Genomic DNA, 56,646 nt, shown 5'->3' with positions numbered 1-56,646 from the left:
CAGCCGGTGCATCCAGTTGAAGGCTTCGCCCACGCTGCGGCCCACCACGAGCGCACCGTGGTTGCGAAAGATCACCGCCTCGCTCTGGCCGAGGTCGGCGAGCAGCGACGCCTGTTCTTCGGTGTTGAGCACCACACCCTGGTACTCGTGATAGCCGATCTTCAGGAAGCGCATCGCCGTCTGCGTGAGCGGCAGCAGCCCGCATTCGAGCGAGGACACCGCCATCGACGCCCAGCTGTGCGTGTGGATCACGCAGGCCACGTCGGGCCGCGCGGCATGCACCGCGCTGTGGATCACGTAGCCGGCCTTGTTGATGCCGTAGTTGAGCTCGCCGAAGTCGGGCGACGAGAGGATGCGGCCGTCGGCGTCGACCTTGATGAGGCTGGAGGCGGTGATCTCCTCGTACATCATCCCGTAGGGGTTGATGAGGAAGGCGCCGTGCTCGCCGGGCACGTGCGAGGAGATGTGGTTGGCCATCATGTCTGACATGCCGTACAGGTCGACCAGCCGGTAGCAGGCGGCGAGGTCGATGCGGGCCTGCCATTCGGCGGCCGAGCACTTGTCTTTCATGGAGGGGATCTGGAGTACGCCAGGGTTCGTCATCTCGGGGTTCCTTTTCGATTGCAGGATTCGGTTCGTCGGCGGGTTCAGTCGGCGCCCAGTTGCAGGCGGCTGGGCAGGCGCTTCTCGATCGCGAACTTCAAGAGCGCCGCCGAGCGGAAGATGCCGTGCGCGAACTTGCCGTAGGGCAGCGTGAGGAAGAGCGCCATCACCACGCCCAGGTGCACCGCCAGCAGCAGCGCCATGAAGGTGGTGTCGCGCCATGCGAGGAGCGCGAGGCCGGTGACGCTCGTGAGCAGCAGCAGCGCGATGAAGCCGCGGTCCATCGGCCGCTGCGCCACGTCGCCGTGCGCGGCGTTGCGACGCAGGTTCAGCCAAAGCAGGCCGATGGGACCGATCACGAGGCCGATGCCGCCTGCCGTGCCCAGCAGCACCGGCAGGCTCGTGAGCGCATAGGGCGCGTGCAGGTCGAAAAGGTAGTGGTAGAGCGTCGCCACGCAGGTCGAGGCGAAGCACAGCATGAAGCCGTAGAAGGTGAAGTGGTGGAAGCGCCGGCGCCAGAGCGTGAAGCGGTCGTCCTCGTTGTTGCAGCCTTCGCCGTGGCCGCCGCCCAGGTACTTCAGACGCAGCGCGTCGTGCGCCGCCTCGGCACTCGCGGGGCCGCGCACGCCGGGCATCGACGGTGCATTGCCCGGGTCGTTCGCGGGCGACACTTCGCGCCAGAAGCGGCGCACGCCCATGGCCAGCGCGAACATCACGAAGAGGAACACCGCGCCGAACACCAGCGCGAGGAAGTTGTGCGGAAAGATCGCGTAGAAGTTTCCGGCCATCGGTTCGTGCAGCAGCGAACCCGACATCGCCACGGCCAGCACGAGGAACAGTGCGAGGCCGCCTGCAAGGGCGAGCGCGACGGTGAGCCCGGCCTTCTTGTAGAGCGCCCCCATCGCGGGCGGCCAGGCGTAGTCGTGGTACGTCTGCATGCGCACCTGCGCCATCGCCTGCGGCACGTTCACCGCGAACTCGTGCGGCGGCGCGTACTGGCAGGCATGCAGGCAGGAGCCGCAGTTGTGGCAGAGGTTGGCCAGGTAGTGGGTGTCGGCCTTGCCGAATTCGAGCCGGCGCGTCATCGCGGGGAACACCGCGCAGAAGCCCTCGCAATAGCGGCAGGCGTTGCAGATCTGCAGGATGCGTGCGACCTCGCCCTCGCTGGCGGTCAAGGGCAGGGCGGGCTGGATCGGGATCACGCGCTGCGAAGGCGGGGCGCTGCCGATGCCGTCGGCATCCGCACGGGCGCGTGCGACGAGATCAGTGAGCTGTTGCAAGGGCGGTCTCCGGGGAATTCTTCGAATGGTTCTTGGCGGCCTTCGCTGCCTGCGTGCCGGCGACGCGGCCGAAGGCCGTGCCGATGCTCATGCCGACGCCGGCCGTGTAGCCCTTGCCCAGCACGTTGCCGGCCATCATTTCGCCGGCCACGAAGAGGTTGGGGCTCGCGCGTCCGCCGAAGCGCACGGCCGCGGTCTCGTCCACCTTGAGGCCGAGGTAGGTGAAGGTGATGCCGGGGCGCACGGGGTAGGCATAGAAAGGCGCGGTGTCCAGCGGGCGCGCCCAGTGCGTCTTGGCGGGCGCGATGCCTTCGGTGTGGCAGTCGTCCAGGGCCGTGTGGTCGAAGCGGCCGACGCGGCAGGCGGCGTTGTAGTCCTGCACGGTGCGCACGAACGTGGCCTCGTCCAGGCCGATCTTCTGCGCGAGCTCGCCGAGCGTGTTGGCCTGCGTGCCGGTGAACACCGGCGGCATGAAGCGGCCGACCGCCTTCTGGTCGATGACCGACCAGGCGATCTGCCCCGGCTGCTGCGCCACGAGCCGGCCCCAGATCGCATAGCGCTTGGGCCAGAAGTCCTCGCCCTCGTCGTAGAAGCGCTGCGCTTCGCGGTTGACCACCACGCCGAGCGAGACGCAATCGATGCGCGTGCAGATGCCGCCGTCGTAGAGCGGCGCGCGCGCATCGATGGCCACCATGTGGCCCTGCGACGGATCGCCGATGCTGTCGGCGCCCGCTGCGATCATGTATTTGAGCAACACGCCCTGGTTGAAGCGCGTGCCGCGGATGAGGAAGTTGTCGGCCGGCCACTCGCCGCGCTCGTTCCGGCCCCACGCTTCGCGCAGCCATTCGCGGTTCGACTCGAAGCCGCCCGAGGCGAGCACGCAGCTCTTCGCTTCGATGCGCTCGCCCGCCTCGGTGCGCACGGCCACGAAGCGGTCGCCATCGAGTTCGACCGAGGCCACGGGCGTGTCGTAGCGGATCTGCACGCCCAGCTTCTCGGCGCTGCGGAAATAGGCGTTCACCAGGGCCTTGCCGCCGCCCATGAAGAAGGCGTTGGTGCGCGCCACGTGCAGCGCGCCCGACAGCGGCGGCTGGAAGTGCACGCCGTGGCTGCGCATCCAGTCGCGGCAGTTCGAGGAGGCGCGGATCACCAGGCGTGCCAGGTGCTCGTCGGTGAGGCCGCCGGTCACCTTCAAGAGGTCTTGCCAGTATTCCTCTTCAGGGTAGGCATCGACCAGCACGTCCTGCGGCGCGTCGTGCATGCAGCGCAGGTTGCGGGTGTGCTGCGAATTGCCGCCGCGCCATTCCTTCGGCGAGGCTTCGAGCAGCAGCACCGAAGCGCCTGCCTCGCGCGCCATCAGCGCGGCGCACAGCGCGGCATTGCCGCCACCGACAACCAGTACGTCTATCACTCGTGGGTCTCCTTGGAATCAGGGAGACTTTAGGGAGCATGGCCTTCACGCGAAAGGCCGAAAGCGGCAATGGGTGTTCAGTTTTCGAGAAGACTTGCGCCGGTCCACCGGCCTTCGCGCACCAGGGCGCGGGCGGTGTCGGCAACCACCACGCGCGCGGCGAGCGCCGCGGGCGAGAGCTCGTCGTCCGACAGGCTCACCAGCAGGTTGCGGCGGCCGACGTGGGCATCGCTGATCTGCGTGAGTTCGAGGTCGTCGCGGTCGTGCCGGGCTGTGGCGGCGCCCGGCTGCACGGTGGCGCCGTAGCCGGCGTGCACCGCATCCATCAGGAGCGCGAGGCCATCGACCTCGGCCACGATGCGGGGCGTGACGCGCGCCCGCAGGAAGGCCGCCATCAGCGTGGCGCGCAGGCCGTGGCTGCCGCTCGGCAGGATCAGCGGCACGTCGGCCAGCTGGGACAGGCGCACCTTGGTGCCCTTGGGGCGTTCGGCCAGCGTGGGCGACGCGACGACGAAGAGCTTCTCGGCCAGGAGCGGCGTGACGCTCCAGCGCCGCGGCGTGTCGGTCTGGAACAGCACGGCCAGGTCGAGCTGGCGCGCATGCAGCATCGTCGTGAGGTGGCCCGAGAGCGCCTCGACCATGTGCAGCCGCACCTCGGGGTAACGCTCCTTCATCGCGCGCATCAGGGGCACGCCCAGCACGGTGGCGGTGGTGGGCGCGAGACCCACGCTCACATGGCCCGAAAGGCGCGCCTGCTGCGCGGCGCGCACCGCGTCGTCGGCATGGCGCAAGGTGAGCTGCGCCTGCTGCAGGAAGGCCAGGCCCGCATCGGTGGGCGTGACGCCGGTCGAGCTGCGCTGCAGGAGGCGCGTGGCCAGTTCGCTTTCGAGCCGGCTGATCTGCTGGCTCAGCGCCGAGGTGACCACGCCCAGCTCCACGGCCGCGCGGCCCATGCTGCGTAGCTCGCAGACCTTGACGAAATAGCGCAGTTGCCTCAGTTCCATGCGCGCATCATCGCGCAGGCACGGTGGCGGGCTGGCCGCGGCGCAGCAACAGCCATCCGAACAGCGGGGCCGTGATGTACATCACCACCGAGTAGATGGCGGCCGGCAGCGCGAGCGGAAAGCTACCGAGCACGCTCACCGCGATGAAGATGGCGAGCGTGGAGTTGTGGATGCCGATCTCGTAGCTGATGGCGGTGGCAAGGGGTTTGTCCAGGCCCGCGGCGCGGCTGAGGTAGTAGCCCGCGAGCAGGCTCACGAGGTTGAACAGCAGCACCGGGATGCCGATCTCGGCGAAGGTGGCGGTGATGGTCTTCCACTCGTTCGCGATCGCCAGCACCGTGACCACCGCGAGCACCACGCCGCTGAAGATCTTGGTTGGCTTCTCCATGCGCGCCGCGAAGCCGGGCCGGCGCGAGGCCACGAACATGCCGATGGCCACCGGCACCAGCACGATCGCGATCACCTCCACGAGCTTGCGCGTCTGCAGCGGCACCACCTGGCCGCTCTGCGCGAAATGGCCGATGGCCCAGTTGGCGATGAGCGGCAGCGTGACGATCGACAGCAGCGTGTTCACGGCGGTGAGCGAGATGTTCATCGCCACGTTGCCGCCGAAGAGGTGCGAGAACAGGTTGGCCGAGATGCCGCCCGGCGAGGCCGCCAGCAGCATGAGCCCGATGGCGAACACCGGCGAGAGCCCGAAGCCCACGATGATCGCGTAGCACGCGAGGGGGAGGCCGATCACCTGCAATACCAGCGCGATGGTCACCGCCTTCGGATGCTTGAAGAGCCGCCTGAAATCGGCCAGCGACAGCGACAGCCCCAGCCCGAACATCACCAGCGCGAGCGCGCCGAACAGGAACCGGGTCACGATGAGCGTGGCATCCATGGGTTTTGTCTCCTCTGTCGTTCTTCTTGAAAAAATGGCTGCCGGCACCCGTCGCGCGGGCGCTGGCAGCCGTGGAAAACCGGGGATCGACGCGTCTTATTGTTTGTAGCTGTCGTCGATGCGGTCGAGTTTGCGGATCAGCGAAGGCCAGACGAACATGCCGCCCAGGCCCCCGCTCTGCACCTTCATGGCCTGGCCCACGCCGTCGATGATCCTCGGGTCCACGTGCGTGAGTTCGCTGCCGCCCGATTGCGCGGCGATCTGGATCTGGCAGGTGTTCTCGAAGGTGTACATCGAGAGAAAGGCGTCGGCGATGGTCTTGCCGCAGGTCAGGAGGCCGTGGTTGCGCAGCATGAGGAAGTTCGCATGGCCCATGTCGGCCTGCAGGCGCGGCTTCTCGTCGTCGCGGAAGGCCACGCCTTCGTAGTCGTGGTACGCGAGCGAGGCCAGCACGAAGGTCGATTGCTGGCTGATGGGCAGCACGCCGTTCTTCTGCGCGCTCACCGCGATGCCGGCCTTGGTGTGGGTGTGCAGCACGCACTGGATGTCTTCGCGCGCGGCATGCACCGCGCTGTGGATCACGAAGCCCGCCGGGTTCACTGGGTAGGGCGACTCGATGATCTTGTTGCACTGCTGGTCGACCTTCACCAGGCTCGATGCGGTGATCTCGTCGAACATCAGGCCGTAGGGGTTGATGAGGAAGTGATGCTCGGGACCGGGCACGCGCGCGCTGATGTGCGTGAACACCAGGTCGCTCCAGCCGTAGAGCGCCACGAGGCGATAGCAGGCGGCGAGGTCGACGCGCAGCTGCCACTCCTCGGCGGAGACGAGCTTCTGGATTTCGGATTGCGAGTTTGCGTTCATGGGGGTGTCCTTGGTGTGCTTTGTCTGGGGTCAGGCGGCGGCCGGCTCTTTCAGCACGGTCTTGTAGATGCTCTGCTTGGGCTGCGCCATCAACCGGCGCAGCATGGGCTCGAATTCGCCGATCGGCAAGGTCTCGCCCTTCGGATCGAACGCGGGGTTGTCGTAGAGCGCGCAGAACTCGGCCGTGCGCTCGTAGTGCGGGTGGTCCTTGAAGTTCTCGCGCATGTCGCGGTCCAGCCCGATGTGATGAAAGAAGTAATGGCCCTGGAAGATGCCGTGGTGCTGCACCATCCAGTGGTTGGCCTCGCTCACGAAGGGCTTGAGGATCGCCGCGGCGATGTCGGGGTGGTTGAAGCTGCCGAGCGTGTCGCCGATGTCGTGCAGCAGCGCGCACACCACGTACTCCTCGTCGCGGCCGTCGCGCAGCGCGCGGGTGGCGGTCTGCAGCGAGTGGGTGTAGCGATCGACGGGAAAGCCGCCGTAGTCGCCTTCCAGGATCTGCAGGTGCTTGATCACGCGTGCGGGCAGGCCGCCCGCGAACTGCATGAACTCGCCGCCGATCAGTTGCCAGTCTTCGCGCGTGCTTTCCTGCATGCTCGTGAAACCTGCGCGTTCGCTCATCGTGTCGTCTCCGTTTTTCTGTTCAGAGGGTGGCGGTCACTGTAGACCCGCACTTGACGCTCAACTGTCAAGAATTTGACAATGCAGGGTGCTGGTAAACCCCTGTGCTCACAGGTGCCTGAGCCCTTCCGATGCCTCCTTCCTCCAAGCCGCGTCTCTCCGCCCCGCACCGCGCTGCGCTGGAGGGCAACCCATGGTTCACCAGCATGCCGCGCACGCAGCGCGAGGCGCTGGTGGGCGCGGCCGAGCTCATCCACGTGCGGCGCGGGACCATGGTGTTCCGCCAGGGCGATCCGATCCATGCGGCCGGCGGCGGTTTCTACGGGCTCGTCGCAGGCACGATCAAGATCTCGTCTTTGCGCCAGGACGGGCGCGAGGCGATCCTCGCGGTGCTGGAGCCGGGCAACTGGTTCGGCGAGATCACGCTGATCGACGGCTCGCCGCGCACGCACGATGCCACCGCGCTCGAAGCGCTCGACCTCCTGGTGGTCTCGCCCGAAGCCTTCGCGCGGCAGATGCGCGACGTGGTGTTCTCCAACGCAATTGCCGCGATGCTGGCGGCGCGCGTGCGCATGCTCTATGGCCTTGCGGAAGACGCCACGCTGCGCAGCCTGCGCGCGCGGGTGGCGCACCGGCTGCTGGTGCTCGCGCGCGGCGATGCGACGCAGTCGGTGCACCTGCGGCATCGGCTGATGCTGCCGCAGGAGGCGCTCGCGATGATGCTCGGCGTGACGCGCCAGACGCTCTCGAAAGAGCTCAACGCGCTGGCGGGCGAGGGCGTGGTCGCGCTGGGCTACGGGCGCATCGAGCTGCTGTCGCTCGATGCGTTGCAGCGGCTGGTCAGCACCGGCTGACGCCGTTCAGCGCAACACCCGCCCGTCGGCCGAGATGCTGATGAGGTCGATGCTGCGCACGTTGTCGCGCAGGCCCGGGCGCAGGTTGATGCGAAAGCCGCCCACGTCGTAGTCGGTCATCGCGGTCATCGTGCGCTGCAGCGTCGCGGTGTTGAAGCCGCGGCCCGCGCGGCGCACCGCCTCGCCCACGGCCTTGGCGGCGATGAACCCTTCGAGCCCTTCGTACGACGCCGTCTGGTCGGAGTTGTCGACCGCCGCGAGGTACTCCTTGACGATCGGAATGGCCGAGGGCCGGGGCGAGGGCACCACCTGCGAGATCACGATGCCGCCGATGTCCTTGCCCAGCTCCGCGTAGAGCGGATCGATCCCCACGATCGAGAAGGCCATGAAGTTGCCCGTGTAGCCGCTCTTGCGCAGCTTCCGGATGGCGTTGGCCGTGGTGCCCGAGAGCGACACCAGCACGATGGCCTGCGGCGACTGCTTTTGCACGTCCTTCAGCGCGGCATCGAGCTTGTCGCCGCCCGCGGGCACCAGCGCGCTCGCGACCAATGGCGTGAGCTTGAGTTCGGTGATCGCCTGCTGCACGGCCGCCAGGCCCGCGCGGCCCATGGCGTCGTCGTCGCCCAGGAAGGCGACGCGGGTCTGCCCCACGGTGGCGCACTGGCGCACGATCTTGAGGGCCTCGTCGATCATGCCGGGCCGCACGTGGAACACGTTGGGGCGGTCGGCGCCGCGCAGGTTGTCGGCCGCCGCGAAGGGCGCGAATAGCAGGCTGCCCTGCTGCGTGGCCACGTTCGCGCCGGCCTCGCTGCTGGCGGTGCCGACGAAGCCGAAGAGGAGGTCCGCCTTCTGCGCGCCGAGCAGCGTGCGCGCGTTGGCGCTGGCACGGGCGGCTTCGTAGCCGTCGTCGAGCTGCACCAGTTTCAGTTGCAGGCCGGTGGCCGCGTTGCGGGCGTTGAAGTCGCTCACCGCGAGCCGGCTACCCGCCGCGAAGGCGCTGCCGATTTCAGCGGCGCCGCCGGTCAGCGGCACCGATTGCCCGAGCAGCACGACGCGCGCCGCCCCGCCTGCCGTGCGGGTCTGCGCCGATGCGCCCCGGGTGATGCCCATGCCGATGCCGCTTCCGAGCAGCACCGCGCCGCATGCCTTCTCCAACCAATCCCTGCGTGACTTGTTCATTGCACACCCTTTGTGAGAAGTAGTAAAAAAGTGTAGCAATATTGAGGCCAGGGCGATAGCAGCGGCTGCTACAGAATTGCCCTATGAAATTTGCTTTTCTCTGGGGTGGATTCGGGCTGTGCATGGCGCTCGCGGGGTGCACCGCGCCGCCGCGCGACGTGGTGGAAATCGCACAGCCTGCGCAGATGCCGGCGCCGGGCGTCGTGTCCGAGCCGCCGCCCATCGTCATCAGTGCGCCGCCTGCCGAGGCCGCGCCTCCCCAGGCGCCTGCGGCGACTCCCGCCATCGTGAAGCCCGCGGCGATCCGCCATCGGCGCCTGCCCGACTACCCGACCGCGCTGGCGGACGAGGGTGTGGAGGGCCAGGTGATCGCCGTTTTCTACGTGGGTGAATCAGGCACGCCCGAGGGCGTCCGCATCGAACGGTCGCCGCACCCGCTGCTCTCGAAGGCGGTGACCGATGCGCTCAAGGGGTGGCGTTTCGACCCGGCACGGTCGGCGGACGGACGGGCGGTGCGCACCCTGATGCGGTTGCCGTTCCACTTCAAGGCGGAATAGCGGGCTCTTCTTTTTCAGGCGCGCTCGAACACCAGGTCCCACACGCCGTGGCCCAGCTTGATGCCGCGGTTCTCGAATTTGGTGAGCGGCCGGTATGCCGGCTTCGGCGCATAGCCTTCGGCCGTGTTGCGCAGGAGCGGCTCGGCCGCCAGCACTTCGAGCATCTGCTCGGCGTAGGGCTGCCAGTCGGTCGCGCAGTGGATGTAGCCGCCGGGGCGCAGGTGCTGCGCGAGCTTGGTCACGAATTCGGGCTGGATCAGCCGGCGCTTGTTGTGGCGCTTCTTGTGCCACGGGTCCGGGAAGAACACATGGACGCCCGCCAGCGTGCCGGGCTGCAGCATGTGGTTGAGCACGTCGACCGCGTCGTGCGCGCAGATGCGGATGTTCGGGATCGACTGCTCGCCGATGCGCTTGAGCAACGCGCCCACGCCCGGTTCGTGCACCTCGCAGCAGAAGAAGTTGGTCTCGGGCAGCACCGTCGCGATACGCGCGGTGGCCTCGCCCATGCCGAAGCCGATTTCCAGCACCGTCGGCGCGGCGCGACCGCCGAAGGCTGCCGTGAGGTCGATCGGCTCGGGGGTATAGGGAATGAGGAACAGCGGGCCCAGTTCGGAAAAGGCCCGCGCCTGGCCGTCGGTGGTGCGGCCCGCGCGCTTCACGAAGCTCTTGAGGCGGCGGTGCAGCGGGTGCGGCTTGGTGCCGTCGCCTGCACTGTCGTCTGTGTTGTCGTCGCTGGGCGGGAGGTCGTGGGGCACGGTGTCGGGAAAGGTCATTACGGCCGCGAATTGTAGAGAGCGCGCCATTCGGGCACCCAGCCGGCCAGTGCGGCCGTGCAGGATGTGGCCGTGATAGCACTCAGGCCAAGCACGCGCGCGGCCGCATCGAGGGCTGCCAATGCGGCGTCGGGCGTCGCGGTGTCGATGGGCGTGGCGCCGTTCTGCTTGGAGAGCTTGTCGCCATCGGCGCCGCGCACCAGCGGCGTATGCAGGTAGCTCGGTGTCGGCAGGCCGAGCGCGCGCTGCAGCAGGATCTGGCGCGCGGTGTTGTCGGCCAGGTCCTCGCCGCGCACCACGTCGGTCACGCCCTGTTCGGCGTCGTCGACGACCACCGCGAGCTGGTAGGCCCAGGGACCATCGGCGCGGCGCAGCACGAAGTCGCCGACCTCGCGGCCGACGTCCTGGTGCTGCTCGCCGAGGCGGCGGTCGGTCCAGTGGAGTTCGCCGGGTTGATTCGATTCGAACTTCTCGGTGGCAAAGCGCCAGGCCCGCGCGGGCTTGCCGTGCAGGCCGTCGCGGCAGGTGCCGGGATACACGCGCTCGCCATGCCGCTCGTGCGTGTGGCCGAGCCCGGCGAGCGCGAGGTCGATGTCCTTTCGGGAGCACCCGCAGGGGTAGGCAAGACCCCGCGCCTGCAGCTTCTGCAGCGCCGCCTCGTAGTGCGCCGTGCGTTGGGTTTGCCACACGGGCGTCTCGTCGGGCAGCAGGTGGCAGTCGGCGAGCTGCCGCAGCATGTGTTTGCCCATGCCGGGGAGGCACCGTTCGGTGTCGGCGTCCTCGATGCGGATCAGCCAGCGCGCCTGCGGGCCGCGGGCGCGCACGTCGAGCCAGCTCGCGAGGGCGGCCACCAGCGAGCCGGCGTGCAGCGGCCCCGTGGGCGAGGGCGCGAAACGGCCGGTCTCACGCATCCCGAAGATCGATCAGATCACCGCAAGCGCCAGCGAGAGGCCCGAGAGGAACGCGTCTTCCACCCGGTGCCCCGTGCACCAGTCGCCGGCCACGCCGATGCGCGCCTTGGCGTCCCAGAGGTGCGTCTTGCCGACGGGCACCTGCGTCTGGGCTTCGGTCCAGCAGCGCGTCTGCGCATGCGACGGGACGGCGTGGATGCCGGTGATCTCTGCGAAGGCGCGCAGGAGCTTGGCCTCGACGCGCGGTGCGTCGTCGCGCAGGTGTTCCTGCGACCAGGTGGCGCTGGCCTGCAGCGTCCAGCGCTCGATGCGTTCGCGGCCGGGCTTGGACGATTCGCGCGCGAGCCACGCCACGCGGTGGTGTGTGCTGCGCGCCGCGTTCCACTGCGGGCCGAGGTGCGACATGTTGGCCTGGTTGGCCTGCGGGAACGCGATCATCAGCGTCCAGCAAGGGGCGATGCGCACCGGCTCGATCTTCTGGCTGAGGGAGGCCGAGAGCTTGCCGTCGCCCAGCAGCACGCGGGTGCGCGAGGGCGGCACCGCGAGCAGCACGGCGTCGAAGCCCGAGTAGACATGCTGCGAGTCGTCTTCGCCCGCGGTGCGCAGTTGCCAGCGCTTGCGGTCGAGCGCGTCGGGCTCGATCTGCGTGACCTGCGTGTTCGTGATGAGGTTGTCGGCCAGCGGCGCGGCCCAGTGCGCGACCAGCGCGTCCATGCCGGGCTGCGCCACCCAGTGCGATTCGCGGCCCGGCAGTGCCGCCTCGGCCACGCGGCCGTGTGCATCGAGCACGCGCACGAGGTTGGCGCTCCAGGGGCGGCAGAGGCTGGGCGTGGCCTCGAGCGCCAAGGCGAAGCGCGGATCGCGCACGGTGAAGTACTGCGCGCCGCTGTCGAAGCGGCCGAACGCCGTGTCGATGCTCGCCATGCGACCGCCGGGTGCGGCCTCGCGTTCGAACAGCGTGACCTTGTGGCCGGCCTGCACCAGCGTGCGCGCGCAGGCCACCCCGGCGATGCCGGCGCCGACGACGGCGTAGTGGCGAGGGGTGGAGGGTGTTCGGTGGCGGTCGGTCTGCTTTGCAGTGGCGCGAGTGGTCATGAAGGACTCTTTTCTTTTGACAGGGAGACGATGAATGTGTCCGCACTCTACATCGGTCTGCATGGGCGTCCGGGAGACCGCGCCTCAGGGCTTTCCTCAGCGTCCCCGATGGCGCTCGAGCAGCGCGCGCCGCGTGGCCTCGTGCTCGAACTGCGCGAGCCACCATTCCAGCGCGCGACCGGGGCCACCCGCGCTGCGCACGCGCCATGCGCAATGCATGGTGCCCAGCGGCGGCGTGCGCTCGGTCTTGCGTTCGATGAGGTGACCCGCCTCGATGTACGGCCGCGCCATCGGCTCCGGCAAGAAGCCGCCGCCCAGGCCGTGCAGTTGCGCCGCGAGCTTGGCCTGCATGCTCGGCACGGTGAGCACGTCCTGTCCGCCCACGAGGTTCACGGTCATGCTCGGTCCGCTGCGCACCGAGTCGGCCGCGGCGACCGCGCGGTACTGCCGCAGCACCGCATCGGTCAGCGGTTCGGGCAGGCGCGCGAGCGGATGGTGCGGCGCCACCGCGTACACGAAGCGCAGCTCGCCGATAGGCCGGCTGCGGATGCCGGTGGCCGTGAAGGCGAGGCTCGCCGCATCGAGCACCGCTCCGATGGCCAGATCGGCTTCGCCGCTCGTGAGCGCCTCGATGGTGCCCAGCAGCGTCTCGTCGCGCAGCTTCAGGCGCGTGGGCGGATCAAGCGCGAAGAAGGCGGTGGCCAGGTCGAGCAGCGGATCGCGCGCGATCACGCTGTCCACCGCGATGGTCAGCATCGGTTCCCAGCCCGTGGCCACGCGCTTGACGCGGTTGGCCACCGCGTCGATCTCGTTCAGAAGGCGCGCCGATTCGCGCAGCAACTCGGCGCCGGCCTCGGTGATGCGGGCCTGGCGCGCGCTGCGGTCGAACAGCAGCACGTCCAGCGCGTCCTCGATCTGGCGCACCCGGTAGCTCAGCGCGCTGGGCACGAGGTCGAGTTCGCGTGCGGCCGCCGCGAAGCTGCCGGTGGCGGCCACCGTTTGCAGCATCGCGAGCGCGTCGGGGGTCAGTACGTCTCTGGCGCTGGGCATGGCGGCTCCATTGATCAAAAAATTTGAATGATGCCATCAAAACCCGGCGCTTTTCACTCGGGGGTGCGGGCCTAAAGTTCTTCACATCCGCTGCGCATCCGGCGCGGCATACGAAGAAGGCCAGAACATCCCCTCGGGAACGGCCAAAAGGAGTTCGACGATGTTGCAAGTCCGTAAATCACAGGAACGCGGTTATGCCGACCATGGCTGGCTGCGCTCGTTCCACAGCTTTTCCTTCGCCGGTTACTACGACCCGGCCCACATGGGCTTCGGCAACCTGCGGGTGATCAACGAAGACCGCGTGGCCGCGGGCGCCGGTTTCGGCACCCATGGCCACAAGGACATGGAGATCATCAGCTACGTGCTCTCGGGTGAACTGGCGCACAAGGACAGCATGGGGAACATCGAGTCCATTCCGCCGGGCGACGTCCAGCGCATGAGCGCGGGCCGCGGCGTGATGCACAGCGAGTTCAACCACAAGAAGGACGAGACCACGCACTTCCTGCAGATCTGGATCGAGCCCAACGTGCGCGGCATCGCGCCGGGCTATGAGCAAAAGCAGTTCGGCGACGCCGAGAAGCGCGGCAAGCTGCGCCTGGTGGCCTCGCCCGACGGCAGCGACGGCTCGGTGAAGGTGAATGCCGATGCACGCCTCTTCGCGGGCCTCCTGGACGGCGAAGAGAAGGCGAGCCTCGCGCTCGACCCGGCGCGCAAGAGCTATGTGCACCTGGTGCGCGGCGAGCTCGAAGTCAATGGCCAGAAGCTCTCGGGCGGCGACGCCGCGATGCTCGAAGGCGAATCGCAGTTGACGCTGGGCGCCGGCAAGGATGCCGAAGTGCTGGTGTTCGACCTGACCGCTTGATCCACGGCCGGGCGCTCGTCGCCCGGCTTTTTTCCGTTCCCTGTATTTCATTCAACAACCGAGGAGTTTTTCAACCATGGCAACCACCACCACCCCCAACTCAGCCCAGGACACCCTGGCGCTGATCGGCCGCATCCTGATCGCGTACCTGTTCATTCCCGCCGGCATCGGCAAGCTCATGGGCTTTGGCGGCACCGTGGGCTACATCTCTTCGGTGGGCCTCCCGCTGCCGGAAGTGGGCGCCGCGATCGCGATCATCGTCGAGCTCGGCTTCGGCATTGCGCTGCTGCTGGGCTTCAAGACCCGCTGGACCGCCATCGTGCTGGCGCTCTTCACCATCGCCGCCGCGCTGTTCTTCCACAAGTACTGGTCGGCACCCGATGCGATGAAGATGATGCAGCAGATCAACTTCAACAAGAACATCGCGATCGCCGGTGGCCTGCTCGCTTTCGCGGCCTTCGGTCCCGGCCGATTCAGCATCGACAAGAAATAAGCTATCCCCCAGGCTTCGCGCGCTTCGTGTCGCTTCGCCACCCCCGCCGGGGGGGCAACACCTGAGGCCCGGCAATGCCGGTTCCTCGGTGTTCCACGAAAAAAGGCATCCGCCACCGTTGACCATCGTTTCACTCAGGAGATCTTCCAATGGCAAACATCGTTGTCGTCTTCCATTCCGGCTACGGCCACACCCAACGCATCGCGCAAGCCGTGGCCGAATCGGCCGGCGCGCAGTTGCTCGCCATCGACGCCGATGGCAACCTGCCCGAGGGCGGCTGGGAAACCCTGGCCGCGGCCGACGCCATCGTCTTCGGCTCGCCGACCTACATGGGCGGCGTGAGCTGGCAGTTCAAGAAATTCGCCGATGCGTCGTCCAAGGTCTGGTTCACGCAGGGCTGGAAGGACAAGCTCTTCGCCGGCTTCACCAACAGCGCCACCATGAACGGCGACAAGACCGCGACCATGGCTTACCTGTGGACGCTCGCGATGCAGCACAGCGGCATCTGGGTCAGCATGGGCATCCTGCCGACCAACAACAAGGCCGCCACGCGCGATTCGATGAACTACGTGGGCGGCTACGGCGGCCTGTTGACGCAGTCGCCATCGGACGCGAGCCCGGCCGAGATGTTCAAGGGCGACTTCGACACGGCCCGCGCATTCGGCGAGCGTATTGCTGCAGTGGCAAGATCGCGGGTCTAGAACCCACCCCCAGTCTTCGCGCACTTCGTGTCGCTTTCGCCAACCCCCTTTCAGGGGGCGACACCGGTGGCCCGGCAAAGCCGGCTCCACGGTGTCCCGCGAAAAGGCAATGGCGAAGCCGACAAAACATGGAGCCCCCGATGACCGACACCACCGCCCACGCCCAATTCCTTCAACCGCACGACAAGGACCTGGGCGGTGGCTTCAAAGTGAGGCGCCTCCTGCCCGCTGCGCAGCGGCGCTCGGTCGGGCCTTTCGTGTTCTTCGACCATTTCGGGCCGGCCACCGAGAAGCCCGGCACCGAGCACGACGTGCGGCCGCATCCGCACATCGGCCTGGCAACGGTCACCTATCTTTTCGAGGGCGCGATGATGCATCGCGACAGCCTCGGCAGCGTGCAGGAGATCCTGCCCGGCGCCATCAACTGGATGACCGCGGGGCGCGGCATCGTTCATTCCGAGCGCAAGCCCGAGCGCCTGAAGGCCGACACGTACGTGAACCACGGGCTGCAGCTCTGGGCCGCCTTGCCCCAGGCGCATGAAGAGGTCGAGCCGAGCTTCGAGCACACGCCGGCCGATGCGATTCCCGAACTGGTGGAGCAGGGCGTGAACGTGCGCGTGCTGGTGGGCAACGCCTTCGGCCAGCGCTCTCCGGTGAAGACATTGGCGCAGACCGTCTACCTCGACATCGCGCTGCCGGCAGGCGGGCGTTTCGAGTTGCCCGCACTGGCACCCGAGCTGGCCATCTACGCCGTCGATGCCGATGCGCGGGTCAACGGCGAGGCGATTGCCGCGCACACGATGGCGGTGCTGCCCGACGGGCAGGGCGCCGTGCTGACATCCGAGGCGGCCGTGCGCCTGATGGTGATCGGCGGCGAGCCGCTGGACGGCCCGCGCTACATCACCTGGAACTTCGTTTCGAGCCGGCGCGAGCGCATCCTCGAAGCTGGTGCCGACTGGGCCGCGCAGCGCATGGGCCATGTGCCCGGCGAGACCGAATTCATCCCGCTGCCGGGCAAGCCCTTCGGCGTGCGCGAGCCCGACACCGGGACGACGCCGGTCTGAGCCTGTCGTTCACAAGCGGGTAGTAAGCTGCGCCCCGCAAACGGCGATCGAGGGGATCGCCGTCCCAACGACATCCCAAGAAAGGGAGCAAGGCACATGGCAGTTTTCCGGACCCCCGAGGTTGCACCGGGCGAATACGGCGATCTTTTCGAATTCCTCATGGAGGAGCTCAAGCTCTTCAAGCGCAAGCTGGTCCTCATGCTCAAGCATGTGCAGACCGGCGAGTCGATGGTCTACGAGCAGGCCTGGTACGACTTCCACCTGAAGGACCGCATCACCCACCTGCTCAAGACCGACGACTACGCAGCCGTCGCAGAGCTGCCGATCAACAAGAAGGGCCAGACCGGCATCTACATCGAGACCCGCTACGTCAAGAGCGGCAAGCTCGTGGGCCTGCAGCTCGTGGAGGCCCGGCCGCACGAAGGCGGGCGCTACGTGGGCCTCACGCCGGCGGTGGTGTTCACAGATGCCGACGGCGAACGCATGTTGGCGTTCGCGCAGAAGCTCAAGTAGAAACTCCAACGAAAAAAGGGCCCGACGGATCGGGCCCTTTTTCTTTGTGTGGTCGTCTCGCCCGGCTTACTTGCCGCCGATCGACACGGCCTCCGAAGGCGGCACGCCATCGGGCGCCTTCGGCAGTTCGATCATGGCCTTGCGCCCCGCGCGACCGCGCCATGCCGAGTAGCCCACGCCAGCAAGCAGCAGCACGCACAGCCCGATGAAGGTGCCGCTGATCGGCCGCGAAATGAACACCGACATGTCTCCGCGCGAGAGCAGCAGCGCGCGGCGGAAGTTCTCTTCCACCATCGGCCCGAGCACGAAGCCCAGCAGGATCGGCGCGACCGAGAACTCCAGCGTCATCAGCACCGCGCCGACGATGCCGAACACCAGCACTTCCCAGATCTGGAAGAGGCTGTTCTGCGTGCTGTACACGCCCGTCGCAATGAAGAACATCGCGGCCGGGAACAGGTACTTGTAGGGCACCTTCAGGAGCTTGACCCACACGCCGATCATCGGCACGTTGAGCACCACGAGGATCACGTTGCCGATCCAGAACGAGGCGATCAGGCCCCAGAAGATGTCCGGATGCTCGGTGATGAGCTGCGGGCCGGGCTGGATGCCCTGGATCAGCAGCGCGCCGAGGATCAGCGCCATCACCGCGTCGCCCGGAATACCGAGGCTCATCGTCGGAATGAAGTCGACCTGCGTCTTCGAGTGGGCCGAGGCCTCGGGGCCGGCCACGCCTTCGATCATGCCGGTGCCGAACTTGTCGGGCGTCTTGGAGACCTTGCGCTCCAGCGCGTAGGCGATGAAGGTGGTGATGGTCGGGCCCGTGCCGGGCATCGCGCCGAACACCGTACCGACGATGGTGCCGCGGATCATGGCTGGGAAGGCGCGCTTGAGTTCTTCCTTGCTCGGGCGCATGTCGCTCAGCTTGAGCGTGCCTGTGTCGCCGATGGCCTTCATGCGGTTCACGTTGAGCAGGAAGTCGGCCACGCCAAAGAGGCCCATCGAGATCGCCACCAGCTCCAGGCCGTCGCTCAGCTCGGGCAGGCCGAACGCGAAGCGGAAGCTGCCGCTGTTCACGTCGGTGCCGACCACGCCGCACAGGAGGCCGAAGATCGTCATCGCCACGCCCTTGAGCGGCGAGCCGCGCGACATGGTGGAGCCCGCGAGCAGGCCCAAGAGCATGATCGAGAAAATCTCGGTCGGGCCGAACTTGAAAGCGATCTGCACCAAAAGCGGCGAGGCGAAGATCATCACGATGATGCCGACCGACGCCGCGAAGAACGAGGCGATCATCGTCACCCCGAGCGCGACGCCGCCCTTGCCCTGCTTGGTCATCGGGTAGCCATCGAGGCACGTCACCGCATGCGGCGGGTGCGAGGGCATGTTCATCAGGATGGCGCCGATGGCGCCGCCGTACTGCGAGCCGTAGAAGATGCCCGCCAGCATCAGGATCGCGGGCACCGGGTGCATTGCGTAGGTGAGCGGCAGCAGGATCGAGATGGCCTGCAGTGCGCCCATGCCCGGCAGCACGCCGATCAGGTTGCCCACCAGCACGCCGAAGAACGACCAAAGGAGATTGGAGCCCTGGAACGCGACACCGAAGCCGAACCAGAGATCGTGGAGCGATTGACCGATCATGATTTCAGCCTCCCCACTGGAACAAGGGCAGCTGCAGCTTCAGCGCCCACCAGAACACCACCACCGCGATGAAGCACATCGCGAGCGCCAGCAGCAGCGCCTCGGTCAGCGTGTTGTCGCGGTCGCCCAGCGCCGAGATGAACACGATGGCGAAGGTCGCCGGCAGCAGGCCGCCGTATTCGCCCAGCAGCAAGAACGAAAGAATGCCCACGATGATGCAGATGCCGCCGCGCAGGTCGGGCATGCCGGTGGGATGGCCGTGCGAGGCGGCCTCGGAGCTCGCGGGTTCTTCGCCGCGCGCGGACAGCGCGATCAGCAAGCCCGTGAGTGCCAGCAGGCCGCCGAGCGCGACCGGGAAGAAGCCCGGTCCCATGTGCGCCAGCTCGCCGACGCGGTAGCCGACACCGGCGTAGACGGCCGCCAGGCCGATGACCACGAGCAACGCGCCGCCGTAGTAATCCTTCTTGAATTTGGGTGCGGGCCGAAGCGCGTGCGAGGCCGGATCTTCACCGTGCGGGTGCATTGAGTCTCCTTCGATTTGGAAGGAGCGCAGTCTAGGAATCGAGGCTTTCAATCGCCTTTCGGAGAGGGCGCGAAAGGCCTGTCGAACCCCAAAATACGTGTAATTGCGTACAGCGCTACCCCGCAGAAACCCTAGGTAAAACGGCCAGCGGGAGCTTGAGGATGGCGCGCAGGCCCCCGCCGTTCGGCCGCTCGGGCATGTCGGCGCTGTCCAGCTCGATCTCGCCGCCGTTGCGCCGCGCATAGCCGCGTGCGATGGCCAGGCCCAGGCCCGCGCCGTGCGTGGCGGCATCGGCCGCCGGGTCGCGGTGAAAGCGCTCGAACACGGCGTCGCGCCGCTCCGGTGCGATGCCCGGGCCGCTGTCGCACACCTCGGCCAGCGCGTGCGAGGCCTCGCGCCGCACGGTCACCGTGATGTTGCCGCCGCGCGGCGTGTACTTGATGGCGTTGTGCACGAGGTTCGCGAGCACCTCGTGCAGCTCGGCGCCGTTGGCCTTGACGGGCAGCACCGGGGCTTCGTCGTTGCCGTCGTCGAGCCTGTCTTGCGCCTCATGGTCGCCGCGCGCGTCGACCCAGCCCAGGTCCTGGTCGTGCTCGCGCGCGAGCGGCAGGTATTGCAGCACCACGGCGCGCGCGATGTCGCTGAGGTCGACCACCGAGGGCTCGGCGTCACCGGGGATCTCGTCTTCGGTCGTGGCATGCGCCAGCGCCAGCAACTGCTCGCTCAGGCGCCGCGTGCGCGCCAGTTGCACGACGATGGCTTGCAGCGATTCGCGCATGCGCGCAGGGTCGGTCTCGCGCACCGCGTAGCCGGCCTGGATCGACAGGATGCTCAGCGGCGTGCGCAATTGGTGCGAGGCATCGGCCAGGAATTGCGACTGCTCCGCCACCATCCGCCGGTGGTCCGCGATGTGGTGGTTGACCGCATCGACCAGCGGCACCACCTCCTGCGGCACGCCGCTCGCATCGAGCGGCTTCAAGTCGTCGCGCGGGCGTTCGCGCAGCGACCGGCGCAGGCGCTCCAGCGGACGCAGCGTCCAGGCCACGCCGAGCCACACCAGCACTGCCATCACCAGCACCATGCGCGCGTCGCGCAGCAGCTCCTGCCTGAGCGATTCGTTCTGCGCCTGCAGGCGCGGGCCGGTGCCCTCGGCAGCCTGGATGAGCACGCTGTACGCGGTGCCCGAGCCCGTGTTGTCGTAGACAGTCTGGCGCAGCGCGGCCACGCGCACCGGGTGCTGCTCGTACACCGCGTCGTAGAAGACCGGTGTGCCGTCGGGCGGGCGCTCGGCCGGGCGGGGCAGGCCGGGCACGCCCATGAGCGTGGTCTCGGGGGCGCGGGTGTCCAGCGGCGCGCCCTTGGGAATGCGTTGCACGCCCACGTGCAGGTACTTGTAGCGCAGGTGCGTGGACTCGAACATCGCCTGGATCGAGAAGGGCTCCTGCACCTTCACGCTGCCGTCGCTCGCGACCACCACGCCGTTGGCCAGCGCCTGCACGGGTTCGAGCAGGCTCTGGTCGTACGCGACCACCAGCGAATCGGTGAGCGTGCGGTAGTCGTTCCAGCTGTCCAGGGCCAGCAGCGCGACGATGCCCGGCAGCAGCAGCGCGAGCAGGCGCGCGCGGATGCCGAAGCGCTGCGGTTCAGGCCGCGGCGGTCGGGGCGCCTGCGGGTCCATCGGCAATGCCCTCGAGCATGTAGCCCAGCCCGCGCACGGTGACGATGCGCACGTCGCTATCGGCGAGCTTGCGGCGCAGGCGGTGCAGCACCACCTCGATCGCGTCGGGGCCGGCGGTGCTGTCGTTGGTGAACACCTTGGCGAAGAGCTGCGACTTGCCCACCGGCGCGCCGCTGCGCATCAGGAGCGCGGTGAGCGCGGCTTGCTCCCGCGGCGTGAGCGACAGCAAGGTGCCGCGCAGCGTGAAGGCGTGGCTCTCGCTGTCGTAGGAGAGCGAGGCGCACTGCAGCCGCGGATGCTGCTTGCCGCGGCTGCGCCGCACAAGCGCCGCCAGGCGCGCTTCGAGCTCCACCAGCTCGAAGGGTTTCGTGAGGAAGTCGTCGGCGCCCAGGTTCAGCCCACGCACCCGGTCCTGCAGCGCGCCCTGCGCGGTGAGGATGAGCACGGGCGTGCGATCGTCGGCATCGCGCATGTCGGCCAGCACGCCCAGGCCGTGCTTGTCGGGCAGGCGCAGGTCGAGAACGATCGCGTCGTATTCGGTGCCGGCCATGAAGGCCTCGGCGGTGCGCGCATCGGGCGCGTGGTCGGCGACGAAGCCGCTCTGGGTCAACGCCCGGATGAGCCACGAGGCCATGTCCAGTTCGTCTTCCACCAGGAGGATGCGCATGAGGGGCGGCCGGTTATTTCTTCAGGCCGCGGCCCAGGTCGATGTCTTCCGACGCACGGGCGCTGGCATCGGCCGCGCGCGCGCTCAGGTCGGGCGCCAGCGCGCGCCGTCCGTCGAACACGAAGCAGTCGCCGTGGTAATGCGCGCCGCCGACTTCCTCGAAGTATTTGAGGATGCCGCCTTCGAGCTGCAGCACGTGCTCCACGCCTTCTTCCCGCATCAGGATCGCGGCCTTCTCGCAGCGGATGCCGCCGGTGCAGAAGCTCACGACGGTCTTGCCTTCGAAGTCGGCACGGTGCGCCTCCAGCGCGGGCGGGAATTCGGTGAACTTCGTGATGCGCCAGTCGATCGCGCCGTCGAAAGTGCCTTCATCGACCTCGAAGTCGTTGCGCGTATCGAGCAGCGCGATCTCGCGGCCTTCGTCGTCGTGGCCCTGGTCGAGCCAGCGCTTGAGGGTGAAGGCGTCCACGCCCGGGGCGCGTCCGGCGGCCGGCTGGATGGCCGGGTGGTCCATGCGGATGATCTCGCGCTTGAGCTTCACCAGCATGCGCCGGAAGGGCTGCGCGGCGGACCAGCTTTCCTTGGTTTCGAGATCGGCGAAGCGCGCATCGGCACGCAGATCGGCCAGGAAGGCGTGGACGGCATCGGCAGTGCCCGCCAGAAACAGGTTGATACCCTCCGGCGCCAACAGGATGGTGCCCATGAGGCCCAGGGCCTGGGTGCGGGCACGCAGGTCTTCGCGCAGCACGGGGCTGTCGTCTATGGCTACGAATTTGTAGGCCGCGATATTCAGAATCTCTTGCACGGGGCGCGATTCTAGGTGCCACCGGGCCGCCCCAAGGCACCGAGCCTCCCCCTCGGGGGGTGGCGAAGCACACGAAGTGGCAAGCCGGGGGGCAAATTCAGGGATTGCCAACCCACATCGTGGAGCGGCGGTTTCTACAATGGGCGGATGTTTGTTCACCTGCGCCTGCACACCGAGTTTTCCGTCGTCGACGGCACCAACCGGATCGACGAAGTCATCAAGGCCGCTGCTGCCGACAAGCAGCCAGCCCTGGCCATCACCGACCTGAACAACCTGTTCGGAGCGGTCAAGTTCTACAAGCAGGGGCGAGGCAAGGGCGTCAAGCCCGTCATCGGCGCTGAAATCTTCATCGAGGGGCTGGGCAAGGAGCCCGGCGTGCTCACCCGCCTCGTGCTGCTGGTGCAGAACATGGAGGGCTACCTGAGCCTGTCCGAACTGCTCGCACGCGCCTGGACGCAGAACGTGGGCCGCGGCCAATCGCAGGCGGCCTGCAAGCTCGAATGGCTCGAGGAGCTTTCGGGTGGGTTGATCGTGCTGTCGGGCGCGCAGGCCGGGCCGCTGGGCGTGCCGCTGCTGCAAGGGCAGGAAGAGCGCGCCGCCGAACTGGCGCTGAAGCTCGCGGGCATGTTCCCGCACCGCTTCTACATCGAGCTGCAGCGCGCAGGCCGTCCGGAAGACGAGCCGCACGTCATTGCCGCGGTGAAGCTCGCGGCGCGCCTGAAGCTGCCGGTGGTCGCCACGCACCCGGTGCAGTTCGCCGAGCGCCAGGACTACGAAGCCCATGAGGCGCGCGTGTGCATTTCCGAAGGCGAGATCCTCGGCAACCCGCGCCGCGTGCGCAAGTTCACCGAAGAGCAGTACTTCAAGTCGACCGCCGAGATGCAGGCGCTGTTCGCCGACGTGCCGAGCGCCTTGGCCAACACGGTCGAGATCGCCAAGCGATGCAACCTGACGCTGGTGCTGGGCAAGCCGCAACTGCCCGATTTCCCCACGCCCTTCGTGAGCGAAGGCGTGCGCATGCCGATCGACGACTTCTTCCGGCAGGAATCCTTCGAGGGGCTCGAAGTGCGCTTGGCGCACCTCTACCCCGACGCGGCCAAGCGCGACGCCGAGCGGCCCCGTTACGTGGAGCGCCTGGAGTTCGAGATCAACACGATCCTGAACATGGGCTTCCCCGGCTACTTCCTGATCGTGGGCGACTTCATCAAGTGGGCCAAGGAAAACGGCTGCCCCGTGGGCCCGGGCCGGGGCTCGGGCGCCGGCTCGCTGGTGGCCTATGCGCTCAAGATCACCGACCTCGACCCGCTCGAATACAAGCTGCTGTTCGAACGCTTCCTGAACCCCGAACGCGTCTCGATGCCCGACTTCGACATCGACTTCTGCCAGGGCAACCGTGACCGCGTGATCGATTACGTGAAGGACAAGTACGGCCGCAACGCGGTGAGCCAGATCGCCACCTTCGGCACGATGGCCGCGCGCGCCGCCATCCGCGACGTGGGCCGCGTGCTGGACATGAGCTACATGTTCTGCGACGGCATCAGCAAGCTGATTCCGAACAAGCCGGGCATGTCGGTCACGCTGCAATACCCGCCCGAGAAGAAGATCGAGGGCGACAAGAACAACTACGCCATCGAGATGGAGCCGCAGCTCGCGCAGCGCATCGAGAAGGAAGAAGAAGTGCGCATGCTGGTCGAGCTCGCGCAGAAGCTCGAAGGCATGACGCGCAATATCGGCATGCACGCCGGCGGCGTGCTCATCGCGCCCGGCAAGCTCACCGATTTCTGCCCGCTCTATCAGCAGCCCGGCAGCGACTCGGCCGTCAGCCAGTACGACAAGGACGACGTCGAGGCCATCGGCCTGGTGAAGTTCGACTTCCTGGGCCTTGCAACGCTCACCATCCTGGAGATCGCGAAGGAGTTCATCGTCGCGCGCCACAAGGGCCAGGAGAACTTCGCGTTCGAGAACATTCCGCTGAAGGACGCGGCCACCTACCGGCTCTTCTCCGAAGGCAAGACGGAGGCGGTGTTCCAGTTCGAATCGCGCGGCATGCAGGGCATGCTGAAGGACGCGCGGCCCACGCGCCTGGAAGACCTGATCGCGCTGAACGCGCTCTACCGTCCGGGCCCGATGGACCTGATTCCCAGCTTCGTGGCGCGCAAGCACGGCCGCGAAGAGGTCGAGTACCCGCACCCGGCCGTGGCCGAGATGCTCTCGGAGACCTACGGGATCATGGTCTACCAGGAGCAGGTGATGCAGACCGCGCAGATCCTGGGCGGCTACTCGCTCGGCGGCGCCGACCTGCTGCGCCGCGCGATGGGCAAGAAGAAGCTCGAGGAGATGGCCGAGCACCGCGAGAAATTCCGCGCGGGCGCGCTCTCCACGCACGGCATCCCGCAGGACAAGGCCGACGAGATCTTCGACTTGATGGAGAAGTTCGCAGGCTACGGCTTCAACAAGTCGCACGCGGCTGCCTACTCGCTGCTGGCGTATCACACGGGTTGGCTCAAGGTCCACTACACGGCCGAATTCTTCTGCGCCAACATGACCGTGGAAATGGACGACACGGACAAGCTCAAGCTCCTGTTCGAAGACGCCCAGAAGAACTTCGGCATCACCTTCGAGCCGCCGGACGTGAACCGCGGCAACTACCGCTTCGAGCCGGTCACCGACCGGGTGATCCGCTACGGCCTGGGCGCCGTCAAGGGCACGGGCCAGCTCGCGGTCGAGGCCGTGGTGCGGGCGCGCGAGGAGGGCGGGCCGTTCAAGAGCCTGTTCGACTTCTGCGTGCGCATCGACCGCCAGCGCATCAACAAGCGCACGGTCGAGGCGCTGATCAAGGCCGGCGCGTTCGACGCGATCCAGCAGAACCGCGCGTCGCTGATCGCCTCGGTGGACCGCGCCTTCGAATTCGCCAGCGCGACGGCGGCCAATGCCTCGCAGGTCGACATCTTCGGCGACTGCGAACACGGCTCGGCCACCGCCGAGCCCGACCTCGTCGATGCCACGCCGTGGGGCGTGAAGGAGCGCCTGACGCTGGAGAAAACGGCGGTCGGTTTCTATCTTTCGGGCCATCTGTTCGACGAGGTCTCGCACGAGGTGCGGCGTTTCTGCAAGCGCGAGATCGGCGACCTGCTCGACAGCCGCGACCAGCAGGTCATCGCGGGCATCGTGAGCGATTTCCGCGTGATCAACGGCCAGCGCGGGCGGCTCGCGATCTTCAAGCTGGACGACAAGTCCGAGGCCATCGATGCGACGGCCGACGAGGCGCTCATCAACGCCAACCGCAACACGTTGAAAGACGACGAACTCGTCATCGTGAGCGGCCGGCTGCAGCCCGCGCGCGGCGGCTTCGAGGCACGCTTCCAGGTGCAGCAGGTGTGGGACCTCGCGACGGCGCGCTGCCGTTTCGGCAAGTTCCTGCGCGTGGCGGTGAACGGCAAGGCGCCGGACATAGCGCGGCTGGTGAAAGATTTTCCGCCGCGCACCGAGCAGACCGAGGTCGGCGATCTGGTGCAGGGGCTGCCGGTGCGCCTGTCGATGGCGCGTGGCGGTGCGCAGGTCGAGCTGCAGCTGGGCGAACGCGCCAAGTTCTTCCCGACCGATGCCGCGCTCGCGAGCTGGACGGCACAGGCGGAGGCGGGCAAGGCGCTGATCGTCTACGAGTGAATGGCCCTTGGCTTTCGAGGGTCGTGGAACATTTGGGCGCTTATGGCGTCCATCAGTTTCTTCACAACCAGGCTGTTCAAGGAGGAACGATTGCCATGACCCATACAAAGACCAAGACCGCGAAGAACCTGAAGCGCGCCGCGCTCGCCCTCGGCATGTCGCTGGCGATGTCCGCCGCCTTCGCCCAGTACGCCGGCCCGAGCAGCGTGCCGGCGATGACGGTCAAGCAACTGCTGGACACCGGCAAGGACGACCAGCACGCCACGCTGCGCGGCTTCCTCGTCTCGCACGACGGCGGCGAGCACTACACCTTCGCCGACGACACCGGCCGCATGAAGGTGGAGATCGACGCCAAGCACTTCCCGCCCGGCGTGAAGATCGACGACAAGGTGCGTGTCGAGATCTCGGGCGAGTTCGACAAGGACCTCGTCGGCAACAAGGCCGAACTGGACGTCAAGCGGCTGAGTCTGGCGGGCTGACTTCGGGGGCCTTGGCAGTGGGGGGCTCTTCCACCGCTGCCTTGCTGCCCTTCTTCCGGAGCGCCGACTCGATCTGTTCGAGCACGGCCTCCGGCGCATGCAGCCAGTCCTTGGCCAGCACCTGCACCACCTGCCATCCGAACGCATCGAGCACCCGCGGCCGCGAGACATAACGCTCGAGCACGTTGCGGTTCTCGTAGTGCGTCGCGGTGTCCACGAGGATGCCCAGCGCGTAATGCCCAGCGTCCGGCGCACGCAACGCGAGGTCGCAGCGAAAACGCGACTGCCCCACCTGTTCGTCGACCGCATGGCCGCGCGCACGCAGCGCGGCCGCGAGCTGCGCCGTCACCTCGTCGGCACGCGCATGCTGTGCGCCGCTGGCCCGCGTGAGCGGGTTCATGCTTTCGAGCACGCGCCGCGCCGTGGCGGAGTCGCCGCGCGACAGGCACTCCGCATACCGCAGGAACTGCTTGAGCGCCGCGGCGCCTTCGTTGTGGTCGTTGGTGATCGCCTCGTGGCGGATCGTCGAGACCACGGCCATGTGGTGCCGTGCGCGGCTGAAGATCACGTTGAGCCGCTTCTCGCCGCCGCGCTGGTTGATCGGGCCGAAGTTCATCAGCATGCGGCCCTCGGGGTTCGGGCCGTAGCAGATGCTCAGGATGATGATGTCGCGCTCGTCGCCCTGTACGTTCTCCAGGTTCTTGATGAAGAGGCCGCAGAACTGGTCGTCTTCCTCGCGCACGTATTCGGCCTCCAGCCGCGCGGCGAAATCGCTGTCGATGGCGCCCAGCGCATCGAGCTCGGCTTCGATCTCGGTCTGCTGCGCCTCCGAGAACGCGACGATGCCCAGGCTGCGCCCGGTCTCGCGCTTGAGCAGCTCGCGCACCAGTTGCGCGATGTGGCGCGCCTCGCCGTCGTTGATGCGGTTCTCGTACACCGCATCGGTCACGCGATGGAAGCTGATCGCGCGCGAGAGCAGGGCGTCGACATTCGCGGCCACCGATTCCTCTGTCGGGGTGCGCGATTGCACGAGGATCTCCTCGCGCGCATCCGCCGGCAGACTGCGGTCCGGAATGGTGAAGAGGTTGCCCGCATAGAAGGCCGCGTTCGAAAAGCCGATGAGCGATTCGTAGCGGCTGCGGTAGTGCCAGGCCAGCAGCGTGGCCGGCAGGTTGCGCGCGCCCTGGTTCAGCAGGCTGTCGGCATCGAGCACCACCGCGATGCGGTCGCCTTCGTCTTCGACCGAGACGGTGTCGTCCTCGGGGTCGCGGCCCGAGGAGAAGAAGCTCGTCGGCGGCAACTGCATCTCGTCGCCCACCACGATGATCTGGGGCGCGCGGTAGAGCGCGGGCACGGCTTCTTCCACCGGGATCTGGCTCGCCTCGTCGAAGATCACCACGTCGAAGAGGTCGGCCGCGAGCGGCAGCGTGTCGGACACCGAGAGCGGGCTCATGAGCCAGATCGGCTTCATGTCGCGCACCACCTGGCCGGTCTCGCCCGAGGCGAGTTCGCGGATCGCCTTGTAGCGCATGGTCTTGCCGAACTCGTGCTCGAGCTCGCGGCGGCCCGCGTTGTAGCTCTTCTTGAAGAGCTTGCCGCCGGCGTCGAGCTGGCTCGCGGGCAGGGCGCTGGTGCGCACATGCTCGCGAAAGCGCTGGCGCACCGCGGCGGCAAGCGTGCGGGCATTGCGGTCGAGGAGCTTGCGCTCTCCTTCGGCCAGGCGCTGCGCATGGCGCGCGAGCGCGGCGCTGTCGAAGCGCGGCAGCCAGCGCTCGGTGCGATAGACGCGCTCCAGGCCTTCGCGTGCCACGGCGTATTCGATGGCTTCGGGCGCGAGCGGCAGGGTGCGCAGGGCCTTGGCCAGGGCCGGGTCGGCATCGGCCAGTTCCTGCAGATGGGGCAGCACGGTCGGCAGGGTATCGGCTTGCTCTCGCAGCGTGCGCGCCAGCGCTTCGAGCGATGCCAGCGGCTGCGCCGCCGGGTCGTCAAGCAGGTCGCGCCACAGGGCATCGAGCGCGTCGGTGCGCTCGCCGAGCGCGGCCAGCCGTTCGACGTTGCGGCTCGCGCCGGGCTCGGTGCGCAGGTGCGCGTGGAAGGCCGCGCGCACGCCGGTGCCGGTGGCATCGCCGTGGCGCAGGGCATCGAGTTGCTGCACGAAATCGTCGGGGTCGGCGCAACCGTAGGTGGCCTCGATCTGCGCGGCCTGCTTGCCGACGGCGGCGCGGGCCGTGTGCTCGGCCAGCAGTTCTTCGAGCACCTGGCTGGGCTGCGGGCGCACCGCGTGCTTTGCGAAGTCGTAGCGGCGCTTGAGTTCGCCCGACAGGCGCCACCACGAAGGCTGGAGCCAGCGCAGCAGCGAGCCTTGCTGCGCCCTGGCCTGGGCGAGGCCGGCTTCGGTGTCGCCCGGGGAGAACCTGTCGCGCCAATGGCTCGTGCGTTCGAGGGCTTCCTTGAGCGCTTGTTGCAACGCGCGGCGCTGCGTCATCGCCTCGCCGAACGCGAGGCTGGTGGGGTGCGCGGTGTCGAGCAGCGAGAGGTGGCTGCGCGCGGCCAGCGCGGCGACGCGGCGCGCATCGGCCACCACGGCCAGCGCATCGCCCCAGCGCGTGGGGGCGTCGCCCAGCGGCGGCCAGGCGTCGGCCAGCGCATCGCGATGCGGGCCGATCTGTTCGGCTGCGCGGTCGCTGAGCTCGACCAACCGCGCGAGCGGCCGCTCCTGGCGCAGCAGCACCGGCGCGAGTTGCGCGAACGCATACGCCGAGAGGTACGGCACGTCGAGGCTTTCGGTGACTGCGAGGTGCAGGCGCGCGACCAGGTCCGCGTGCTGGCGCCACGCCGCGAACGCGGGCAGCGCTTCCGCCTGCAAGGGCGTGAGCGCGGGGTCGTGCGGCTTGAGCGCGATCAGCCGCGCCATCAGCGTGCGCACCGTCACGGCCAGGTGCTCGGGCACCTCGCGCATCGCGGCGTCGAAGCGTTCGAGCGCCTTCAGGTCGGCGTCCATCGTGTCGACGAGTTGCTTGCGCTCGCGGGTCTCGGCATCGAGTTCCTCGGGGGCCGTGAGCCAGTGCTCGTAGGTCTTCTTGAGGTTCTGCACGAAGGCCTTCTTGTCGCCTTGCGAGTCGTGGATCATGCAGCACAGCTCGTCCAGCCCTTGCTGGCGGAGGCGATGGAACACCACGTCGATGGCGGCACGCTTCTCGCAGACGAAGAGCACGCGCTGCCCGCGCCCCACGTAGTCGGCAATGAGGTTGGTGATGGTCTGCGACTTCCCCGTGCCGGGCGGCCCCTGGATGATGTAGCTGGTGCCGGTGCGCGCGAGCGCGACGGCGGCGGTCTGCGTGGCATCGGCCTGCACCACGGGCCACTGGTCGGCCAGCGGCAGCGCGGCGGGCGCCTGGGCATCGACCTGGCGCGGCTGCAGCGAGAACACGCGGTCGAAGGCATCGCTCGCGATCTCCGATTCGCTCAGCGCCGAGTAATCGCGCACCAGCGACATCTTGCGGTGGTTGAAGTTGCCGAGCGTCACCGAGGTGAGGTCGACATCCCACTGGTAAGGGTTGCCGCTGCTTTCATGCAGCGAGTAGGTCTGCTGTTCGGTCTGCGCGGCGGTGGACGCCATCTGCGGCGCGCGCGGCACCGGGCGTGCGCCGACCGCATCGCGCAGCGCGAGCGGAACAGGGCGCACCTTGGCGTGGAAGAGCTGAAGGCCCAGCGGGCGGAAGTCGTCCTTCGCATAACTGAAGTCCTGCGCCGCAACCGGCTGGGCAGCGGGGTTGCGCACGCGGGCGCGCCGCTTGAACTGTTCGAGCCGCTGGCGCGCGCGCTGGTGGATCAGCTCGATCTCGGGCTGCTTGACCAGCCGCAGCTGCACACCCGGCTCGGTCGTCGCGATCTGTGCGGCCAGTTGGGCGTGGAACTGCTCGATGGTGGTTTCGCGCAGGTCGATGGTCTCGGGCAGCACGATGCCGTAGAGCTGGCGCAGGTGGTGCCGGAGCGTCGGGTTCACCTGCGCCTCGCTCGACGCGGCTTCTAGCAGGTACTGGTCCTTCACGCCCTTCTTGCGTGTGAGCTCGACCGACAGCATCAGGAGCGGCGAGGCGATGCGCTCGGCCCGCTCGGCCTCTCCCTCCTTCAAGTTGTGCCAGCGCAGGAAGGCGATGACCAGCGACAGCTGCGAGAAGCCGTATTCGGAGCGGTCGCGCCGTGCCTCCTGCAGGATGCGGTCGAGCGCGCCGGGCAGGTACGGCTGGTCCTCGAAGCGCAGCCAGCGCGCGAGCGGCACGGGGTCGCAGGTGGCAATGTCGCTGGCGAAGCGGCCGTCCCACAGGCACAGCTGGTCGACGCGGATGTTCTTGATGTCCACCACCAGCGGCACGCTCGCGACCGTGAGGTTCACATGCGTCTGGCTCGGCTTGAAATGCAGCAGGCGGTTGCGGCGCGAGAGGTCGAAGAGGCGGTCTCGCAGGTGCACGCGGATCGCCTGGCGGCGCTGGCCGGCGCCGTCCTTCGCGGGTGCGATGCGGTCCAGGCCCAGGTCCAGCGGCTGGTCGCGATAGGTCTCCAGGCGTCGGATCACCGAGGGCAGGTCGCGCGCGCGTTCGTGGCGGTCGAGCGCGGTCATCTCGCCGATCACCGCGCCCACCACCGGGTGCAGGCGGCGGTTGAGCGCGAACAGGTTGCCGCGGTTCGCGACGAAGCGGCCGAGCTCCTCGCTGTCGGTGAAATCCAGGCCGCACGACAGGCTGGCGAGCACCTGGCCGAGGCAGAGGATGTCGGTCAGCGCATCGTGGTGCGCGAAGCGCAATTCCCAGGCGCTGTAGCCGGGCAGGTAGACAGGGCGCGTCGGCAGCGCATCGGGTGCTGCGTCGGCCATGAGCGCGAGGTTCTCGACCGAGACACCTTCGTCGGCATCGAGCGTCACGCGGTGCTCGCCGACCACGCGCAGCACGGAGGCGGCGGGCGCTTCGAGCGGTGCGATGGCGTCGCGGTTCTGGCGCGGCTCGGCCCCTTCGGGCTGGGCTAGCACGAGCGCGGGCGTGTCATCGACGCGGTAGGCGAAGGCGGTGCCGAGCGCGGCGACTTTGCCTTGCTCGTGCAAGGCGGACACTTCGCGCAGCAGCGGCAGCACAAGGCTGAGCACATCGTCGGTCTGCAGGCCGCCGTGGGCGTCGGCGGTGTCCAGCAGTTGGATCAGGGGCGCGATGGTGGCGGTCATTCGATTACGTTCTTGCTTCGCACTGCGGTGCGAGCGTGCTTGGGGCGGCCCGGCGCTTCGCTCATGCGGAGGCGCCCTGCAGATGTTGTGCGGCTGCTTTTTCGAGCAGGGCGACCGCGTCTCGCTTCACTCGGGTGAGGCTGCGCTTGGGAAAGCGCATGTCCTTGACCACGCGCTCTTCGAGCTGCGCGCCGCAGCCCATGGCGTCGGCCAGGCCGAGCGCGGCGGCGAGCGTGACGTCGTCCAGGTCAGGATCGGCCGCGACGAAATCGACCAGCACGCTGGCCAGGTAGTCGTGCACGCCGGCCGGCACCGGCGCCGGTGGCGGCATCGGCGCCGAGGGCGGTGCGAAGTTCGGAAAGAAGCGGCGCGCGTGGGCCAGCAGCGATTCGGACTGCAGGAACGGGCGCTGCAGCAGTTGGGCGATGGTCTCGCGCGTCAGTGCATCGGCGCGCTGCTGGCCGAGCAAGTCCAGCGTGGCGATGTCCAGCGGGCCTTCGAGCGCGCCGGCGAGCCATTCGTCGGCCTCGGGTTGGCGTTCGGTCCACAGGCGCAATGCGCGCGCCCGCACGAACACCTCGGGGTGGCTGGCGCCTCGCGTCTGGATTTCGGGCGCGGCGCAGATCTCGTCGGCTTGCCGCAGGTAGCTCGCCGCGTTGACCTGGTTCAGGCCCGTCTGCACCTTCACCAGCGCGGTCACCGCGGGTTCGAGCGCCTCGCAGGCGATGCACGCGCCTCGGTCGGCAAAGGCCTCTGTGTAGAGCCCGTAACGGCGCGCTGCATGCAGGTGGCTCGCATCGGCGCGGGAATCGGCCGCCGCGGCCTGCAGGATGCGATCGACCACGTGGTACTTGCCGCCGTCGCGTTCCCACAGCAGGTAATGCGCCAGTTCATGGCCGAGCACGGCCTGAAGCTCCGCGCCCTGCAGCCGCTCCATGAGCGGGCCCGAGAGAACGATGTGCGCCTCGCCGGGCAGGAAGAAGAGCGTGGCGTTCATCGTGCCGTCGCCCGCCTGGTAGAGCGCCACGCGCGCCGTGATGCCCAGGCGCTGCACCGCCGCGTTGCAATGCGCGTGCAGCTCGGGATGGGCATCGGCATCGAGCCGGTACGAGTTGCGCAGCAGGTCGGCGCGGACCGCCGCGGCATGCTCCTCGCGCGCCTCGGCGGAGGCGGCCCAGCGCCAGACTTCGGGCTCGTTCGCTTGCAGATGGGCGGCCAGGGCCTGCTGGTAAGGGAGCGGGGTCAGGTCTTCGAGGCGAACGGCAGGAGGGGTGTCGACCATGTCAGGAGCGCCAGGCAATGAATTGCCGACGATCCTAAACGAGCGAGGTGCAGGCAATGCGCCATCGAGGCGCCATCAATGCGCCATCAATGCGCCATCGACGCCACCGGCAGGTCGGGCAGCACGTTCAGGATGCGCAGCGTCTGCTGCACCACCTGGCTGAACACCGGCGCCGCGACGAGACCTCCGAAGTACTTGCCCGCGCCGGGCTCGTCGATCATCACCGCGACGATGATGCGGGGCTTGTCGATCGGCGACATGCCGGTGTACCAGGCGCGGTACTTGTTGCTCGCGTAGCCCTTGCCGACCTGCTTGTGCGCGGTGCCGGTCTTGCCGCCGACCGAGTAGCCCTCGGTCTGCGCGAGCGGCGCGGTGCCGCCGGGCGCGGCGGCCAGGTGCATCATCTTTCGCACCTCGCTCGCGACCTGCGGCGAGAACACCTGCACGCCGGGCGGATCGGTGTCGGTGCTCTTCAAGAGGCCCACAGGGATGACCTCTCCGTCGTGCGCGAAGGCCGTGTAGGCATGCGCGATCTGGAACAGCGACGCCGAGAGGCCGTAGCCATACGACATGGTGGCCTGCTCGATCGGCCGCCACGACTTCCAGGGCCGCAGGCGCCCGGTCACCGCACCGGGAAAGATCGTCTGCGGTTTCTGGCCGAGGCCCAGCGAGGTGAACGAGTTCCACATTTCCTGCGCCGACATGCGCTGCGAGATCCTGGTGGCGCCCACGTTGCTCGACTTCTGGATCACGCCCTGCACCGTGAGCACGCCGAAGTTCTCGTCGTCGTGGATCGTGGCGCCGGCCACGGTGATGCGGCCCGGGTTGGTGTCGATGATGGTCTGCGGCGTCACGCGCCCCAGCTGCAGCGCGGTGGCGATGGTGATCGGCTTCATCGTCGACCCCGGCTCGAACACGTCGGTCATCGCGCGGTTGCGCAGCTGTTCGCCGGTGAGGTTGCGGCGGTCGTTGGGGTCGTAGCTGGGGTAGTTGGCCATGGCGAGCAACTCGCCGGTTTCGGCATCGACCACCACCACGCTGCCTGCCCGGGCCTTGTTGGCGACCACGGCGTCGCGGATCTTCTCGTAGGCCACGAACTGCACCCGGTCGTCGATGCTCAGCTGGATGTCGTGGCCATCGGTCGGCGGCACCTGGTCTTCGGTGTCTTCCACGATGTGGCCCAGGCGGTCCTTGATGACGTGGCGCGAGCCCGCCTTGCCGGCCAGCTCGTTGTTGAAGGCGAGCTCCACGCCTTCCTGCCCGATGTCCTCGACGTCGGTGAAGCCCGCCAGGTGCGCGGCCGCCTCGCCCTCGGGGTATTGGCGCCGGTAGTCCCGGCGCAGATAGAGGCCCTTGATGCCGAGCTCGGCAACCTGCTTGCCGACGGCGGTGTCGACCTGGCGCTTGATCCAGACGAAGCTCTTGTCCTCGTCCTCGAGCTTCTTGTCGAACTCCTTTTGCGGCATGCCGAGGAGCTTTGCCGCCTGCCTGAGCTTGGCCTGCACGGCAGGGTCGTCGCGCTCGATGTCCTCGGGAATGGCCCAGATGCTGGGCGCGGGGATGTCGGAAGCGAGGATCAGCCCGTTGCGGTCGAGGATGCGCCCGCGGTTCGCGGGCAGTTCCAGCGTGCGCTGGTAGCGCACTTCGCCCTGGTGCTGGAAGAAGTCGTGATTGAACACCTGTACGTAGGCGGCCCGGCCCGCCAGCAGCACGAAGCCGAAGGCGATGCTGGCCACGATGAACTTGCTGCGCCAGACGGGGGTGGGGCTGGCGAGCAGCGGGCTGCTGCCGTAGCGGATGCGGCCATTGGGATTCATGAGCCCTCGATTATCGAGTTCCGGGTGACGTGTCCGTCACCCGGAAGGCCCTCGTTTTCTTAGCTGCGCGTTAGGCGCGCCCCGGCCGGAATCTACTTGGGACGCAGCGTCACGATGAGCGACGGAAAAATGCGTCCGTCGATGTCGCGCGGCACTTTTTCGGTCTTGTGCAGGCCGCGTTCGGCTGCTTCGTCCCAGGCCGGCAGCCCGCTTGACTTGGTGAGCTTCACGCCGACGATGGTGCCGTCGGGCGCGAGATTCACTGCGAACTCGGCCGCGGGATTGCCGTCGACGGTGCTGTTGTCGAAGGTGATGTTGGGCTTGACCGCCGCAGCGATGCGTCCAGCGTAGCCGCTCGACGGGCCCGACGAACGCAGCGCCGTACCCTTCGAATCGTCGGCACCGCTCGCGCCCGCGAGACCCTGCATGCGCTTGAGCGTGGCGGCGCGGTCGGCAGCGGCCTGCTTGGCTGCGGCCTCGGCCTTCTTGGCTTCAGCCTGCTTGGCCTCGGCTTCCTGCTGCTTCTTCTGCTCGGCGAGCTTCTGCTGCTGTTCCTTCTTGCGCTGTGCCTCGTCTTCGGCACGCTGCCTGGCTTCGAGCTCTTTCTTCTTTTGCTGTTGCTGCTGCTCGAGCTCGCGCTCCTTCTGTTCCTTCTGCTCCTTGAGCTTCTTCTCGCGCTCCAGGGAAATGTCGGGGGCCTTGGGTGCAGGCGCGGGCTCGGGGGCCTTGGCTGCGGGCGGCGGCGGTGGCGTGGGAGCAGGCGGGGGCGGTGCGGGAGCGGGCGTCGGCGCCGGTGGTGCGGACAGGCGCGGCGCGGCCTGTTGCACCGTGGACGACCACAGCTCCGCATCGACGGCGCCTTCGTCGGCCTCGCTGCGCCAGCGCACGCCCCACGTCAGCGCGGCGATCAGCAGCGCATGCGCAATGAGGGCGAGCACGACGGCGCGCGGCGTGCCGCGCTGCGGCGGCGGCGCGAACTCGGGGCGATCCAATGCGAGCGACATGCCTTATTTGCCGCCCGTGGTCGTGACCGACAGACCCACGCGCTCGATGCCGCTGCGCTTGAGCTGGTCCATCGCCTTCACGACGGTCTCGTACTTCACCGCCTTGTCGGCGCTGATGACCACCGGCCGCTGGGCGTCGCCGCCCTGCGCGGTCTTGGCGGCCGCGCCGATCTGGGTCATGGGGATCGACGTGCCGCCGGTGCCGGTGGACGGGTCCTTCTTGATCTGCACCTCGGTATCGCTCTTGATCACGATCTCGATGGGCTTGTCAGGCTGCTTGTTGGCGCGGTCGACCGAAGGCAGGTTGATCACGCTCGGCGTGATGAGCGGCGCGGTGACCATGAAGATGATCAGCAGCACCAGCATCACGTCGATGAACGGGACCATGTTGATCTCGTTGATCGTTCGGCGTCCTCGGCCCCGGGATGAAACGGCGGGCATGCGTTGCTATCCGTTCAACGGTTGGCCGGAGCCGACGTGGTGGCTGCTGCGGCGGCGCCCGGGTTGGCCGAGAGGTTGCGCTGCAGGATGTTGGAGAACTCCTCGATGTAGGTCTCCAAGGCGATGGCGATCTTGTCGATCTCGCGGGCGAAGCGGTTGTAGCCGACCACCGCGGGAATCGCGGCGAAGAGGCCGATGGCCGTGGCCACCAGCGCTTCGGCGATGCCGGGCGCCACGGTGGCGAGCGTCACCTGCGCAAGGGCCGCCAGGCCCGTGAAGGCATGCATGATCCCCCAGACCGTGCCGAACAGGCCCACATAGGGCGACACCGAACCGACGGTCGCCAGGAACGAGAGGTTCTGCTCGGCTGCGTCGAGCTCGCGCTGGAAGCTCGCGCGCATCGCGCGGCGGGCGCCGTCCAGCAGGGTGGCGGGGTCGCTCACGTGGCGCTCGCGCAGCTTCTGGTACTCGCGCATGCCCGAAGCGAAGATGCGCTCCATGGGGCCCGCGAACTTGGCGTTCTGGGCGGCCGAGGCAAACAGCTCGTTCAGGCTGGTGCCCGACCAGAACTCGCGCTCGAAGTCGTCGTTCAGCGCGCGCATGCGCCGCAACGCGAAGTACTTGCGGATGATCGCGGCCCAGCTGGCGATCGAGACGATCACGAGCAGGAGCACGACCAGTTGCACCACGAAACTGGCGTGGAGCAGGAGGTTGATGATGGAAAGATCTTGGTTCATGGCTTGAAAGGTTGAGTCATGGAGCCGCCGCGGCGCTCGAGGGTTCCCGAAACCTGGGGCGGTATGCGTGCGGGGCGCAATGTGGCGGCATCCACCCACCCGATGCGGATCGTGCCTTCGCACAGCAAGACCGGTTCCGGCGCACCGGTTCGCTCTTGCTCTGTTTTTGATAGCACTTGCTGTCTGATTATCAATGACGCCGTGCCCAGTTGTTGAACATCGGCGGTCACCAGAAGTTCGTCGTCCAGCCGCGAGGGCCGATGGTATTTGAGCTGCGTTTCGCTCACGACGAACTGGCCGCCGGTTTCTTCGCGCAGCTTGCGCTGCGCGATGCCCAGGGAGCGCAGCCACTCGGTGCGCCCGCGCTCCATGAACTTCAGGTAGTTGGCGTAGAACACGATGCCGCCGGCGTCGGTGTCTTCCCAGTAGACGCGGATCGGGAATGCGTAGCTCACCGGCATGCCTCCGTGCGTTGCACTGCGGCGCGAGCTTGCCTGGGGCGGCCCGGCGCGGCGCTCATGCAGCCCGGTTCTCGGCCATTGCCCGCAGGCGCTCGACCGATTCCTTCAGATGCGCCATCGAGCTTGCGGTGGAGAAGCGCACGAACTTCGCCGTCTCCGCGGTGCCGAAGTCGCGGCCCGGCGTGACGGCGACGTGGGCGCGCTTCATGGTCTCGAAGGCGAAATCCCAGCTGCCCGAGATGCCGAGCTTCTCGGCGAAGCTGGTGCAGTCGGCCCAGGCGTAGAAGGCGCCATCGGGCACCACGGGCACGTTCAGGCCCAGCGCGTTCAGTTGCGGAATGAACCAGTCGCGGCGCGCCTTGAATTCGGCCCGGCGCCGTTCGTACTCGGCGATGCTCTCGGCCTCGAAGCAGGCGAGCGCGGCGTACTGCGACACCGTGCTCGCGCAGATGAAGAGGTTTTGCGCAAGGCGCTCGACCACCGGCACCAACACCTCGGGCACCACCAGCCAGCCCAGGCGCCAGCCGGTCATGTTGAAGTACTTGCTGAAGCTGTTGATGCTGATGACGTTGTCGTCGATGGCCAGCGCCGTCTGCCCGAAGGTGTCGTCGTACGACAGGCCCAGGTAGATCTCGTCGATCAGCGTGATGCCGCCGCGCGCGGAAACCACCTCGTGGATGCGGCGCAGTTCGTCGGGCGCGATCGAGGTGCCGGTCGGGTTGGACGGCGAGGCGAGCAGCACGCCGCGCGTCTTGTCGGTCCAGGCGGCCTCGACCTTGGCGGCGGTGAGCTGAAAGCGCTCTTCGGCCGTCGTCGGGATGAGAACTGCCTTGCCGTCCGCGGCGCTCACGAAGTGGCGATTGCAAGGGTAGCTGGGGTCGGGCAGCAGGATCTCGTCGCCCGACTCGATGAGCGCGAGGCATGCGAGTTGCAAGGCGGCCGAGGCGCCGGCCGTCACGACGATGCGGCGGGCGGGCACGTCGACATCGAAGCGCTCGCGGTACCAGCCGCTGATGCGTTCGCGCAGGTGGTCGAGGCCCGTGGCCTGCGTGTACTGCGTGGCGCCGGCGCGCACGGCGCGAAGGGCGGCTTCCTGCACCAGCGGGGGCGCGGTGAAATCTGGCTCGCCGATGTTCAGGAAGATCATCGGCCGGTCGGTGTGCGCCACGTCGCGGGCCAACACACCGGCGGCTTTCGCCACCTCCATCACGTAAAAGGGTTCGATGCGCTGCGCGCGCGTCGAGATCCTCATGCCTTGGCCTTGCCGGATGCGCGGTCGGCTTCCACTTCGAGCGGCCGGAACTGCGGTGCCAGGCCGTTGAGCACCGCGTTCACATACTTGTGGCCGTCGGTGCCGCCGAATTCCTTGGCGAGTTCGATGCACTCGTTGAGCACCACGCGCCACGGCACGTCGGGGCAATTCTGGAATTCGTACACGCCGATCCACATCACGGCGTGCTCGATGGGCGAGATTTCCTCGAACTTGCGGTCCAGCAGCGGACGGATCAGCGCGTCGAGCTGCTCGGCGTTGTCGATCGAGCCGTGCAGCAGCGCGTCGTAGTGCGCGGCGTCGGCCTTGTGGAAGCCGGCGAGGTCGCGCGTGAAGTGGTCGATGTCGGTCGGGTCGTTGCGGCCCACCAGGTGCTGGTAGAGCGCCTGCAGCGCGAACTCGCGTGCGCGGCTGCGGTTGGACTTGGCCGAAGCCTTGCGTGCGCCCGTGCTGGTGAGGCCCGTGCGCGACTGGCGGGGCTTGGCGCCGCCTGCCTTGGTGGTGTCTTCGGTCATGAAAGGGTGGCCAGCAGTTGCGCCATCTCGACCGCGACCTGGGCTGCATCGCGGCCCTTGTCGGTCTGCCGTGCAATGGCCTGCTCGAGGTTTTCGGTGGTGAGGATCGCGTTGGCGATGGGAAGGCGGTAGTCGAGCGCGATGCGGCTCACGCTCGCGCCCGATTCGTTGGCCACCAGTTCGAAGTGGTAGGTCTCGCCGCGGATGATGCAGCCCAGCGCGACGAGCGCGTGATAGCCGCCGCGCTCGGCCAGCGCCTGCAGTGCCACGGGCACTTCGAGGGCGCCCGGCACCTTCAGGTGATGGATGTCGGCTGCGGCCACGCCCAGCGCTTCGAGTTCGGCCAGGCACGCGGCCGCCAGCGCATCGGTGATGTCGGCGTTGAAGCGCGCCTGCACGATGCCGATGCGCAGGCCCTTGCCATTGAGCTTGGTCTCGCCCTTGTTTGAACCTTGCATGGTCGTTCAGTCTTTCGTGAGGTAGCCGGCGATCTCCAGGCCGTAGCCTGCTGCCATGCTCGGCATGCGACGCGGCGTGCCCAGCAGGTTCATCTTGTGCACGCCGCAGTCGCGCAGGATCTGCGCGCCGATGCCGTAGCTGCGCAGGTCCATGCGGCCGCGCTCGGGGGCCTGCGCGGGGCGCGCGGTGCCGTCGAATTGGGCGAGCAACTCGCCGGCGGTTTCGCCGCAGTTCAGCAGCACCGCCACGCCCTTGCCCTCGGTCGCGATGTGCGAGAGGCTGGCGTCCAGGCTCCAGGAGTGCAGCGACCGGTTGATCTCGAGCGCATCGAGCACCGAGAGCGGCTCGTGCACGCGCACCGACACCGTGTCTTCGGGCGCCCACGTGCCGCGCACCAGCGCCAGGTGCACGCCGCGGCTGGGCTTGTCGATGAACGCGTGAGCGGTGAAGGCGCCCCAGGCGGTTTGAATCTCGCGGCAGCCGACCTTCTCGACCAGCGATTCGACGCGGCTGCGGTGCTCGATGAGCGCGGCGATGGTGCCGATCTTGATGTCGTGCTCGGCCGCGAAGATCTGCAGGTCGGGCAGGCGCGCCATCGTGCCGTCTTCGTTCATCACCTCGCAGATCACCGAGGCGGGCGAGCAGCCGGCCATGGCAGCGAGGTCGCAGCCGGCTTCGGTATGGCCTGCGCGCATCAGCACGCCGCCATCGACCGCCTGCAGCGGGAAGATGTGGCCGGGCTGCACGAGGTCGGCGGCCACAGCGTTGCGCGCGACGGCGGCCTGCACGGTGCGGGCGCGGTCGGCGGCCGAGATGCCGGTGGTCACGCCTTCGGCCGCTTCGATCGACACCGTGAAGGCGGTCGAATGCTTGGCGCCGTTGCGCTGGACCATCGGCGGCAGCTGCAGCCGTTCGCACATTTCGCGCGAGAGCGTGAGGCAGATCAGGCCGCGCGCATGGCGCGCCATGAAGTTGATCGCTTCGGGCGTGATGTGGTCGGCCGCGATGACGATGTCGCCTTCGTTCTCGCGGTCTTCCTCGTCGACCAGGATGACCATGCGGCCCGCGGCCAGCTCGGCCACGATTTCCTCGACCGGGGAGATCGGTGCGGGTGCGCGCGAGGCGCTGGGGGCGGCGCCGATCGGCGTGACGGAGGCATTCATTCGGCGGTGTCCTTGGAATACGTGGCGGTCTGCGGGACCAGGACGCCGGCCTGGAGCATGCGCTCCACGTAGCGCGCCACGGTATCGATTTCGAGATTGACCTTCGAGCCGGCCGAAAGGCCGCCGAGGGAGGTGTTGTCCACGGTGTGAGGGATCAGGTTGATGCTGATCTCGGCGCCGTCTTGGACGTCTTTCACGCTGTTGACGGTGAGGCTCACGCCGTTGATGGTGATGGAGCCCTTGTAGGCCAAGAAGCGGGCGAGGGCTGGCGGTGCGACCACGCGCAGCTCCCAACTCTCGCCGACCGGCTCGAAGAAGCTCACCGTGCCGATGCCGTCCACATGGCCCGAGACGATGTGGCCGCCGAGGCGGTCGCTTGCGCGCAGGGCCTTCTCGAGGTTGATGCGGCTGCCCTCGTCGGTCAGGCCCGCGGTCTTGTCGAGGGATTCGGCGGAGATGTCGATGGTGAACTGCTGTCGCTCGGGGGCCAGCGTGGTGACGGTCATGCAGGCGCCGTTCAGCGCGATGCTGTCGCCCAGCCCGACGTCGTCGAGATAGCCGTCAGGCACCGCAATGCTGAGTCTTTTGCCGTAGGAGGAGGTGGTGCCGAGGTCGTGGATGGCGGCGATGCGCCCCACGCCGGTGATGATTCCGGTGAACATCCCCGCATTTTCGCAGAGAACGCGGGCCGTTCGGGGTAAACGCTAGAACCTGTCCCTTCCCGCCACCCGGGCCACGACGCGCAGGTCGGGGCCGAGCACGTCCACGGACCTGAATTCCAGGGGAAGAACGCCCTCCAGCGAGGTGAGCGGACCGCCCGCATGGAGGTGGCTCGCGATGTCCAGGCCGGTGCCGATCAGCTTGGGGGCCATGTACACCAGCAGCTCGTCGACGCAGCCTTCGCGCAGCATCGAGCCATTGAGCTTGTGGCCCGACTCGACGTGCAATTCGTTGACGCCACGCGCCGCCAGGTCCTCCAACATCGCGCCCAGATCGACCTTGCCCTCGGCGTTCGCCAGGCAGGTGACGGTGGCGCCACGGGCTTCGAGTGCAGCAGCCCTGGCTTCGTCCCGCACGGCCGCATAGATCCAGACCGGGCGGCCTGCTATGAATATGTGAGCATCGGGCGGCGTCTGGAGGCGGCTGTCGACCACCACGAGATGCGGCTGGCGCGGCGTCTCGACCAGGCGCACGTCCAGGCGCGGGTTGTCTTCGAGCACGGTGCCGACGCCCGTCAGCACGGCACTTGCGCGGGCGCGCCAGGCATGGCCGTCGGTGCGCGCCGCCTCGGCGGTGATCCATTGGCTCACGCCGTTCGTGAGGCCCGTCTTGCCGTCCAGCGAGGCCGCCACCTTGAGCCGCACCCACGGCGTCTTGCGGACCATGCGGCTGAAGAAGCCGATGTTGAGTTCGCGCGATTCGGCCGCGCCGGCACCGACTTCGACCTCGACACCCGCCGCCCGCAGCCGCTCGAAGCCCTGGCCCGCGACCAGCGGGTTCGGATCGGCCAGCGACGCCACGACCCGCCCGATACCGGCGGCGATCAGCGCATCGCAGCAGGGGCCCGTGCGACCATGGTGCGAGCAGGGCTCCAGCGTGACGTAGGCCGTTGCGCCCTCGACCGAGTGGCCCTGCGCCTCTGCATCCCGCAGCGCCATCACTTCGGCATGGGGGCCGCCGGCCTTTTGTGTGTGGCCCTGGCCCAGCACGCGCCCGCTGGCATCGCACAGCACGCAGCCGACGCGCGGGTTCGGATCGGTCAGCAGCAGCGCGTCGGAAGCCAGGCGCAAGGCCGTCGCGATGTGCTGCGCGTCTTGTTCGTGTGAAGGCATGAAAACGGGGAGGGGGGAGGGACGGAAAAATTTAACACCGAAGCCGTTCGATCATACGAGCGGCATGTCGATGCGGATGAACGGTGCGCGAGCCCTCGCAAGCGGCCCCTACGCTCGAAGTTCGATGGCGGGAATAAAGAAGCAACACAAGTTGCAGCAGATCAGGGAGGACATCGAACATGGCTTCAACGAAGCATCGGGCCGCGGGCTTTTCGCTCGTGGAGGTATTGGTTTCCATCGTCGTGCTGAGCGTCGGGTTGCTCGGAATGCTCGGCATGCTGCTCGCGGCGGTGCGCACCGGCAATGAAACGGCAACGTTCACGGCGGCGCTCAATTTGGCGCGCGAGTTGTCTGAGAAGTCGCGGATGAACAAAGGCATTGCCGCGCGCAACGACGCCGCCAATGCATACCTTGTCGAAGACTGGCGCGAAGGCGCTGCACCGGATGCCGCATCTGCCGCATCTGCCATTTCCGCCGGCGGTGCCTGCGTGGGCCCTGGTGCGACCTGCAGCCCGGCGCAGCTTGCGACATGGGACGTGGGCGAGTGGAAACGCCGGATCGCCAAGGCACTGCCCGATGCGCGCCTGAGCGTGTGCTTCGACGAAGCGCCCTGGAATGCGGCGATGGACGAGTACACGTGGGCCTGTAGCAAGACGGGGCAGACCTTGGTCGTGAAGCTTGGCTGGACGCCGCGCACCCTCCGTGGCGCAAAGGCCCCTTCGTCGGCGGCACCGCGCCTGGTGATGCAACTGGTCGCTGGGGAGGCGCACGATGGCCAGGCCGGTTCGTGAGCTTGCTGGCCGTGCACTTCAGCGCGGCGTGACGCTTGTCGAGTTGCTGATCGCAATGGCGATCGCCTTGGTCGTCGTGCTCGCAGCCACGGCCGCGTTCGTCGGCAGCCCGCGGCTGTTCACGGTCGACGCCGACGCGCAGGCTGTGGAGGAATCGTTGAGGTTCGCGAGCACCGTCGTGAGAACCGTCGCGCGACAGGCCGGCTATGCCGACTACGCACCCGATTACCAGAGCCCCGACGGCGCGGCAACGGTCACGAGCGGGGCGAACATGCCGGCGTCGTCGAACGACTCGCTGGACCTCGACCTCGTGGGCGCGAGCGATACGCGTGTCAGCGGCGTTGGCGACAGCTACGGCGCGCACAACACCCGCGGCGTGAACGGGAGCGACTCCCTGCGCATCCGTTTCTTCGGACGCAGCCGTCCGGGTGGCGATGGCACCGAACCCGACGGCGCGATGATTGATTGCATGGGTTTCGCGCAGCCCGGCCCGTCGGCGGACAAGCCGGTGTCCTCCGACCGCGCCTGGAGCTTCTTCTATGTCGCCGAAGCCGCAGACAAGGAGCCCGAGCTCTATTGCAAATACCGCGCCTCGAAGACCGGCCCGTTCCAGGCGCAGCCGTTGGCGCGCGGCATCGAGGTATTCAAGGTCGTCTACGGTCACGATGTCAATGGCGACGGTGCGCCCGAGCATTGGATGGACGCCGCACAGCTCGAGGCCATGGCGGCGTCGGAAGACAGGGTCGCCGACGAATGGCGCAAGGTGGTCGGATTGCGCATCGGCATGGTGGCGCGCAGCGCGCACGCCCGGGGCGCGAGCCAGGGGACTGAGGAAGTGCTCTATCCGTTGGGCACCGATTTCTCCGAGCTGAGTTTCAGGCCTCCGGCCGACGGCAGGTTGAGGCGCGTCGCAACCTTCACCGTCATGTTGCGCAATCCGATGAAGGGCGCCGCATCGTGAGCCCGCAGTGCCGTTTGCCGCAGCGGGGCTTCTCTCTGATCGTCGTGCTGCTGATCCTGGTCGTTGCCACCGTGCTGGGCGTCGGCGCCGCGCAGGTCTCGCTGGTCAACGAGCGCAGCGCCCGCAACGACCGCGACACCGAGGTGGCGTTCCAGGCGGCCGAGGCGGCGCTCGTCGATGCCGAAACCGATGTGCTCGGCCCCAACGACGATGCACGGCAACGCCTCTGTCTTTTCAATCGCCAGGACGTGACGGCCTTCGTCGAAGGATGTGGCGGTGCCGGCACGCAACAGGGGTTGTGCGCTCCAGCGGAGCCGGGCGCCGATCCGGCGTGGATGGCCGCCGACCTTTCGGCCGAGAACGGCAGGTCGGTTGCGTTAGGCACCTTCACGGGCCGGACCTATTTCAGCGGCGATGCAGCCACTGGCACCCGAGCCGGCGCACTGCCGGCCCGTGCGCCACGCTACATCGTGGAAGCAATTCGCAGCCGCGGCGGCTGGCAGGCCAAAGCGCTGCAGAGCGCGAGCGCCCAGGACGCCAGCTATCTCTTTCGCGTCACCGCCATCGGCTACGGCATGCGCGACGAGACGCAGGTCGTGCTGCAGACCAATTTGTACAAACCGGCCGCCAGCCCTGGCTGCCTTCCTGAAGACTGAACCTGCATGCGTTCCTTTCGAATCTGCGCGATGGCGGCATGCGCCATCTCTTGTGCCCACGCTGCGACGACAGTACTTCCGCCGGATGCGCTGCTGCCGAGCGAGCCGATGTTTTCGCTGGCATCGCGGGCCGATCCCGGGTTTGTGATCGATCTTTCGCTGAAGCGCGCGAATGCAGGGGCGGCCTACCGCGACGACTTCGACGCGAAGAAGGCCTACGCCGGCTACTGGGACCCGATGGGTTGCTACAGCTACGCAGCGGGCGAGGGTTATTTCAAGCGCTCGGCCACTGCAACGAAGCCGGCTGGCGGCTCGATTGCCTGCACCAACCAATGGAGCGGCAACCTGCTGAACTGGGCGCTGTCATCGTCTCTCGATGGCGTGCGCCTTGCGTTGACCGGCGGCGATCGCGTGATCGACGAACCGGGCCGGACGGTGCTGCAGCGCGCAGTGCTGGCAGAGGACTTCCGTCGCGGCCTCAAGGTTCCCGACAAGACCGTGACCGGCAACCTCGACAAGCTGACGCCCTTGGTCACCGGCGGCCGCGATGGCATGCTCGCGACCGGCACGCTGCACTTCGGCAACTGCCTGGACCGGTTCGCCGTCGGCTCGACCGGTGGCGGCACCTGCGCGGAGTCGGGCGGCACCACCTATCTCGCGCGCGTCGAGGTGTGCACGCCCGCCGAAGCGTCGGTGCGTCCCTCGCTTTGCGCCAGGCAGCCGGACGGCCATCACAAACCCGTGGGTGTCATCCAGCGCCGCGCCGGGCAGATGAGGTTTTCCGTCTTCGGCTACCTGCCCGACGACGACCCCGCACGCTATGGCGGTGTCCTGCTCACGCCGATGAAGCACACCGGGCCGAAGAAAACCGATGCGGCGTTCGACACGGCGGACAACCCGCTGGCGGAGTGGGATGCGGTGACGGGTGTGTTCAAGGCCACAGGCGCTGAAGGTCCCGGTGTCGTGGGTGCCATCAACCGGTTCGGGCGCGACGGCAGCAAACAAGGCGCCTACCGATTGTTCGACCCGGCGGGCGAGCTCTACTACGAATCTCTGCGCTACCTGCAAGGCAAGGCGCCCACGCCCCACGCCGTGTCCGGCGCGGACAACGCGCGCGGCCATGCCGACCCCATCGCCGCCAGTTGCCAGAGAAACAACATCCTCATGATCGGCGACGCCGAGACCCACTACGACCGTTCGCTTCCGGGGATGTCGAAGGGTGACTCCATCGGCGACTTCGATCGCGGTTTCAACAATGCAGCCTACGAACCCGACACCGCCTACTGGACGCGCCTGGTCGGAGGCTTCGAGAACAGGGAGGCGCTTTCTTATGCACACCCATCGGGAAAGGCGGGCCTCGCAACCAGCGGCAACGAGGGGCCGAAGGCGTTCAACTACAAGGGCGGAACACCGCTCACTTCATCCAACATCGCGGTCATCGAAACGGGGGCGGACAAGGGTTCGTTCGGAATGGCCGGCCTCGCGTACTGGGCACGCACGCAGAAGGTCCGCAGCGACCATGCGGACCTGCGGGTGCAGACCTTCGCCATCGACATGGGACAGGGCGGCGAGCGCACCATCGGGCAGAAGCAACGCGGCAGCGTTTTCTACCTGGCAGCGAAGTACGGTGGCTTTGCCGACAGCAACGATGACGGCAATCCGTTTCGCGCGTCGGGCGGCGGCTCCGAGTGGGCCGAAGGCCTCGATGCCGACAACCAGCCCAAGCCAGCCAACTATTTCCTGGCCGGCGAGCCGTCGCAGATGACGGCTGCCGTCCGGCGGGCCTTCCTTCGCGCAGAGGTGCCGGCGGCTGGTATCACGGCAGGGAGCGCCATGTCGTCCGGCGCGATCACGAACGCCGGCGCCAGCCTGTACATGCCGCGGTTCGATGGGCGACGCTGGTCGGGCACGCTGCTGTCGTATCCGCTCCGACTCGATGCCGCGGGCGGCGCTGCGCGCATGGCCGACAAGCCCGATTGGGATGCCGGCGAACTGCTGACCGGCAACCCGAACGCAACGCCTCCCGTGGCTGCGCGGGACATCGCGAGCAGGCGCATCTTCACGCTCTCGACGGCTGGCGTCGGGACGCCGTTCGAATGGGCGGCGCTCGATAACGGGCTGCGCGGATGGCTGAACGCGACGCCGTATGCCGTGCCTGATGCCTCGGACAGTCTTGGCGCCGATCGCCTGGCGTATTTGCGCGGGGATCGCGGCAAGGAGCAGTCGGCGCCGCAGGGCATCTTCCGCGTGCGCGATTCGGTCATGGGCGACGTGGCCAATTCCAATCCGGTCCATGTGGGGGCGCCGAGCCTCGCTATCCGCGAGGCCGGCTACGACAAGTTCCTCGCTGCCCATCGAGGCCGGCCGCATGCGGTGTACGTCGGTGCCAACGACGGCATGCTTCACGCTTTCGAGGCTCGCACCGGCAAGGAACTCTTTGCCTACGTGCCGCGGATCATGTTCGCGAGGCTGGCTGCCTACACCTCGCCGGACTACGTACACCAGAGCTATGTCGATGGCACCCCCGAGGTCGGCGATGCGCGGACGGCGAGCGGCGCGTGGAAAACCGTGCTGGTCTCTGGCAGCGGCGCGGGTGCCACCGGGGTCTTCGCGCTCGATGTGACCGACCCTGCGGGCTTCTCGGCCGAAAAGGTGCTGTGGGAGTTCAGCGGCGCGTACGACAACGACATGGGCTACGTGACCCAGGCGCCGCGCATCATGAAGTTCCGCACGGCCGCGGCCACGAAGACCGGAGCGGCGACTTACGGCTGGTTCGCCGTCGTTCCTTCGGGTTTCAACAACGCCAACAAGGATGGACGCGCCGCGTTGTTCCTGCTTTCGCTCGACAAGCCTCCGGGCGAAGCCTGGAAGGAAAACTTCAACTACTACAAGATCGTTCTGCCCAGGCCGGCGGACAAGGCCCTCGTGAATGCGTTGAGCACGCCGGGCGACTTTGCGGCAGCGGACGGGTCCACGCGCATCCTCTATGCGGGCGATACGCAGGGCAACCTGTGGAAGTTCGACTTCACCGGCAACGCGCCGTGGGTCAAAGGCAATGCGTTGGGAGTGAAGGGCTCGCTGGTGATGGTCGCCATGGCGGGCAGCGACGCAGATGCAAAGCGCCAGCCCATCACGGTTGCACCGGAGGTCGGGGTGGGGCCGGCCGGAGGTGCGATCGTTCTCTTCGGCACGGGGAAATTCGTGAGCCCGGACGACCTCGGTCGTTCGAGCCGTGGCGTGCAGACGATCTACGGCGTGTACGACAACGGCGCGGCGATTCCTGCCGGCGAGGCGCGCACGCAGCTTCAGCTGCGAACGGCATCGCCGGTCGCCGGGCAGGCATTCCCGTCCATCACAGGCGATTCCTTCGTCTATGGCGCATTCGACCGCAAGACGAACGCCCGGCGCGGCTGGTATTTCGACCTGCCGGCGGGCATCGAGCAGGGCGAGCGGCTGGTCTTCAAGCCGGTGCTGAGCGATGGCCAGCTGTTCTTCAACACGTTGATTCCCAACGCCAACGCATGCAGCGCCGATGGCGGCGGCCGCAGTTGCTCAGTGAACGCGATGACGGGGCTGTCGCAGGGCGGCACCTGTGCGCCATCGAGCGCCGGCATGCTGGGCGCTCCGCATCTGGTGCAACTGGGCATGGCGGGCTTCAGCGCCACCGATGCATTCGGGCGCCGGTCGGAAACAAAACGCCAGGGCATCGTCAGCATCGGCGCGCGAGATGCCCGGGGAGGGCGGGGCGGCGGCATGTCGACCGCGCAGCCCGCCGGCGATGGCACGGTGGTGCAGACCGGCGGGCGCTTGAACTGGCGAGAGGTCGTCGATTACCGGAGTTCGAAAAAATGAGGCACTCGGCGTTTCGCGGCTTCACGTTGATCGAGGTCATGATCGTGGTGGCCATCGCCGCAATCCTTGCGGCCATCTCCTATCCGTCGTACATGGATTTCGTGCGGAAAGGCTGGCGCAGCGAGGGGCGCTCCGCGCTCATGCAGCAGATGCAGGAGCAGGAGCGCCTCTACACACAGCTAGGGCGATACCGGCGCTACGCGGGCGACTCGGGAGAAGGCGGCGCGGGTGGCAAGTACACCTTGGCGAGCGGCAACTGCGAGGGAAAGGCGACCCTCGACAGTTGCATCCGGCTGACGGCCACGCTGAAGGCTGGTTTTTCCGATCCGCAGGTCGGCAACCTCTGGGTGGACAGCACCGGCGGCAAGGGCTGCGATGGAACGCAGGCAGGCAGGTGCTGGCAATGAAGGGCTGCGAGAAAGGAGCTTCGGCCGGCTTCACCCTGATCGAGCTGATGGTGGTCGTGGTCATCGTGGCGGTGCTGGCTGGCTTCGGCGTGCCGAGCTTTCGCGACATGCTGCTCAACCAGCGTCTCGCGACCGCCGCGCAAGGCTTCAATTCGGCATTGAGCTTCGCGCGCATGGAGGCCATCCAGCGCGCACGGCCCGTGGAGGTGGCTGCGGTCGCGGGAGGCGACTGGGCTGCCGGTTGGGTCGTTCGGACCGGGGCCGATGAATCGTCCCAGACGACGCTGCGTCGTTTCGAGCGCTTGCCCCAGGGCGTGAGGGTCGACACGACGCTCGGGGGCGGCTTTGCGCAGGGCTTGCGCTACGACGGCAACGGCTTCTCGCGCCAGACGAGCCGGGCAGGCTTCAGCGCGGGTTGCCTGACGCTGAAGGCCGAGACCGGGCGCAGGGTGTCGATCGTCGTCTCGGCCTCGGGCCGGGCGAAGGTCTGCAATCCGGATGTGAGCGGCGATTGCGGCTCGGGCGCGTGCGCCAGGGGAGGGGAAAGCGGCGCCTGAGGAGCGCCTGCCTGCCTGCTGGCTCGGAAGCGTCGGCTCAGATGTCGCGCAGCAACTGCCTGAACTCGTCCACGTCCTCGAAGCTGCGGTACACCGAGGCAAAGCGCACGTAGGCCACCTTGTCCAGGCGCTTGAGTTCGCGCATCACGAGTTCGCCGACCTTGGTCGAATCGATTTCGCGCAGGCCGCTGGCCAGCAGCTTCTGCTCGATGCGCAAGAGGGCGGTGTCGATCTGCTCGATGCTCACCGGGCGCTTGCGCAGCGCCAGCATCATCGAGGCGCGCACCTTCGTCGAGTCGAAGTCGGCGCGGCTGCCGTCTTTCTTCACGACCACCGGGAAATTGACGTCGGGGCGCTCGTAGGTGGTGAAGCGCTTGTCGCAGGCGCTGCACTGGCGGCGCCTGCGAACGAAGTCGGCGTCTTCCGAAACGCGGGTTTCCACGACCTGCGTTTCAAGATGACCGCAAAAAGGGCACTTCATGCGGTCGTCTCGCCTGCTGGATCAGCGGTAGACAGGGAAGCGGCTCGTCAGCGCGTGCACCTTGGCGCGCACCGCGTCGATGTTCGCAGCGTCGCGCGGGTTCTCGAGCACGTCGGCAACCAGGTTCGCGGTGAGGCGGGCCTCTTCGTCCTTGAAACCGCGGGTGGTCATGGCCGGGGTGCCGATGCGCACGCCGCTGGTGACCATCGGCTTTTCCGGGTCGTTCGGAATCGCGTTCTTGTTAATCGTCATGTGGGCGCTGCCCAGCACGGCTTCGGCTTCCTTGCCGGTGATGCCCTTGGAGCGAAGGTCGACCAGCATGACGTGGCTTTCGGTGCGCCCGCTCACGATGCGCAGGCCGCGCTCGGTGAGGGTGTCGGCCACGATCTGGGCGTTCTTGACCACCTGTTGCTGGTAGGCCTTGAACTCGGGCGTCATGGCTTCCTTGAACGCAACGGCCTTGGCGGCGATCACGTGCATCAGCGGACCGCCTTGCAGGCCCGGGAAGATCGCGCTGTTGATGGCTTTCTCGTGCTGCGCCTTCATCAGGATGATGCCGCCGCGCGGGCCGCGCAGGCTCTTGTGGGTGGTGGAGGTCACGATGTCGGCGTGCGGCACCGGGTTGGGATACACGCCCGCGGCCACGAGGCCGGCGTAGTGGGCGATGTCGACCATGAAGATCGCGCCCACGTCCTTTGCCACCTTGGCGAAGCGCTCGAAGTCGATGCGCAGCGAGTAGGCCGAGGCGCCCGCGATGATCAGCTTGGGCATGTGCTCGTGCGCCTTGCGTTCCATCGCGTCGTAGTCGATGGCTTCGTTGGCGTCCAGGCCGTAGCTCACCACGTTGAACCACTTGCCGCTCATGTTCAGGGGCATGCCGTGGGTCAGGTGGCCGCCTTCGGCCAAGCTCATGCCCATGATGGTGTCGCCGGGCTTGAGGAAGGCCAGCAGCACGGCTTCATTGGCCGAGGCGCCGCAATGCGGCTGCACGTTGGCGGCGTCCGCGCCGAAGATCTGCTTGACGCGGTCGATGGCCAGTTGCTCGGCCACGTCGACGTGCTCGCAGCCGCCGTAGTAGCGCTTGCCTGGATAGCCTTCGGCGTACTTGTTGGTGAGCTGCGAGCCTTGGGCGGCCATGACGGCCGGCGAGGCGTAGTTCTCGCTGGCGATCAGCTCGATGTGGTGTTCCTGGCGCGCGTTTTCGGCTTGAATTGCGGCCCAGATCTCGGGGTCGGTCTGTTCGACCAGGATATTGCGTTGGTACATGGCAGTCCTTTGAAGACGAGGTCCTTGTTCAACCAAACAAGGGCTGCCCAGGCGAACGGCTGAACGCCTGTTGTGGCCAGGCGGCACGCTTCCCAGTGGTATTCCACGTCAGCGCGTGGCACCTTGTTCGGGTGCTGCGCCTATCGCCAGTCGCGTACGGGCCCGAGTGTAGCTCACCCCCGGCCGGGCTCGCTTCAGGAAACGCCGGAAAGCAGTGCGACCTTGGCGGGCTCCGAGCCTTCTTCGGCTTTGATCGGCGCCGCCGGCGCCGGCGTCACGATCGGAATCGGCTGCGCGCGAATGGCAGGCCGGGGGGGCAGCACCGACGGCGCACGGCCGTTGGCGACCTGCAGCAGGCGCTCGTGCTCGGCCATGACCTTGCCGGCGTAGCCGCCGTCGTCCTCGAGGTTGGCCGCGCCCACGTAGTAGCGCAGGCCCCCTTCGAGCGAGCCGGCGCGGGCAATGCATTCCTGCAGCACCTTCACGCCCACGCGCATGTTGGTCACCGGGTCGAAGGCGGTGAGCGTGCCGCCCGCGCTTTCGTACTTGTCGCCATGCACGCGGGTCATGACCTGCATCAGGCCCTGGGCGCCGACGTGGCTCTGGGCAAAGGGATTGAAACTGGATTCCACGGCCATGATGGCCAGGATCAGCGTCGGGTCGAGCTTGGTGCGCTTGCCGATGGAATAAGCCTCGGACACCAGCACGCTCAGCGGCTCTGCAGCCACGCTGTACTTCTTGCTCAGCCAGTAAGCGACGGCGGCCTGCTGCTTGGGCAGGTCGCCGGGGCTTGCGGCCGTGGTGCGCTCTATGGCGGTCGGCTCCAGGTCGGTGACTTCAGGCGCGGGCTTGCGCGACTGCAGCCAGCCCATGAGCTGTTCCTCGCCGGTCTGGCGCAGATCGGGCCGTGCCACAAGGGCGAGGGCCGCGAACACGATGGCCAGGCCGACCAACGCGAACCCGTTGTGGGTGATTTCAAAAAAGCCGTCAGCCACATCGGACACGAAGGTCCGTAGCCCGCGGGCTGTGGCATCAAACGCCTTGTTCATCGCTCTTCCTTTCTGTGCGGCACCTGGTCGCAACGCCTTTAGAGGCGATGGATGAAGGCAACGGCGCTTGGATTGGTACGAATCAGGCTCCGCGCATGGAGGGGGTGTAGGGTGAGGAGCGCGGTGACCTGATCAAGCCGGGGAGTTCTCGGCAGCGGATTCAGGGTGGCCCCGCTGCGTCTGGCAGTCAGGGCAGGGCGGATTCTATCGTCGCTAAATACCCGGTCAAGCATAAGGAACACGTTTCATATGCTAATAGATGTTTAAAAATCCGGCTCATACAGAGCCATTCGACCTACGGGAAACCCCTGGGACGATTGGATTTGCAATGCAAGGGTGCGGCACCTAATCTGAACGGGCCTGAGTTTTCAGGCGTTTTTCCGAAGTCAGGCAGTCCGAGGTGCAAGTCAAGGGCTCGAACGACGGCGGAACCACGGCGGCAATCTCTTGCTGCCAGCACGGCAGGAACCATTGACTTCCGGTCGCGCGAATCGATGGCTTGGGTGTTAGGCCCGCCATCAAGCCCGGCAATGAGGCATTCAGTCGCGTTGCCGGGCTTTCTTGTTTCTGCGCTGACGCTTGTTTGCGGCACACTTCCGCGATGGATTTAGCTTCGCTCAAACAAAACAAATGGATGCGACGCGGGATCGTCGCGTTGCTGGTTCTGTTGGCCCTCTGGGTCATTGCATGGCTGGCAGTGCCGCCGATCGCCAAGAGCCAGCTTCAAAAGATCGCGAGCGAGAAACTGGGCCGGCAGGTCACCGTGGGCAAGATCGACTTCAAGCCCTGGACCCTCGAACTTTCGCTGCACGACCTGCGCATCGCCACGGCCGACGGCAAGCAGCCGCAACTGGCCATCAGGCGCATCTACGCCGACGCCGAACTGCAATCGATTTTTCGCCTGGCACCCGTGATCGACACGGTGTCGGTCGAGGCGCCGGCGGTGCTGCTCACGCACCAGGCCGACGGCAAGTACGACATCGACGACATCCTGGCCAAGCTGGCCTCGGGCCCGCCGCCCGACCCCAAGGCCGAGCCGTCGCGCTTTGCCATCTACAACATCTCGATCAAGGACGGCGCGGTCGACTTCGACGACCGGACGGTCAATCGCAGGCACGAGCTGCGCAACTTCGTGCTCAACGTGCCGTTCCTGAGCAACCTGGCTTCTCAGCGCGAGGTCAAAACCGAGCCCAAGCTGGCCTTCGTGCTCAATGGCAGCAGCTTCGATTCGGCTGCGTTCACCACGCCCTTCGCGGCAGACCGCAAGACCGACGCCCAAGTGCAATTCAAGGGCCTCGACCTCGCGCCCTACCTCGGCTACATCCCCGGCGGCCTGCCGGTGAAGCTGCAGGCCGGCACCCTCGACGCAGACCTGAAGATCGACTTCCAGCAGGCGGCGACCACGGGCCTCAAGATCTACGGCACGGTGGAGGCGCACGGAGCCAAGCTGAGCGACGCCCGGGGCCGCGACTTGCTGGGCTTCGATTCGCTCAAGCTCGCGCTGGCGGACGTTCGCCCGCTCGAATCGGTGTTCCATTTGAGCGAGGTGGCGCTGGCCAACCCCCAACTCGTGGTGGCGCGCGATGCCTCGGGCCAACTCAACCTGATGGCCACCGACCCGGCAACCGGCGCCGCTGAAAAGGTGGCCCCGCTTCCCGCGGCCGCCGCCAGCGCGCCTGCCGGCAAGACGTCAGAAAAGCCCAAGCTGAAGGTGCAGGTCGACAAGGTGGCGCTGAGCGGCGGGCGCATCGGCTGGCGCGACGAGACCGTCAAGCCTGCGGCCGCCGTCGACGTGACCGCGCTGGCGCTCGATGTCACCGCCATCACCTGGCCGATGGAGAAGCCGGCCCAGTTCAACGGCAGCACCGCCATCGCCGGCGCCTCGCTCAAGTTCAAGGGCAGCGCCACAGACAAGGTGGCGGACGTGCAGACCGAGGTCGATGCGTTGCCGCTCTCGCTGGCCGCACCCTATCTGGCACAGAGCCTGGAGCCCACGCTCGACGGCAAGCTCAGCGGGCAGATCGACATTGCCTGGAACCAGCCCAACCTCAAGTTCAAGGCGCGCCGCCTGGCCGCCGACGGCCTGGCGCTGACCCAGACCAAGACCGCGCTGGCCAGCGTCGGGCGCTTCGAGCTGGTCGACGCCGAGGTCGACATGACGCAGCACACGCTGAACATCGCCTCGTTCACCGCCACCAACCCCAAGGTGCGCGTGGAGCGCGACAGCGAAAAGCGCTGGATGTTCGAGCGCTGGCTCCGCACCCCGGCCGGGAACGGCGGCGCGACCGAGGCGAAGGTGGCGGCGCCCAAGCCCGCTGGCGCCGGATCGGCCAAGGCAGATGCCAACACCAAGCCCTGGGCGCTGACCATCGCCAGCATGGCGGTCGACAACGGCAGCCTCTCTTACTCAGACAAGGCCGGCGCACTGCCGGTGACGGTCGAGGTCACGGCCTTCAAGCTGAACGCCCAGAAGATCGCGCCCGAGACGAACACCGTCTCGCCGCTGCAGGTCTCGGGCCGCATCGGCTCCGGGCGCTCCGAGCCGGGCAAGTTCGACTACAAGGGCAACGTGGTACTCAAGCCGCTGGCCGCCGAAGGCCGGCTCGAAGTGATCTCGTTTCCCGCGCACGCCTTCAAGGCCTATTACGGGGATGCGCTCAACGTCGACATCCGGCGCGCCTTCGCGAGCTACCGGGGCACGGTCAGCTACGCGACGGCGCCGGCGGGCATGACCGTGAAGCTGGCCGGCGACACGGCGCTGGACGACTTCCGCGCCAACAGCGTCTCGCTCACCCAGTCCCCGGGGTTCGACCGCAACACCAACCAGTTGCTCAGCTGGAAGACCCTGAGCCTGCGCGGCCTGCAGGTCAGCATGGCGCCCAATGCGCCGCCGAACGTCAACGTGCGCGAAACCACGTTGACCGACTTCTTCGCCCGCGTGATCGTCGATCCGACCGGCCGGCTCAACCTGCTGAACCTGACGAAAAAGGGCGAGGCCGAAGGCGCGGCGGCTGCAACGGCGACTGCCGAGGCCAAGACACAAAAAGGCCCGGGCGGCACGACCACCACGACCCGCGGCGCGCCCCCCGCGCCGCGTTCGGGCGGAGCGCCCGTGTCGGCCGAAGCCATGGTCGGCGGCGGCCCTGAGGCGGCTCCACCGGCCGCACCGGCCGCGGCGCCCGCCGCTACAGCGCAGGCCCCGGCCGACACCGGGCCCAAGCCCGTCATCAACTTCGGCCCGATGAGCCTGGTCAACGGCAAGATCGACTTCACCGACCTGTTCGTCAAGCCCAACTACTCGGCCGATCTGAGCGAACTGACCGGCAAGCTCAGCTCATTCTCGTCGAACCCGCCGAACGGGCAGGGCGGCCGGCCGGCCCTGGCCGACCTGGAATTGCGCGGCAAGGCGCAGCAGACCGCTGCGCTGGAAATCACCGGCAAGCTCAACCCGCTGGCCAAGCCGCTCGAACTCGATATCACCGCCAAGATGCGCGACCTCGACCTGGCGCCGTTGTCGCCGTATTCGGTGCGCTACGCGGGCCACGGCATCGAGCGCGGCAAGATGAGCATGGACGTCAACTACAAGGTCGCGCCCGATGGACAGCTCACCGCCACCAACAAGCTTGTACTCAACCAGCTGCAGTTCGGCGAGGAAGTCGCCGGTGCGCCCAACAGCCTGCCGGTGAAACTGGCCGTGGCCTTGCTGGCCGACCGCAACGGCGTGATCGACGTCGACCTGCCGCTCAGCGGCTCGCTCAACGATCCGCAGTTCAGCGTTGGACCGCTGATCTGGAAAGCCGTTGTCAACCTGATCGTCAAGGCCGTGACGGCGCCGTTCAGCCTGCTCACGGGCGGACTGGGTGGCGGCGGCAGCGGCGAATCGAGCGCCATCACCTTCGAAGCTGGCAGCTCGATGCTCAGCGCCGCGGCCAAGGAAAGCCTGGACAAGGTCGCCAAGGCGCTGACCGAGCGGCCGACGCTGGAGATGACGGTCGTGGGCACCTCCAGCCTCGAGAAGGAGCGCGACGCCTACCAGCGCCAGCGCGTGCGCCAGCTGACCCAGGCCGAGAAGCGCCGCGTCGCGGTGCGCGGCGGCCAGACAGGCACCGACGTGGCGCCGGTCACCGACGCCGAATACCCAGAGCTTCTGACTGCGGTCTACAAGCGCGCCGACATCACCAAGCCGCGCAACCTCGTCGGCCTGGCCAAGGACCTGCCGGTCAAGGAAATGGAAAACCTGCTGTTCGCGAGCGTGC

At 67.6% G+C, this 56,646-nt stretch carries 49 protein-coding genes and 1 riboswitch (2 of these 50 only partly in view); of the genes, 16 read left to right on the top strand and 33 right to left on the bottom strand.

Features of this window, described 5'->3' with window-relative positions:
* The 7 genes from RT97_RS17950 to RT97_RS17920 form a co-directional block, all read right to left on the bottom strand.
* A protein-coding gene (locus RT97_RS17950) for a class II aldolase/adducin family protein (protein WP_042580151.1) crosses the window boundary here: on the bottom strand, positions 1-603 show its 5' portion. The gene continues 186 nt to the left of window position 1, outside the view; only the first 603 of its 789 coding nucleotides appear in the window; it begins with the start codon at positions 601-603; its stop codon lies beyond the left edge, outside the window.
* A gap of 44 nt (positions 604-647) precedes the next feature.
* A complete protein-coding gene (tcuB, locus tag RT97_RS17945; RefSeq protein ID WP_080898347.1) occupies positions 648-1,883 on the bottom strand; it encodes a tricarballylate utilization 4Fe-4S protein TcuB in 1,236 nt (411 codons plus the stop codon).
* The gene (gene tcuA / locus RT97_RS17940; protein WP_042580150.1) at positions 1,867-3,294 is read right to left on the bottom strand and encodes an FAD-dependent tricarballylate dehydrogenase TcuA; all 1,428 of its coding nucleotides are present in this window, start codon (positions 3,292-3,294) and stop codon (positions 1,867-1,869) included. Before tcuA ends, tcuB begins: the two co-directional genes overlap by 17 nt.
* A 77-nt stretch (positions 3,295-3,371) precedes the next feature.
* Positions 3,372-4,298, bottom strand: a complete 927-nt coding sequence (locus RT97_RS17935; RefSeq protein ID WP_042580149.1) for a LysR family transcriptional regulator — start codon at positions 4,296-4,298, stop codon at positions 3,372-3,374.
* 7 nt (positions 4,299-4,305) lie between these two features.
* Positions 4,306-5,184, bottom strand: a complete 879-nt coding sequence (locus tag RT97_RS17930) for a bile acid:sodium symporter family protein (protein ID WP_042580148.1) — start codon at positions 5,182-5,184, stop codon at positions 4,306-4,308.
* Positions 5,185-5,280: 96 nt separating this feature from the next.
* Complete coding sequence (locus RT97_RS17925) at positions 5,281-6,048, bottom strand: class II aldolase/adducin family protein (RefSeq protein ID WP_042580147.1); 768 nt, start codon at positions 6,046-6,048, stop codon at positions 5,281-5,283.
* A gap of 30 nt (positions 6,049-6,078) precedes the next feature.
* Positions 6,079-6,669, bottom strand: a complete 591-nt coding sequence (locus tag RT97_RS17920; RefSeq protein WP_042580146.1) for an HD domain-containing protein — start codon at positions 6,667-6,669, stop codon at positions 6,079-6,081.
* A gap of 131 nt (positions 6,670-6,800) precedes the next feature.
* Between RT97_RS17920 and RT97_RS17915 the strand changes: the two genes are divergently transcribed.
* A complete protein-coding gene (locus RT97_RS17915) occupies positions 6,801-7,523 on the top strand; it encodes a Crp/Fnr family transcriptional regulator (protein WP_042580145.1) in 723 nt (240 codons plus the stop codon).
* A 6-nt stretch (positions 7,524-7,529) separates the two neighbouring features.
* Here RT97_RS17915 and RT97_RS17910 read toward each other — a convergent pair whose 3' ends face one another.
* Positions 7,530-8,702: an ABC transporter substrate-binding protein gene (locus RT97_RS17910; RefSeq protein WP_042580144.1), complete on the bottom strand. Its 1,173-nt coding sequence runs from the start codon at positions 8,700-8,702 to the stop codon at positions 7,530-7,532.
* Between the two features lie 83 nt (positions 8,703-8,785).
* Here RT97_RS17910 and RT97_RS17905 point away from each other — a divergent pair, with 83 nt between their 5' ends.
* On the top strand, positions 8,786-9,259 hold the full coding sequence (locus RT97_RS17905; RefSeq protein WP_080898346.1) for an energy transducer TonB: 474 nt from the start codon (positions 8,786-8,788) through the stop codon (positions 9,257-9,259).
* A 14-nt stretch (positions 9,260-9,273) separates the two neighbouring features.
* On the opposite strand, the gene trmB is transcribed toward RT97_RS17905, so the two are convergent.
* The 4 genes from trmB to RT97_RS17885 all read right to left on the bottom strand — a co-directional run bounded on the left by trmB (position 9,274) and on the right by RT97_RS17885 (position 13,088).
* Entirely contained in the window at positions 9,274-10,032 is a 759-nt protein-coding gene (trmB, locus tag RT97_RS17900) for a tRNA (guanosine(46)-N7)-methyltransferase TrmB (RefSeq protein WP_042580143.1), read from the bottom strand.
* On the bottom strand, positions 10,032-10,943 hold the full coding sequence (gluQRS, locus tag RT97_RS17895) for a tRNA glutamyl-Q(34) synthetase GluQRS (RefSeq protein WP_042580142.1): 912 nt from the start codon (positions 10,941-10,943) through the stop codon (positions 10,032-10,034). The genes trmB and gluQRS overlap by 1 nt, the downstream gene beginning before the upstream one ends.
* Positions 10,944-10,955: 12 nt before the next feature.
* Positions 10,956-12,038 carry an NAD(P)/FAD-dependent oxidoreductase gene (locus tag RT97_RS17890; RefSeq protein ID WP_042580141.1) on the bottom strand — a complete coding sequence of 361 codons (1,083 nt, stop codon included), beginning with the start codon at positions 12,036-12,038 and terminating at the stop codon, positions 10,956-10,958.
* Between the two features lie 96 nt (positions 12,039-12,134).
* The gene (locus tag RT97_RS17885; protein WP_042580140.1) at positions 12,135-13,088 is read right to left on the bottom strand and encodes a LysR substrate-binding domain-containing protein; all 954 of its coding nucleotides are present in this window, start codon (positions 13,086-13,088) and stop codon (positions 12,135-12,137) included.
* A gap of 160 nt (positions 13,089-13,248) precedes the next feature.
* Here RT97_RS17885 and RT97_RS17880 point away from each other — a divergent pair, with 160 nt between their 5' ends.
* From RT97_RS17880 to RT97_RS17860, 5 genes are all read left to right on the top strand, one after another.
* A complete protein-coding gene (locus RT97_RS17880; RefSeq protein WP_042580139.1) occupies positions 13,249-13,950 on the top strand; it encodes a pirin family protein in 702 nt (233 codons plus the stop codon).
* 49 nt (positions 13,951-13,999) lie between these two features.
* The gene (locus RT97_RS17875; protein ID WP_301280760.1) at positions 14,000-14,443 is read left to right on the top strand and encodes a DoxX family protein; all 444 of its coding nucleotides are present in this window, start codon (positions 14,000-14,002) and stop codon (positions 14,441-14,443) included.
* 149 nt (positions 14,444-14,592) lie between these two features.
* Positions 14,593-15,144: a flavodoxin family protein gene (locus RT97_RS17870; protein ID WP_042580137.1), complete on the top strand. Its 552-nt coding sequence runs from the start codon at positions 14,593-14,595 to the stop codon at positions 15,142-15,144.
* A gap of 140 nt (positions 15,145-15,284) precedes the next feature.
* Complete coding sequence (locus RT97_RS17865; RefSeq protein ID WP_042580136.1) at positions 15,285-16,208, top strand: pirin family protein; 924 nt, start codon at positions 15,285-15,287, stop codon at positions 16,206-16,208.
* A gap of 96 nt (positions 16,209-16,304) precedes the next feature.
* Positions 16,305-16,721 carry a hypothetical protein gene (locus RT97_RS17860; protein ID WP_042580135.1) on the top strand — a complete coding sequence of 139 codons (417 nt, stop codon included), beginning with the start codon at positions 16,305-16,307 and terminating at the stop codon, positions 16,719-16,721.
* A 66-nt stretch (positions 16,722-16,787) separates the two neighbouring features.
* Here RT97_RS17860 and RT97_RS17855 read toward each other — a convergent pair whose 3' ends face one another.
* From RT97_RS17855 to RT97_RS17835, 5 genes are all read right to left on the bottom strand, one after another.
* Complete coding sequence (locus RT97_RS17855; protein ID WP_042580134.1) at positions 16,788-18,356, bottom strand: tripartite tricarboxylate transporter permease; 1,569 nt, start codon at positions 18,354-18,356, stop codon at positions 16,788-16,790.
* A 4-nt stretch (positions 18,357-18,360) separates the two neighbouring features.
* Complete coding sequence (locus RT97_RS17850) at positions 18,361-18,879, bottom strand: tripartite tricarboxylate transporter TctB family protein (protein WP_042580133.1); 519 nt, start codon at positions 18,877-18,879, stop codon at positions 18,361-18,363.
* 115 nt (positions 18,880-18,994) lie between these two features.
* Complete coding sequence (locus RT97_RS17845; protein WP_042580132.1) at positions 18,995-20,557, bottom strand: sensor histidine kinase; 1,563 nt, start codon at positions 20,555-20,557, stop codon at positions 18,995-18,997.
* Positions 20,523-21,224 carry a response regulator gene (locus RT97_RS17840; protein WP_042580131.1) on the bottom strand — a complete coding sequence of 234 codons (702 nt, stop codon included), beginning with the start codon at positions 21,222-21,224 and terminating at the stop codon, positions 20,523-20,525. Before RT97_RS17840 ends, RT97_RS17845 begins: the two co-directional genes overlap by 35 nt.
* Before the next feature lie 13 nt (positions 21,225-21,237).
* Positions 21,238-22,029 carry a sulfurtransferase gene (locus tag RT97_RS17835; protein WP_042580130.1) on the bottom strand — a complete coding sequence of 264 codons (792 nt, stop codon included), beginning with the start codon at positions 22,027-22,029 and terminating at the stop codon, positions 21,238-21,240.
* Positions 22,030-22,176: 147 nt separating this feature from the next.
* On the opposite strand from RT97_RS17835, the gene dnaE reads away from it, so the two are divergent.
* Complete coding sequence (gene dnaE / locus RT97_RS17830; RefSeq protein WP_042580129.1) at positions 22,177-25,695, top strand: DNA polymerase III subunit alpha; 3,519 nt, start codon at positions 22,177-22,179, stop codon at positions 25,693-25,695.
* Positions 25,696-25,790: 95 nt separating this feature from the next.
* A complete protein-coding gene (locus tag RT97_RS17825; RefSeq protein ID WP_042580128.1) occupies positions 25,791-26,174 on the top strand; it encodes a YgiW/YdeI family stress tolerance OB fold protein in 384 nt (127 codons plus the stop codon).
* On the opposite strand, the gene RT97_RS17820 is transcribed toward RT97_RS17825, so the two are convergent.
* The 13 genes from RT97_RS17820 to ribD all read right to left on the bottom strand — a co-directional run bounded on the left by RT97_RS17820 (position 26,149) and on the right by ribD (position 42,370).
* Positions 26,149-31,389 (bottom strand): AAA domain-containing protein, encoded by a 5,241-nt coding sequence (locus RT97_RS17820; RefSeq protein WP_042580169.1) that lies wholly within the window; start codon positions 31,387-31,389, stop codon positions 26,149-26,151. The genes RT97_RS17825 and RT97_RS17820 overlap by 26 nt on opposite strands.
* A gap of 61 nt (positions 31,390-31,450) precedes the next feature.
* Positions 31,451-32,671 (bottom strand): SprT-like domain-containing protein, encoded by a 1,221-nt coding sequence (locus tag RT97_RS17815; protein ID WP_042580127.1) that lies wholly within the window; start codon positions 32,669-32,671, stop codon positions 31,451-31,453.
* A gap of 86 nt (positions 32,672-32,757) precedes the next feature.
* Positions 32,758-34,488: a peptidoglycan D,D-transpeptidase FtsI family protein gene (locus RT97_RS17810; RefSeq protein WP_042580126.1), complete on the bottom strand. Its 1,731-nt coding sequence runs from the start codon at positions 34,486-34,488 to the stop codon at positions 32,758-32,760.
* Positions 34,489-34,580: 92 nt separating this feature from the next.
* Positions 34,581-35,492 carry a cell envelope integrity protein TolA gene (gene tolA / locus RT97_RS17805; protein ID WP_042580125.1) on the bottom strand — a complete coding sequence of 304 codons (912 nt, stop codon included), beginning with the start codon at positions 35,490-35,492 and terminating at the stop codon, positions 34,581-34,583.
* 3 nt (positions 35,493-35,495) lie between these two features.
* Positions 35,496-35,933, bottom strand: a complete 438-nt coding sequence (locus tag RT97_RS17800) for an ExbD/TolR family protein (RefSeq protein ID WP_042580124.1) — start codon at positions 35,931-35,933, stop codon at positions 35,496-35,498.
* Between the two features lie 14 nt (positions 35,934-35,947).
* Positions 35,948-36,670, bottom strand: coding sequence for a protein TolQ (gene tolQ / locus RT97_RS17795; RefSeq protein ID WP_042580123.1), 723 nt, complete (start codon positions 36,668-36,670; stop codon positions 35,948-35,950).
* Positions 36,667-37,125, bottom strand: a complete 459-nt coding sequence (gene ybgC, locus RT97_RS17790) for a tol-pal system-associated acyl-CoA thioesterase (protein ID WP_042580168.1) — start codon at positions 37,123-37,125, stop codon at positions 36,667-36,669. The genes tolQ and ybgC overlap by 4 nt, the downstream gene beginning before the upstream one ends.
* A 61-nt stretch (positions 37,126-37,186) precedes the next feature.
* Complete coding sequence (locus tag RT97_RS17785) at positions 37,187-38,383, bottom strand: pyridoxal phosphate-dependent aminotransferase (protein ID WP_042580122.1); 1,197 nt, start codon at positions 38,381-38,383, stop codon at positions 37,187-37,189.
* Positions 38,380-38,916: a transcription antitermination factor NusB gene (nusB, locus tag RT97_RS17780; protein ID WP_042580121.1), complete on the bottom strand. Its 537-nt coding sequence runs from the start codon at positions 38,914-38,916 to the stop codon at positions 38,380-38,382. Before nusB ends, RT97_RS17785 begins: the two co-directional genes overlap by 4 nt.
* Positions 38,913-39,374: a 6,7-dimethyl-8-ribityllumazine synthase gene (gene ribH, locus RT97_RS17775; RefSeq protein WP_042580120.1), complete on the bottom strand. Its 462-nt coding sequence runs from the start codon at positions 39,372-39,374 to the stop codon at positions 38,913-38,915. The genes nusB and ribH overlap by 4 nt, the downstream gene beginning before the upstream one ends.
* A gap of 6 nt (positions 39,375-39,380) precedes the next feature.
* Positions 39,381-40,538 (bottom strand): bifunctional 3,4-dihydroxy-2-butanone-4-phosphate synthase/GTP cyclohydrolase II, encoded by a 1,158-nt coding sequence (ribBA, locus tag RT97_RS17770; RefSeq protein ID WP_042580119.1) that lies wholly within the window; start codon positions 40,536-40,538, stop codon positions 39,381-39,383.
* Positions 40,535-41,200 carry a riboflavin synthase gene (locus RT97_RS17765; RefSeq protein ID WP_042580118.1) on the bottom strand — a complete coding sequence of 222 codons (666 nt, stop codon included), beginning with the start codon at positions 41,198-41,200 and terminating at the stop codon, positions 40,535-40,537. Before RT97_RS17765 ends, ribBA begins: the two co-directional genes overlap by 4 nt.
* A 42-nt stretch (positions 41,201-41,242) precedes the next feature.
* A complete protein-coding gene (ribD, locus tag RT97_RS17760) occupies positions 41,243-42,370 on the bottom strand; it encodes a bifunctional diaminohydroxyphosphoribosylaminopyrimidine deaminase/5-amino-6-(5-phosphoribosylamino)uracil reductase RibD (protein WP_042580117.1) in 1,128 nt (375 codons plus the stop codon).
* Positions 42,371-42,549: 179 nt separating this feature from the next.
* Between ribD and pilV the strand changes: the two genes are divergently transcribed.
* Genes pilV through RT97_RS32145 form a run of 6 tightly spaced genes read left to right on the top strand, consistent with a single transcriptional unit; the run spans position 42,550 to position 49,594 of the window.
* Positions 42,550-43,161 (top strand): type IV pilus modification protein PilV, encoded by a 612-nt coding sequence (pilV, locus tag RT97_RS17755; protein ID WP_042580116.1) that lies wholly within the window; start codon positions 42,550-42,552, stop codon positions 43,159-43,161.
* Positions 43,142-44,122: a PilW family protein gene (locus tag RT97_RS17750; RefSeq protein WP_080898345.1), complete on the top strand. Its 981-nt coding sequence runs from the start codon at positions 43,142-43,144 to the stop codon at positions 44,120-44,122. The genes pilV and RT97_RS17750 overlap by 20 nt, the downstream gene beginning before the upstream one ends.
* The gene (locus tag RT97_RS17745; protein WP_301280758.1) at positions 44,119-44,778 is read left to right on the top strand and encodes a pilus assembly PilX family protein; all 660 of its coding nucleotides are present in this window, start codon (positions 44,119-44,121) and stop codon (positions 44,776-44,778) included. The genes RT97_RS17750 and RT97_RS17745 overlap by 4 nt, the downstream gene beginning before the upstream one ends.
* Positions 44,779-44,784: 6 nt before the next feature.
* Positions 44,785-48,630 carry a pilus assembly protein gene (locus RT97_RS17740; RefSeq protein WP_080898344.1) on the top strand — a complete coding sequence of 1,282 codons (3,846 nt, stop codon included), beginning with the start codon at positions 44,785-44,787 and terminating at the stop codon, positions 48,628-48,630.
* Positions 48,627-49,037, top strand: a complete 411-nt coding sequence (locus RT97_RS34025; protein WP_042580113.1) for a type IV pilin protein — start codon at positions 48,627-48,629, stop codon at positions 49,035-49,037. Before RT97_RS17740 ends, RT97_RS34025 begins: the two co-directional genes overlap by 4 nt.
* On the top strand, positions 49,034-49,594 hold the full coding sequence (locus RT97_RS32145) for a GspH/FimT family pseudopilin (RefSeq protein ID WP_052810688.1): 561 nt from the start codon (positions 49,034-49,036) through the stop codon (positions 49,592-49,594). The genes RT97_RS34025 and RT97_RS32145 overlap by 4 nt, the downstream gene beginning before the upstream one ends.
* Before the next feature lie 37 nt (positions 49,595-49,631).
* Here RT97_RS32145 and nrdR read toward each other — a convergent pair whose 3' ends face one another.
* The 3 genes from nrdR to RT97_RS17715 form a co-directional block, all read right to left on the bottom strand.
* Positions 49,632-50,075, bottom strand: coding sequence for a transcriptional regulator NrdR (gene nrdR, locus RT97_RS17725; RefSeq protein ID WP_042580112.1), 444 nt, complete (start codon positions 50,073-50,075; stop codon positions 49,632-49,634).
* A gap of 21 nt (positions 50,076-50,096) precedes the next feature.
* Positions 50,097-51,341 (bottom strand): serine hydroxymethyltransferase, encoded by a 1,245-nt coding sequence (glyA, locus tag RT97_RS17720; RefSeq protein ID WP_042580111.1) that lies wholly within the window; start codon positions 51,339-51,341, stop codon positions 50,097-50,099.
* Between the two features lie 38 nt (positions 51,342-51,379).
* Positions 51,380-51,505, bottom strand: a riboswitch (ZMP/ZTP riboswitch).
* Between the two features lie 30 nt (positions 51,506-51,535).
* Entirely contained in the window at positions 51,536-52,390 is an 855-nt protein-coding gene (locus RT97_RS17715) for a lytic transglycosylase domain-containing protein (protein ID WP_042580110.1), read from the bottom strand.
* Positions 52,391-52,991: 601 nt separating this feature from the next.
* On the opposite strand from RT97_RS17715, the gene RT97_RS17710 reads away from it, so the two are divergent.
* A protein-coding gene (locus RT97_RS17710; RefSeq protein WP_042580109.1) for a DUF748 domain-containing protein crosses the window boundary here: on the top strand, positions 52,992-56,646 show its 5' portion. 173 nt of this gene lie beyond the right edge of the window; the window shows 3,655 of its 3,828 coding nt (coding positions 1-3,655); the start codon lies at positions 52,992-52,994; its stop codon lies off the right edge, out of view.

The sequence above is a fragment of the Variovorax paradoxus genome, assembly GCF_000834655.1.
GTDB lineage: Bacteria > Pseudomonadota > Gammaproteobacteria > Burkholderiales > Burkholderiaceae_C > Variovorax > Variovorax paradoxus_F.
This window is presented reverse-complemented; position numbering and strand designations above follow the sequence as displayed.

What these genes read in the sequence shown, in the direction of transcription:
- RT97_RS17740 (WP_080898344.1), top strand. Translation starts at nt 44,785, where the DNA reads ATGCGTTCCTTTCGAATCTGCGCGATGGCGGCATGCGCCATCTCTTGT.
- RT97_RS17925 (WP_042580147.1), bottom strand. Translation starts at nt 6,048, where the DNA reads ATGAACGCAAACTCGCAATCCGAAATCCAGAAGCTCGTCTCCGCCGAG.
- RT97_RS17715 (WP_042580110.1), bottom strand. Translation starts at nt 52,390, where the DNA reads ATGAACAAGGCGTTTGATGCCACAGCCCGCGGGCTACGGACCTTCGTG.
- RT97_RS17860 (WP_042580135.1), top strand. Translation starts at nt 16,305, where the DNA reads ATGGCAGTTTTCCGGACCCCCGAGGTTGCACCGGGCGAATACGGCGAT.
- tolQ (WP_042580123.1), bottom strand. Translation starts at nt 36,670, where the DNA reads ATGAACCAAGATCTTTCCATCATCAACCTCCTGCTCCACGCCAGTTTC.
- RT97_RS17840 (WP_042580131.1), bottom strand. Translation starts at nt 21,224, where the DNA reads ATGCGCATCCTCCTGGTGGAAGACGAACTGGACATGGCCTCGTGGCTC.
- RT97_RS17870 (WP_042580137.1), top strand. Translation starts at nt 14,593, where the DNA reads ATGGCAAACATCGTTGTCGTCTTCCATTCCGGCTACGGCCACACCCAA.
- RT97_RS17820 (WP_042580169.1), bottom strand. Translation starts at nt 31,389, where the DNA reads ATGACCGCCACCATCGCGCCCCTGATCCAACTGCTGGACACCGCCGAC.
- RT97_RS17880 (WP_042580139.1), top strand. Translation starts at nt 13,249, where the DNA reads ATGTTGCAAGTCCGTAAATCACAGGAACGCGGTTATGCCGACCATGGC.
- gluQRS (WP_042580142.1), bottom strand. Translation starts at nt 10,943, where the DNA reads ATGCGTGAGACCGGCCGTTTCGCGCCCTCGCCCACGGGGCCGCTGCAC.
- RT97_RS17865 (WP_042580136.1), top strand. Translation starts at nt 15,285, where the DNA reads ATGACCGACACCACCGCCCACGCCCAATTCCTTCAACCGCACGACAAG.
- RT97_RS17825 (WP_042580128.1), top strand. Translation starts at nt 25,791, where the DNA reads ATGACCCATACAAAGACCAAGACCGCGAAGAACCTGAAGCGCGCCGCG.
- dnaE (WP_042580129.1), top strand. Translation starts at nt 22,177, where the DNA reads ATGTTTGTTCACCTGCGCCTGCACACCGAGTTTTCCGTCGTCGACGGC.
- RT97_RS17765 (WP_042580118.1), bottom strand. Translation starts at nt 41,200, where the DNA reads ATGTTCACCGGAATCATCACCGGCGTGGGGCGCATCGCCGCCATCCAC.
- RT97_RS32145 (WP_052810688.1), top strand. Translation starts at nt 49,034, where the DNA reads ATGAAGGGCTGCGAGAAAGGAGCTTCGGCCGGCTTCACCCTGATCGAG.
- nrdR (WP_042580112.1), bottom strand. Translation starts at nt 50,075, where the DNA reads ATGAAGTGCCCTTTTTGCGGTCATCTTGAAACGCAGGTCGTGGAAACC.
- ribH (WP_042580120.1), bottom strand. Translation starts at nt 39,374, where the DNA reads ATGCAAGGTTCAAACAAGGGCGAGACCAAGCTCAATGGCAAGGGCCTG.
- RT97_RS34025 (WP_042580113.1), top strand. Translation starts at nt 48,627, where the DNA reads ATGAGGCACTCGGCGTTTCGCGGCTTCACGTTGATCGAGGTCATGATC.
- RT97_RS17815 (WP_042580127.1), bottom strand. Translation starts at nt 32,671, where the DNA reads ATGGTCGACACCCCTCCTGCCGTTCGCCTCGAAGACCTGACCCCGCTC.
- RT97_RS17785 (WP_042580122.1), bottom strand. Translation starts at nt 38,383, where the DNA reads ATGAGGATCTCGACGCGCGCGCAGCGCATCGAACCCTTTTACGTGATG.
- ribBA (WP_042580119.1), bottom strand. Translation starts at nt 40,538, where the DNA reads ATGAATGCCTCCGTCACGCCGATCGGCGCCGCCCCCAGCGCCTCGCGC.
- RT97_RS17845 (WP_042580132.1), bottom strand. Translation starts at nt 20,557, where the DNA reads ATGGACCCGCAGGCGCCCCGACCGCCGCGGCCTGAACCGCAGCGCTTC.
- RT97_RS17750 (WP_080898345.1), top strand. Translation starts at nt 43,142, where the DNA reads ATGGCCAGGCCGGTTCGTGAGCTTGCTGGCCGTGCACTTCAGCGCGGC.
- RT97_RS17930 (WP_042580148.1), bottom strand. Translation starts at nt 5,184, where the DNA reads ATGGATGCCACGCTCATCGTGACCCGGTTCCTGTTCGGCGCGCTCGCG.
- ribD (WP_042580117.1), bottom strand. Translation starts at nt 42,370, where the DNA reads ATGCCTTCACACGAACAAGACGCGCAGCACATCGCGACGGCCTTGCGC.
- RT97_RS17810 (WP_042580126.1), bottom strand. Translation starts at nt 34,488, where the DNA reads ATGAATCCCAATGGCCGCATCCGCTACGGCAGCAGCCCGCTGCTCGCC.
- nusB (WP_042580121.1), bottom strand. Translation starts at nt 38,916, where the DNA reads ATGACCGAAGACACCACCAAGGCAGGCGGCGCCAAGCCCCGCCAGTCG.
- RT97_RS17905 (WP_080898346.1), top strand. Translation starts at nt 8,786, where the DNA reads ATGAAATTTGCTTTTCTCTGGGGTGGATTCGGGCTGTGCATGGCGCTC.
- glyA (WP_042580111.1), bottom strand. Translation starts at nt 51,341, where the DNA reads ATGTACCAACGCAATATCCTGGTCGAACAGACCGACCCCGAGATCTGG.
- RT97_RS17885 (WP_042580140.1), bottom strand. Translation starts at nt 13,088, where the DNA reads ATGCCCAGCGCCAGAGACGTACTGACCCCCGACGCGCTCGCGATGCTG.
- RT97_RS17800 (WP_042580124.1), bottom strand. Translation starts at nt 35,933, where the DNA reads ATGCCCGCCGTTTCATCCCGGGGCCGAGGACGCCGAACGATCAACGAG.
- RT97_RS17850 (WP_042580133.1), bottom strand. Translation starts at nt 18,879, where the DNA reads ATGCACCCGCACGGTGAAGATCCGGCCTCGCACGCGCTTCGGCCCGCA.
- tolA (WP_042580125.1), bottom strand. Translation starts at nt 35,492, where the DNA reads ATGTCGCTCGCATTGGATCGCCCCGAGTTCGCGCCGCCGCCGCAGCGC.
- RT97_RS17920 (WP_042580146.1), bottom strand. Translation starts at nt 6,669, where the DNA reads ATGAGCGAACGCGCAGGTTTCACGAGCATGCAGGAAAGCACGCGCGAA.
- RT97_RS17855 (WP_042580134.1), bottom strand. Translation starts at nt 18,356, where the DNA reads ATGATCGGTCAATCGCTCCACGATCTCTGGTTCGGCTTCGGTGTCGCG.
- trmB (WP_042580143.1), bottom strand. Translation starts at nt 10,032, where the DNA reads ATGACCTTTCCCGACACCGTGCCCCACGACCTCCCGCCCAGCGACGAC.
- RT97_RS17915 (WP_042580145.1), top strand. Translation starts at nt 6,801, where the DNA reads ATGCCTCCTTCCTCCAAGCCGCGTCTCTCCGCCCCGCACCGCGCTGCG.
- RT97_RS17890 (WP_042580141.1), bottom strand. Translation starts at nt 12,038, where the DNA reads ATGACCACTCGCGCCACTGCAAAGCAGACCGACCGCCACCGAACACCC.
- pilV (WP_042580116.1), top strand. Translation starts at nt 42,550, where the DNA reads ATGGCTTCAACGAAGCATCGGGCCGCGGGCTTTTCGCTCGTGGAGGTA.
- RT97_RS17935 (WP_042580149.1), bottom strand. Translation starts at nt 4,298, where the DNA reads ATGGAACTGAGGCAACTGCGCTATTTCGTCAAGGTCTGCGAGCTACGC.
- RT97_RS17910 (WP_042580144.1), bottom strand. Translation starts at nt 8,702, where the DNA reads ATGAACAAGTCACGCAGGGATTGGTTGGAGAAGGCATGCGGCGCGGTG.